This is a genomic window from Sulfitobacter marinus, from assembly GCF_900116285.1.
In the GTDB taxonomy this organism is placed as follows: domain Bacteria; phylum Pseudomonadota; class Alphaproteobacteria; order Rhodobacterales; family Rhodobacteraceae; genus Sulfitobacter; species Sulfitobacter marinus.
In genome coordinates this window covers 226,676-283,861 of record NZ_FPAJ01000004.1, presented here as the reverse complement: position 1 = coordinate 283,861, position 57,186 = coordinate 226,676, and the positions used below count along the sequence as shown (strand labels likewise).

Genomic DNA, 57,186 nt, shown 5'->3' with positions numbered 1-57,186 from the left:
CCAATCGCCACGAACAAGATCGACGCGAATCCAATCACAGGATGCACGGATACCGGCGCGGCCAACATACCGACCAGCGCCGTGAAAACGACCAGCTGCATCACGCGCGGCTTCAGCAGTGCGAAATAGTCGCCCAGCTGCGACTCATAGTCGCCAGAGGTGGTTGTGCTCGTGTCTGACATGTCAAAAACTCAAATACGGAAGGGCCGGGCCACGCAGCGCGCCCCGGCATCTTACATTTAGTTACTTCGAAGCGACGGTCAAAGGCTGTGCAATACCTGCGTATTCCGCTTTCGCCTCGTTCAGCCATTCTGCGTATGCGGCTTCGGAGACAACCTTGACCGTGATCGGCATGTAGGCGTGCGCGTTGCCGCACAGTTCTGAACACTGGCCAAAGTACACGCCTTCTTTCTCAGCGGTGAACCATGTTTCGGCCAGACGGCCCGGAACAGCATCCTGTTTCACACCAAATGCTGGAATGGCCCAAGCGTGGATCACATCAGACCCTGTGACCTGAACAACAATTGTCTTGCCCACGGGGATCACGACGGCGGTGTCCGTGGCCAAAAGGAACTGCTGCTCGGTATAGCCTGCGGCTTCCAGCTCGGCGACGACCTCGGGTGTTTTACGGTTTTCACCGCCCAAAGCCGGCGCACCGATCATGTAGCTGTCAAAGCCGAAACCTTCGTCGACATATTCGTAAGACCAGTACCACTGGTTACCGATAGCCTTGATGGTCAGATCAGCCTGCGGGATTTCCTGCTGGCGGAAAAGGATCGGCAGCGAATAGGCACCGATCAGCACGAGAATCAAAATCGGCGCAATGGTCCACGCAATTTCAACCGGCGTGTGGTGCGTAAAGGATGCCGAAGTCGGGTTGCGTTTCTTGTTGTAGCGGACCGCGACCCAAAGGATCAGCCCCGTTACAAACAAGGTAATCAGCGTGATGATTACCAAAATCAGATAGTCCAAATCATGGATATCTTGTGCAATGCGGGTTACCGCTGGCTGAAAGCCCATTTCCCCGTCAACCGGTTCCCCGATGATTTCGAGGCCGTCGATGCGAAGGTTCTCCTGCGCCCATGCGGGGACGGCGGAAAAGGCGGCCATGAGACCTGAAAGTTTAAGAAGGTGTTTCATATGTCGTCCTGATCTTGTGACCATTGCTAGCGAATCTTAGCAGCAGGTGCCGTTTTGGGCCACGTGCCGTTGTAATCTCTATGCTTACAATCATATTCTAACTTCAAGATAAAGACTTCTGCTTGTGTCAAACGGACGCGAAGCGATCTTTTTGACACAAATCTGGGAACATCTTGATGAGCCAACCTCGTTTTAACCCTTTTGAGGGTGACCTTGACCGCGACACAGCCCTTGCGATGTTGAAAGATGCCGTTGCGGGTGCCGATGATGGCGAATTGTTTTTCGAACGGCGCAGGTCCGAGGGGCTGATGTTTGATGATGGGCGTCTAAAAACAGCAAGTTATGATGCGTCCGAGGGTTTTGGCCTGCGCGCAGTGCGCGGCGAGGTCGCAGGATATGCGCATTCTTCGCAAATCACCGAATCTGCCCTGCGCCGGGCCGCCGAAACTGCGCGTCTGGCCGTGGGTGATGGCGGCGGCACTTGGGCGGACGGGCCAGTTGCGACCAATCGCCACCTCTATACCGACGAAGATCCGATTGCCGGGGCCACATTTTCCGTAAAAGTTGAAACACTTCGTGAAATTGACGATTTCGCCAGAATTTTGGACAAACGCGTGGTGCAGGTGTCGGCCTCTATATCCGCATCAATCCAAGAGGTTGAGATTCTGCGCCCAGAAGGCACGACCGTCCGCGATATACGCCCGATGACGCGTGTTAACATTTCCGTCATCGTTGAACAGGACGGTCGGCGCGAAAGCGGCACTGCCGGTGGCGGAGGGCGTGTCGGGCTAGATGGCTTGATCGCCCGGTCCGATTGGCAGGCGAAAACCCGCGAAGCGTTGCGGGTTGCGTGCGTTAACCTTGAGGCCGTCCCTGCCCCCGCAGGTATGATGGATGTGGTGCTTGGTCCCGGCTGGCCCGGTATCCTGCTGCACGAGGCGATCGGCCACGGCCTGGAAGGGGACTTTAACCGCAAGGGAACAAGTGCCTTTGCCGGGCTGATGGGCCAGCAGATCGCCGCCCAAGGGGTAACAGTGCTGGATGACGGTACAATCCCCGATCGGCGCGGTTCAATCACCATAGATGACGAAGGCACGCCGTCGGCCAAGAACACATTGATCGAAGACGGAGTATTGGTTGGCTATATGCAAGACCGTCAGAACGCCCGCCTGATGGGGGTGCAATCAACGGGGAACGGCCGGCGCGAATCTTATGCGCATATTCCAATGCCGCGCATGACCAATACCTATATGCTGGGCGGCAACGTGGCCCCAGGTGATATCGTCGCCGACCTCAAGGATGGTATCTATGCGGTCGGATTTGGCGGCGGGCAGGTCGATATTACAAATGGCAAGTTCGTGTTCTCTTGTACCGAGGCCTACCGCGTTCAAAACGGTGTTGTCGGTGCCCCGGTAAAGGGCGCGACATTGATCGGTGACGGGGCAACGGCCCTAAAGCATATCCGCGCCATCGGGAATGATCCGACCCTGGACCCGGGCATGGGCAACTGCGGTAAAGCCGGTCAATGGGTGCCTGTGGGTGTCGGGCAACCAACCTTGATGATTGGCGGACTGACTGTCGGCGGTGCCGCAACATAAAGGGGCCTCCCCGCCCATTTAGCGAAAATGGGCGGGGAACCATTCACGCGTTGTTAACCACCACTACCTATACCTGATTCTGCAACAAGCGGAGATACGGGATGACTGACAAGGACCACAATCCTTCTTCCACTCACCCCCCAATCCCACCCACCTCGGAAGACGAAAGTTTTGACCGTCTTCGTTTGTTGCGCTCGCGCCGGGTCGGCGTAGCAACGTATAAACGACTGCTGACCGAACATGGCACTGCGCAGAATGCGCTGGCCGCGCTGCCGATGGTGGCGCGTGCCGCGGGCGTCCAAAATTACGAAATATGCTCCGAAACCGTCGTTCATGCAGAGCTGCGGGCAGGCAAGGCCGCCGGTGCACGGCTGGTCATGCACGGCACAGCCGATTATCCCGCCATCCTTGCCGAGCTAGATGATGCCCCACCCTTTCTTTGGGTCATGGGCAATGCTGACCTGCTGAACCGCCCCACCATTTCAATGGTGGGCGCGCGCAACGCATCCTCACTGGGTACGCGCATGGCCAAAGCGCTGGCAAAAGGTCTGGGCGAGGCTGGGTATATAGTGGTGTCTGGTTTGGCGCGCGGCATTGATGCAGCCGCCCATCATGCGGCGCTTGGCACTGGTACGATTGCCGTGCAGGCAGGCGGCATTGACGTGATGTATCCAGCCGAAAACACCCAATTGGCCGAGGACATTGCAAAATCAGGCCTTCGGATATCGGAACAACCGATGGGCCTGCAACCGATGGCGCGCCATTTCCCAAGCCGCAACAGAATTATCGCCGGGCTTAGCCGTGCCACAATCGTTGTAGAAGCCGCAGCAAAATCCGGTAGCTTAATCACCGCACGCGACGCGTTGGATCAGGGCCGCGATGTTCTGGCTGTGCCCGGGCACCCTTTTGATGCGCGCGCCGCTGGCTGCAATATGCTGATCCGGGATGGCGCAGGCCTGATCAGAAACACCGCCGACGTGATCGAGGCCTTGGGAAAGGAATGCCAACCCACATCGCACTCCCCTCAAGCGGAGCTTAACCTTACACCCGCCAAAAAACAGGCGACCACGCAAAGAACCCTCAGGGAAACCGCCGCCTTGCATATGCAAATCCTGTCGCGGCTGGGGCCTAGCCCGATCGCCGAAGACCAACTTATCCGGGATTTACAAACCGCCCCGGCCAATGTCGCACCAGTCTTGATTGACCTTGAACTGGAGGGGCAGGTATTGCGCCAGCCCGGAGGTCTGATTTCACGCGCAGGATGACGGGCATCAGACTAACTTGGCCCGTGTCTCCTCATGTCGATTGAACACAAAATCATTAAGCGAAAGCATTCATTACACCGCCTCCCAGAACTGGCCACCCGCAAAACATCCAGCGTGATCTGGCTGCTGTGCCCGCCCCCGCTTGCGATCAAGCGGTCCAGTTTCACACGTCCTGCGCATTGACAAAACAACCGCTACGCCACATGTCACAGCACACGCAGACCTATTTCAATTGATCCAAGGTACGGAAATATATGCCAGTTGTTGTCGTAGAATCACCTGCTAAGGCCAAAACGATCAACTCTTATCTGGGCAGCGACTACACTGTTCTAGCCTCATATGGCCACGTACGTGATCTTCCGCCCAAGGATGGATCGGTCGACCCGGAAAATGATTTCGACATGCTTTGGGAGGTCGCATCGGCCAGCAAGAAGCACGTCAAAGCAATCGCCGACGCGTTGAAAGAAGATAACGAACTGATCCTCGCGACTGACCCCGACCGCGAAGGCGAAGCGATCAGCTGGCACCTGCAAGAGGCACTAACGGCCCGTAAATCGATAAAGAAGGACACGCCAGTCAGCCGCGTGGTTTTCAACGCGATCACAAAGTCCGCTGTAAGCGAAGCGATGAAACACCCGCGCCAAGTGGATATGCCGCTGGTCGAGGCGTATCTGGCACGGCGCGCGTTGGACTATCTTGTCGGGTTTAACCTGTCGCCGGTGTTGTGGCGCAAACTGCCCGGCGCGAAATCAGCCGGACGCGTCCAATCGGTGACCTTGCGACTGATCGTCGAACGCGAAATGGAAATCGAAGCATTCCGCAACCGCGAGTACTGGAGCGTGAAAGCACTGGTTGCCACACCGCGCGGTCAGGAATTCGAAGCGCGGCTTGTCACCCTTGCCGGTAAAAAGCTGGACCGTTTTGATCTGGGCAACGAAACGCAGGCAGAAATGGCTGTGCAGGCGATCACCAGCCGCGATCTGACGGTTACCAGCGTCGAAGCGAAGCCCGCCAGCCGGAACCCGTCAGCACCCTTCATGACCTCGACCCTGCAACAAGAGGCCAGCCGCAAATTCGGCATGGGTGCCCGCCAAACCATGAGCACCGCCCAACGTTTGTACGAGGCCGGTCACATTACGTATATGCGGACCGACGGTATCGACATGGCCCCAGAGGCGATGACGATGGCGCGCGATGCGATCAAGGACCGCTTTGGCGCAGAATACGTGCCGTCGTCCCCCCGCATCTACAAGAACAAAGCCAAGAATGCCCAAGAGGCGCACGAATGTATCCGGCCAACCGACATGGCCAAAGATGCAACCGCCTTGAAACTGACCGAGCCGGATCAGCGCAAGCTGTATGATCTGATCTGGAAACGCACATTGGCGTGCCAGATGGAAAGCGCACGGTTGGAACGCACCACAGTCGAAATCGGCAGCAAAGACGAACAGGTCGGCCTGCGGGCAACAGGTCAGGTTGTTCAGTTCGACGGTTTCCTGCGTGTCTATGAGGAAGGCCGCGATGATGTCGTTGACGAGGACGACAAGCGCCTGCCGCAAATCACCCAAGGCGATAAGATGGACAAACGCTCGGTCACGCCCGAGCAGCATTTCACCCAGCCCCCGCCACGCTATACCGAAGCGACATTGGTCAAGCGCATGGAAGAATTGGGGATCGGGCGGCCGTCGACCTATGCAAGCGTCGTGACCACCATCCAAGACCGCGAATATGTCCGCAAGGAAGGCAACCGTCTGTTCCCCGAAGATAAGGGGCGGCTTGTGACCGCATTCCTCGAGAACTATTTCCGCAAGTATATCGGCTATGACTTTACAGCCGATCTTGAAAACCAACTGGATAAAGTCAGCGCGGCGGATGCGGATTACAAAGACGTTTTGGGCCGCTTCTGGAAAGATTTCTCGGCGGCGATTGCTGAAACGGCCGATCTGCGGATCACCGAAGTGCTCGAGAAAATTAACGAAGTTCTAGAGCCGCACCTGTTCCCGCCCACCGAAGATGGCTCGGATCCGCGTCTGTGTCCTAACTGCGGTGTGGGTCGATTGTCGATGCGCACAGCGCGGTCGGGTGGCGCGTTTATTGGTTGCTCGAACTATCCCGAATGCCGCTATACGCGCCCCTTTGGCCCACCTGACCCCGAGGCAGAGAAATCGGCTATCCCACCGGATGGCAAGCTATTGGGCGAAGACGATGACGACGAAATTCGCGTGTTCAAGGGACGTTTTGGCCCCTATGTGCAGCGCGGAGCCGTCACCGAAGAGAACAAGAAACCGCCGCGCCAATCGGTGCCCAAAGACTGGCCCGCAGAAGAGCTTGAGCTGGACCGCGCATTGATGCTGCTGTCCTTGCCGCGCGAGATCGGCCCCCACCCCGAAGACGGGATCATGGTTTGGGCCAATATCGGGCGTTACGGACCTTATATCAAACACGCGCCCAGCACGTCGGATCGTGGCGGCACAAACGCCAACCTTGAAAGCCTCGACGAAGTATTCACCGTGGGCATGAACCGTGCCGTGCAATTGCTGGCCGAAAAGGTTGCCAGCCGGGGCGGGCGTGGCAAGGCCGCAAAACCGATCCGCGAGATGGGCGAACACCCTGATCTGGGCGGCGATGTGAACATCATGGAAGGCAAATACGGGCCCTACGTGAAATGGGAAAAGGTCAACGCGACCATTCCCAAAGAAGTCGAGCCTGCCGACCTGACTATGGAACGTGCCGTCGAGCTGATCGAGGAAAAATTGGCTAAGTCACCGGCCAAGCGTAAAGCGGCGACCAAAAAGGCACCTGCAAAAAAGGCCGCCGCTAAAAAGCCCGCAGCAAAGAAACCTGCAGCCAAAAAGAAAGCGCCCGCGAAAAAGGCACCAGCCAAGAAGGCCGGGTAACCATTTCGTGAATGCATTGCAATTCATGAATACGTGAATTGCCGTCTCGCCATCCAAGTGTCACCTGTGCAGTGAATGCCACAGCATAAGGAGCACAAGGATGGCCGAGCAGAAGATTTCACGTCGTAAATTGTTAACGGTGGCCGGTGCCACCCTATTCATGCCCTCTATTCTTCGCGCCCAGTCGGCCGAGCCGGAAAGGGAGGGCGACCCTGTGCGCCACAACACCTCGAGTTTTACCCAGCAGCGCTGGCAGGACCACTTTGACGACCTTGGCAAGGCCGCCATCGTTGCGGACACCACATCGCGCGCCCTGCATTTCTGGAGCGGCGACGGCGAAACCTACAATATCTATCCGACCTCTGTGCCGCGCAGCGACGAGCTGACCAAGCGCGGTTATACCAAGATCATGCGCAAACGTGTTGGCCCTGACTGGACCCCGACCGCCAGCATGATCGAACGCAACCCCGATTTGAAATACATGCCCCCAGGCCCGGACAATCCGTTGGGCACCCATGCGATGTATCTGGGCTGGCCCGCCTATCTGATCCACGGCACCCACGACACGCGCAAGATCGGGCGACAAAGCTCGGACGGGTGTATCGGTCTTTACAATCACATGATCGAAGCGCTGTTTCAAATCGCCCCCATCGGCACCCAGGTTCGTATCGTCTGAGAAAAAGCAGAGCGCGAATGAGCGGCAGAGCAGCCCAATAATCTCTCTTCACTTGCAATTAGAACAGTTTTCAGGCGCATCTTAACCGGTGCGCCTGAGCCATATTTGACACCTGCGAAACGTAGCGTCATAGAAGTCGATATGCATGGAGACGCGCGGGATGGCCCCGCTATCGAAAGGACCCGGAATGAAGAAAATCTATGGTAGCGCGGCCGAAGCGCTGGACGGCGTATTACACGACGGCATGCTAATTGCCGCTGGCGGTTTCGGCCTCTGCGGCATCCCCGAACTGCTGCTTGCAGCGATCCGTGACGCGGGCACCAAGGATCTGACATTTGCCTCGAACAACGCGGGTGTGGATGATTTCGGGATCGGTATTTTGCTTCAGACCAAGCAGGTCAAAAAAATGATCAGCTCCTACGTGGGTGAAAACGCCGAGTTTATGCGTCAATATCTCAGCGGCGAGCTTGAGCTTGAATTCAACCCCCAAGGCACGCTGGCTGAACGGATGCGCGCCGGCGGCGCGGGCATCCCGGGTTTCTATACCAAAACCGGCGTCGGCACCGTTATCGCCGAAGGTAAAGAGCACAAGGATTTCAACGGCGAGACCTATATCATGGAAGAAGGCATCTTTGCCGATCTGGCCATCGTAAAGGCATGGAAAGCGGATGCGACGGGCAATCTGGTGTTCCGCAAAACCGCCCGCAACTTTAACCCACCCGCTGCGATGTGTGGCAAAATCTGCATCGTCGAGGTCGAAGAGATCGTACCGACAGGCAGCCTTGACCCCGACGCGATCCACCTGCCCGGCATCTATGTGCACCGCATCGTTCAGGGCGAACATGAAAAGCGGATCGAACAACGCACGGTAAGGAGCGCATAATATGTGGGATCGCAATCAAATGGCGGCACGCGCCGCGCTCGAACTACAAGACGGCTGGTATGTGAACCTTGGCATCGGCATTCCGACGCTCGTGTCAAACTATATCCCCGAAGGCGTCGAAGTGACCCTGCAATCGGAAAACGGCATGCTGGGCATGGGTCCCTTCCCGATTGACGGAGAAGAAGACGCCGACCTGATCAACGCGGGCAAGCAAACCATCACAGAACTGCCCCAGACCGCCTATTTCGACAGTTCGACATCTTTTGGTATGATCCGCGGCGGCAAGATCGCGATGGCGATCCTTGGTGCTATGGAAGTCGCCGAGAACGGCGATCTGGCAAACTGGATGATTCCGGGCAAGCTGGTCAAAGGGATGGGCGGCGCGATGGACCTGGTGGCTGGTGTTGGCCGCGTGGTTGTTGTGATGGATCACACCAACAAACACGGCGACAGCAAAGTCCTTAAGGAATGCACCTTGCCGCTAACGGGCAAGTCCGTGGTGGACCGCATCATTACCAACCTTGGTGTGCTGGATGTTGTAGAAGGCGGGCTAAAGATCGTGGAATGCGCCGATGGCGTTACCGAAGACGAACTGCGCGCCGCGACCCAAGCCACAATCGTCTAATCGACCAAGACATTAGAAAAGGGGCGCGCCACAGCTGGCTGCGCCCCTTTTTCGTGGGTTATTTCATTGCCACAAAAACGCAGCCGTCTGAAATAAGCTCTGGCGGGGTCTGGCACAGCCCTTTGGCCACTTGGAAGGCGGCCAACACCTTGGGCACATAATCGCGGGTTTCTGCGAAAGGTGGTACGCCTGCATGGTCGCGCACCGATCCCTCGCCCGCATTATATCCTGCCAGCACCAAAATGGGGTCACTGTCAAAGTGGCCCATTAACCAATCCAGATATTTCACACCGCCCAAGATATTTTGCGTGGGCTTCATGCTGTCATCCACACCAAACCGGGCGGCTGTGTCTGGCATCAATTGCATCAACCCTTGGGCTCCAGCCCCGCTGATCGCATCTGCACGCCCCGCGGATTCGACGGTGATCACTGCCAATACCAGCGCCGGCGACACCTTGGTCCCGATGGTTGACCGTAGAATATCCACTCCGTTCGCTTGGGCGATCTGCTGCATTTGCTGCATTCGGGGCGCTGGTACCTTGCTGCTCGCCGTGGCGAGTGTCGTCATGGCAACTTCTAGTCGTCCGGGTCCCGACTTGGCCCGATCAGGCGATACCTTATCCCAGAACCAGTCAAACTGCCCCGGGGCAATGGGCGCGATAGCCCCTGACGGCGTTGCCACGACCTGCGGGGTGGTGGGTGCTTGGGGTTCAATGAAGACGTTAATCCTGTTCCGGCTTCCCGGTTTGGGCGGCTTGACGCGTTTTGCTTCAAACTGAGGGAAAGGTTTAGGCGCATCAGCCCAGAGCATTGGCACCGCCAATACCCCCGCCATGAGCGCGATCACAAATAATCGAAACATCTTTGCCTGCTTTTTATGCTTATTCTGCTCGATAGCCTGAACATCACATGGAAAACCCTTAAAAACCAGCCAATCATGGCGAGGAATGTGGCCAAATCGCCTTAATTTACATCCCAAACGCAGCCGCCGTCACTGATTTCAAAAAAGTTGCATTATTTTTTCATTTAGATTCAGGCGCGTAAAATTAATCTGCGGTTAATCGTTGCGCAAAGCGTAAATGTCACATTTGACGCCAAATTCATGCCTTATTCAGGGGGCTATATAGGGTCATACCAAGTCGGACAGACGCTGAATAAAAACACTCAGCGCCATGGACGGCGACACGGTTGAGATTGAAATTCTTTGTGATCCTTGGAGGGACATACCATGATGAAACTTATCAAAAACTTTAAGAAAAACGAATCCGGCGCAGTAACCGTTGACTGGGTTGTTCTGACTGCCGCAGTTGTTGGCCTGGCCGTAGCTGCTTATTCGTCCATCGAAACTGGCGCGTCCAACCTGACGAGCAACACAGCAACTTACTTGGGCGCTGTGAAGCCCGGCTAATCTGGCCCTAAAGCCAAGATATAATTAGAAAGTTTTGATTTTTCAAAGCTAACTGGCCACATTTTGCACGACAAGATGTGGCCAGTTCTATCAAAACTTCCGGCATCCACAGGGCATCGTTCATGTACAACAAATTGAAAAATTTCATCACCAAATCTGACGGTGCCATCACCGTTGACTGGGTTGTATTATGCGCTGCCGTTCTCTTCTTTGCGCTCATGATTGTCGCCGCTACACGTGACAGCACTGTCGATCTTGCCGACCGGACAATCGTCATGAAACCTGGCGGCTCCTGAACAAAAACTTGAACAAAAACTGGCGAATATCCTACTGCGGAATTCCGGCGTATTCACGCCGCTGAAGCTCCATATTCAGGACATAATTGGCCTGCACTTTGCAGCATGAAGTGAATGCCAGAACATTTCTGGTGAATAAATTTACGAGGGAAACGACATGCGGATGCTATTTGGATTGGTCCTGTTGGCGGGCATCGCTCTTGCGGGCGGCGCTGTCTATCTGGCCAAGAGCCGCATTGGTGAATACCAGATGGCCAACGCACAGGCGCAGGCCGCTTTGGCGCAAATCGTGCCAACTGTTAATGTCTTCGTCGCCGACAAATCCCTTAAATACGGCCAACAGCTGACGCGTGATGATGTGCGCCAAGTTGCCTGGCCCCAAAACGCAGTCCCCGAGGGGACATTTTTGGACGAAGCCACTCTTTTCCCAGAAAACAGCGATCAATTGCGCGTGGTCCTGCGCGCGATTGAAAAGGACGAAGCCATTATGGCCGTTAAGGTCACCGAGCCGGGCCAAGATACCGGCCTGACCTCGCGCCTGGAACGTGGCACACGCGCCTTTACCATTATGGTTGATGCGTACAGCGGCGTTTCCGGTTTCCTGCGCCCTGGTGACCGCGTTGACGTCTATTGGACCGGCCGCATTAATCTGGACGGGGCCAATCAGAATGGATCCGGTGATGTAACCAAGCTGATCGAAGCCGGCATCCAACTGATCGCGATTGACCAAAGCGCGGGCGGCGAACGCAGCGAAGCCGAAATCGCACAGACAGTTACTGTCGCCGTCAAACCAGGTCAGGTCGCTGCATTGGCGCAGGCCCAATCCACCGGCAAGTTGTCGCTGTCACTGGTCGGCGCAGAGGATGACACCGTGGCATCCAGCATTGAGGTCGATCAACGCAAGCTATTGGGTATTCAAGCTAAAACCGCGCAGGCAGTCGTCGAAAAAGAACGCGTATGCACCATTCGGACGCGCCGCGGGGCCGAGGTTATGGAAATCCCGATCCCCTGCACAAACTGATGTTCAATAAATGAAACCAAATGCCGCGCCGCAATGCGCGGTTTTTGCCCGTTGAAAGCACATGTTGCCCTTAATCCACAGCATATTGGACGCTTGACGCATTGATTCTTGCAAAAATGGCCAAATACGCTCAAGATGTGGGAAACGACGGGCGCCAAGACCCATCCCAGAGGCGTGATCACAAAGGCAGGTCACATGAAAATCGATAGATTCTTTACCGCGGCCCTTTTCGGGCTGGCGCTATGTGCGATGCCATTGACAATGGCCCTCCCGACCGTTGTGCAGGCCGATACCCTGCGTGTGGTCAAAAAGGGCACGAACCGCACGCTTGAAGTTCCGATGAACCGCGCGGTCGTGGTCGAAAGCGACATTCCTTTTGCCGAACTTAGTATCGCTAACCCCGGAATCGCAGATATCTCGTCTTTGTCTGAACGCACGATCTATGTGCTGGGCAAATCCCCCGGTCTGACCACCTTGACCTTGCTCGACGCGGCGGGCCAACTGATCACGAATGTCGATGTGCGCGTCGCCTCTGACATCTCGGAATTCAAAGAACGGCTGCGCCAGATCCTTCCCGGTGAGAAAATCGAAGTACGCACAGCAAATGACGGCATCGTCATGTCCGGCATTGTGTCATCGACACAGCGTTTGCAGCGCGCGCTGGATTTGGCGGAACGCTATGCGCCAGAACGTGTGTCGAACTTGATGACCGTGGGCGGTATCCAGCAGGTCATGATGAAAATCCGCTTTGCTGAAATGCAGCGGTCTGTTTCCAAATCGCTCAGCGCCTCTTTGGCGCTGGACGGTCTGGGCGGCACCAATCGCAGCCTAAGTGGCGGGTCCAACACAACAAACACGTCCGGGGCGATTGCCAATTCGCTGGCCGGAAGGACCCCGGCAACCAACACCAATGCGGGCGCGGTCCTTTTCGGCTTTAACGCGGGGTCGACGCAGGTCGGTTTGCTACTGGAAGCGCTTGAGCAAAAAGGTGCGGTGCGTTTTCTGGCCGAACCCAACCTTGTCGCGCTATCCGGTCAAGAGGCGAAATTCCTAGCCGGCGGTGAATATCCAGTTCCAGTGTCACAGTCTGACGACCGCGTGACAGTCGAATACAAACCCTTCGGCGTGGAAATGAACTTTATACCCCGTGTTGTCGACAAAGATTTGATCAACCTCGAACTGAACGCAGCTGTTTCAGCTATTGATGCGTCAAATTCGGTGTCTTTGGGCAATGGCTTTAACATCGCCGCCTTTACCCGCCGCGAAACCTCTACCACGGTCGAGATGCGCGATGGCGAAAGCTTTGCCATTGCTGGGCTGTTGCAAGACGACTTTACCGACACCTCCAGCCAATTACCCTGGATCGGCGACGTCCCTGTTTTGGGGGCCTTGTTCCGTAGCGCGAATTATCAGCGCCAGCAGACCGAGCTGGTGATCATCATTACGGCACATCTGGTCACGCCAACCCGCGGCGAGGCATTGGCCCTGCCAACGGACCGCATCACCCCGCCCACCGAAAGCGATTTATTCCTTAATGGACGGGTGAGCAGCGGCACACGGGCACCCACGAAAGGCGCTGCAGGCGAAGTCGCCAAACAGGACTTCAGTGGCTCTTACGGCTACGTACTGGATTAAAGCGATGAGTTCTCAGATCACAGCCAAACTTGGTTCAGCCAGCCTGATCGCAATCCTTTCGATGCTCGCCGCTTGCGGGCAAAGCTCTGACCCCGTGTACACGCAGTTTCACCGCCAAGCAGGTTCAATCACTGATATCGGCACTTTTGGCGACGCAACCCTGAACAACCGCCTGATCATGACAGGTGAGAAACAATATACTTTTGATCTGGCAAACCGTTTTGCCAGCGAAGTGCAATCAACGGTGACGTTTGCGTTTAACTCTGCACAGTTGGACGGGGCTGCGCAAGCCGCGCTGCGCCAGCAAGCCAGCTGGATCCGGCAATTCCCCGAGGTACGCTTCCGCGTCTATGGTCATACAGATGCTGTCGGATCGGACCAGTATAACAAAGCATTAGGCATGCGCCGTGCACAGGCTGTTGTTGGCTTTCTCGCGACCCAAGGCATCGGGCGCGCCCGCCTAGAAGCCGTTGTTTCCTTTGGGGAAACACAGCCTTTGGTCGTTTCGCAAGGGCGCGAACGTGCAAACCGGCGGACAGTTACCGAAGTCAACGGTTTCGTCAAACGTCACCCGACCGTTCTGGACGGCCAATACGCGCAGATCATTTACCGTGATTACGTGGCCAGCGCCGTGCCGCCAACGCAGCTGACAAGCAGCACAACCTTACTGGTCAGCGAATAGCCGATACCAGTGCATCCTGATCGGGCGACGCGGCGATCAGGGAACGGCGCTAAATCACCAATCCACCGAACGATCCGTGATCGTTTCAAAATTCCCAACAATGGAAGCTTTTTAGCCCCAATCTCGCCCTAGTTCGCTGAGATATCCGGTTCAAAGGGTAAATTGCGACTGGTCGGCTGATCTGGCGCAAGCGACCGCAAAGACACCTGATCCGGCTTTGCCATGACAGATCTATGCCAAGCACCCAATATGGAAGGAAGAAAGAGGCCATGGCCAGCACTGTGCCACAGATCGAAGCCCCGCAAATCGTCGCCTGCACGGTTAGTCGCGATGTGCAAAATTTCGACCTGCTGATCGAAGACATGGAAGACGCCTTGGGCGAATGCTGGGGCGACCTGAGCTTTGCGGAGGCGCTTTCTTTTCTGGAGCAGCCAGAGGCCCAAACGCTTGAACTGATCGCCTTGGCCGTGGATGCCGCAGACGAGGAAAACCTTTCCCTGATAGGCCAGGTCATCGGCCAAGCCAAAGCACAAAATCTAAAGGTGATCCTGATCGCCGAAGACATGAGCCCGGTGTCGTTGCATTCTTTGCTGCGGCAGGGCGCGGATGAATTTGTGCCCTACCCGCTTCCCGAAGGGGAACTGGCCGCCGCGATCGAGCGTGTGCGCGCGGCACCCGATCCGGCACCGCAGCCGGTTGCGCCAACATCTCAGCTAAGTTCAGGCACCCAGAAAGATGGCGCGCTGATCGTCGTGCACGGTTTGGCGGGCGGCACCGGGGCCACGACAATGGCTGTCAATCTGGCATGGGAACTGGCCACCGCCGACAAGAAAAAACCCGCCAAAGTGTGCCTGTTAGATCTTGACCTTCAATTTGGATCGGTCGCGACATATCTTGATCTGCCGCCGCGCGAAGCGGTGTATGATATGCTGTCCGAGACCGAGACGATGGACGAGGAAAGCTTTGGCCAAGCGCTTTTGACCTATGAAGATCGGCTTCACGTTCTAACCTCTCCACCGGAAATTCTGCCGCTTGATCTGATTTCGTCAGACGATGTGAAACGCATTCTAGATGTGGCACGCAACCAGTTCGATTACGTCATCGTGGATATGCCATCGACATTGGTGCAATGGACCGAAACGGTGTTGACCAATGCGCATGTCTATTTCGCCTTGCTTGAGCTGGACATGCGTAGCGCACAAAATGCACTGCGGTTCAAACGCGCACTGCAATCCGAAGAGCTCCCGCTGGAAACCTTGCGCTTTGTTCTGAACCGCGCGCCAAAGTTCACTGATCTGACATCGAAAAGCCGGGTAAAACGTCTGGCAGAAAGTCTGGGCATTTCGCTTGATGTGCAGCTTCCTGATGGGGGCAAGCAGGTAACCCATGCAAATGATCACGGCACGCCCTTGGCCGTTTCCGCAGCCAAAATCCCGTTGCGCCGCGAGTTCGCAAAACTAGCCGCCTCTATTCACGAACTGAAAGATGATGGCATCAAAGCCGCCTAGTATCGAACAAAGCGCCCGCTAAACCAGAAAGTCGCCCAATGTTTTCTAAATATAAAAAGCCGAACGCTCCTGCCCCGGCAAAACCGGCAGCCCCTTTGCAGGCAGACGCACCGCAGCCGGCAGCCCCCACTGCGATCAAACCTGTTACGATGCGTCGGGCGGCACCACAGGCGACGGCAGCTCCGCAGGACCGTGAGCTGAAGCGCAAGCAGCGGATGAGCGAGCTGAAGCTGGAGCTTCACCGGGCACTTTTGGATAACTTGAACCTTGCAGCGCTTGAACACGCGACCGAACAGGACCTGCGCCAGGAAATCAACGATATTTCCAGCGAAATCCTGTCCGAAAAATCCATCGTTCTAAACCGCGAAGACCGGGTTCAACTGAACTCTGAGCTTTATGACGAAGTGACCGGCCTTGGTCCGCTTGAAACATTGCTGAAAGACGAAACCGTTAACGATATTCTGGTGAACGGTCCGCAACAGATTTTCGTGGAACGCGAAGGTAAGCTGCAATTGACCGACATCACGTTCAAGGATGAAAAGCATCTGTTGCGGATCATCGACAAGATCGTGTCGGCTGTCGGACGCCGTGTGGACGAAAGCAACCCATATGTGGATGCGCGGCTGAAAGACGGCTCGCGCTTTAATGCCATGGTGCCGCCAATTGCGGTGGATGGCAGCCTTGTTTCCATCCGTAAATTCAAAAAGGACAAACTGGGCATTGATGATCTGGTGGCTTTCGGCGCGTTCTCGGAAGAAATGGCCGCCTATCTGCAAGCTGCCGTCGCGACGCGCCTGAACATCATCGTGTCTGGCGGGACCGGATCGGGTAAAACCACCACTTTGAACGCGCTCTCGTCATTTATCGATGATGATGAACGCATTCTGACCATCGAAGACACCGCGGAACTGCAACTGCAACAAACCCATGTTGGCCGGATGGAAAGCCGCCCGCCCAACGTTGAAGGTAAAGGTGAGGTAACCGCCCGCGATTGTCTGAAAAACGCGCTGCGGATGCGCCCGGACCGGATCATCGTCGGCGAAACCCGCGGCGAAGAGGTGATTGATATGCTGCAGGCCATGAACACCGGCCACGACGGGTCAATGACCACGATCCACGCCAACTCAGCCCGCGATGGCATCAGCCGGTTGGAAAATATGATCGCGATGGCGGGGATTGAAATGCCGCTCAAAGCCGTGCGCAGTCAGATATCAAGCGCGGTTAACCTGATCGTACAGGCCTCGCGTCTTCAAGACGGCTCGCGCCGTATGACCTCGATCTCGGAAATCACCGGCATGGAAGGCGATGTCATTTCGATGCAGGAATTATTCCGCTACCAGCGGGTCGGGCTGACGCCTGAAAACAAGATCATCGGCCATTTCACCGCCACCGGCGTGCGCAGCCACTTCACCGAGCGGTTCAAGATGTGGGGTTATGATCTGCCATCCTCGATCTATGAACCCGCTGCGGGACAGTAAGGAAATACCTCATGAGCATTGAGCCAATCATCTATGGTCTGATCTTTATCGGTGTGCTGGTGCTGGTCGAGGGCTTGTATCTGGTGGCCTTTGGCAAATCCATCAGCCTGAACAGCCGCGTGAACCGGCGCCTTGAAATGCTGGAAAAGGGCACGCGCCGCGAAGAGGTTCTCGAAAAGCTGCGCAAGGAGATGCAACAGCACATGGATCGCAAATCGATCCCGATGTATTCCATGCTGGCTGAAAAAGCGCAAAAAGCCGCAATCGCATTCACACCGCAGCAGTTGGTTATGATCATGGCCGGGCTTTCAGTTGTGGCATTCGTAGCGCTAAGTATCGGCACCACAACCGAACCAGCGATCCGGCTGATTATCTCAATCGCGATCGGCATTGGTGCCGTGTATATTTGGATCGCGGCCAAAGCGAAAAAGCGCATGAACATGATCGAGGAACAACTGCCAGACGCGGTTGAGCTGATGGTTCGGTCCTTGCGCGTCGGGCACCCCTTTTCGAGCGCGATTTCCATCGTGGCGAAAGAGATCCAAGATCCTCTTGCCTCGGAATTTGGCGTGATCGCGGATGAAGCGGCCTATGGGCGCGATATAGGTGAAGCCCTCAAGGACATGGCAGAGCGGCTGGACATGCAAGATTTGCGTTTCCTTGCTGTCGCGGTAAGCATTCAACAGCAATCAGGCGGCAACCTCGCCGAAATTCTGGCCGGTCTGGCCAAAGTGATCCGCGCCCGGTTTAAGCTCTTTCGCAGGGTAAGCGCTATCACCGCCGAGGCGAAATGGTCCGGCAAGTTCCTGTCAGCATTTCCAATTGTCGCGTTGATCGTGATCAAGTTGGGCGATCCGCATTACTATGACGAAGTCATGACCCACCCGCTGTTCGTTCCCGGATGCATCGCGGTGGTCGCATTCCTCAGCGCAAACCTGTTGGTTATGCGCAAACTCACAGACATCAAGGTTTAGGGGGCTATCATGGATACTTTCATGGCCATTGATAACATGATGGGTCAGCTTGGCTGGATCATCCTGTTGGGGGTGATCGGGCTTATGATGATCGGCGTGACCGTTCTGATGATCCTGCGCCAGCCAGAGGACCCGCTCACCAAGCTCAAGCGCAACCAGTCAGCGGTTGCTTCGTCCCGATCCTCTCAGCACAGTTTGCGGCAGTCTGACCGGAACGAGCAGCTTGAAAAATTCGCCAAATTCCTAGAACCGGAAAACGTCGACGAACTGAGCGCAAAAGAACTGATGCTGCGTCAGGCGGGCTATGCCTCGCGCGATGCGGTGCGTTTCTTTCACTTTGCCCAAATGATCCTAGGCATATCGGGGATGGTCTTCGGCATCGTCTATGTCAACTTTCTGGGCGGCGGCGTGGGGCTGACCACCCAAAAGATGATGCTTTATACTGTAGGCCCCGGTGCCATTGGATATTACCTGCCGCGGTACTGGGTGACCAAACGGGTGGCCGAGCGCAAAGAGCAGATCACCCGCGGCTTTCCCGATGCTTTGGATATGATGCTGGTTTGCGTCGAGGCCGGGCAATCGCTGGATCAGTGTATCGTCCGCGTCGCAAGCGAGCTGCGCGCCTCCTATCCTGCATTGGCAGAAGAATTCGAGGTCGTCGCCTATGAAATGAAAGCCGGCAAAGACAAGATCACCGTGCTGAAAGATATGGGCGAACGCTGCGGTGTTCAGGACATTTCATCCTTTGTGACAGTGTTGGTTCAATCCGCCGCCTTTGGTACCTCCATTTCCGATGCGCTTCGGGTTTATGCAGAAGAGATGCGTGATAAACGCGTGATGCGCGCCGAAGAGGCCGCAAACAAGTTGCCAACCAAGATGACCCTTGCCACAATGATGCTGACAGTACCGCCTTTGCTACTTATCCTCGTAGCGCCGTCCGTACTGGGAATTACGCAGCTGGGTGCAGGTGTAAGATGATCAAACACCAAAGTCTCAAACGCAGCGCTGCGTTTGTGCTTTTCTTTACAGTGATCACCGGATTAACCGCCTGTTCCCCGGGCGGTTTTCCTGCGTTTGGGGCGCAGCGTAGCGATGCAGGCCCGTTTGCGCCGGGCGTAAACATGCGCGCAGACGTCGAAAACGGGGTCGAGGTGGCACACCGTCTGATGGCGGCCGGAGAATACGAACTGGCGATCCGCGCCTTTAACCGCGCCGCTTTGGCGACCGAGTTAAGCGCGGAAATCCTGTCCGGTCTGGGCAGCGCCAACCTGGGTCTGGGGCGTCTGGGACAAGCCGAAAAACTGCTGCGTGATGCCGTGGCCAAAGACGCTACGCAGCCCGAGGTTTGGAACAATCTGGGCGTGGTTTTAATGGAGCGCGGCAAATTGGCAGAAGCCAACCTTACGTTCCGGAAGGCATATGCATTGGACAATGGCGAAAGTGACGCAATCCGCGACAATTTACGCTTAGCGCTCGCAAAAACCGAAAACTCTGCTACCATCCGACATCAAGAGGACAGTTATAAATTGGTGCGGCGCGGTTCGGGTGACTTCCTGATCAGGTCAGCACCATGACAAAGACAGAGCAGTAAAAGGACGCACAAATGCGCCACCCCATGATTTTGGCCGCCTGCTTTGCAGGCGCGACTGTCGTTTCAGGCTGTGGTGACACGTCTGGCGACAATGCTGTTTCGCGGGCATTTCAAGACGTAAATGTCATTGATGAAACGAACCTTAACGATGTGATGTTGACCGTCGCTGACCCAAACGAGGCGGTGAATTACTTTTCGCGCACCGCACAGGAAAACCCTGACCGGATCGATATTCAGCGCGGCTTGGCCAAATCATTGGTCCGTGCAAAACGCTATCAAGAAGCAGCACCTGTTTGGGCAAAGACCGTTAAGATGGACGGGGCGACACCAGACGACAGTGTCGATTACGCCGACGCGCTGATCCGTGCTGGCGATTGGGCCAAGGCCGAAAAGACATTAGACACGGTGCCCCCGACCCATGAAACCTATAACCGCTACCGGCTTGAGGCGATTGTCGCTGACAGCAAGAAGGAATGGGAAAAAGCCGACAGCTTTTACGAGATTGCAATCGGCCTGACGATGCAGCCCGCATCGGTGATGAACAACTGGGGATATTCCAAACTGACCCGCGGCGAATACAAAGCGGCCGAACGGCTGTTTGGCGACGCGATCCGTCAGGACCCCACCCTGTTTACCGCCAAGAACAATCTGGTGCTGGCGCGCGGCGCACAGCGCGAATACTCCCTCCCGCCGATCGAGATGGACCAGACAGAACGCGCACAGCTTTTGCATACGCTGGCCCTATCAGCGATCAAAAAAGGTGACGTTGAAACCGGCAAAGGGCTGCTACAAGACGCCATCAGCACCCACCCTCAGCATTTTGAAACAGCTGTCCGGTCCCTGCGTGCGTTGGAAAATTCGGGCTGATCGGTGATGTCGATCACCGTTTACGCAGCCTTGTGGTTTTTGCCCTTCGTCGTCCCGCTTTGCCTTTATGCCGCCTACACGGATATGGCACGGATGCGGATCACCAACCCGACAGTGTTGGCTTTGGCGGCGGTTTTTGTGGTGATCGGTCCGATTGCACTCCCCCTTGAAACCTACCTTTGGCATCTGCTGGCCATGGCAGCGGCTTTGGTGGTCGGTATTTTTTTAAATGGAGCTGGGGTCATGGGGGCGGGGGATGCCAAATTCATCGCCGCCGGTGTGCCCTTCGTCGCCTTGGGCGATCTGCGCCTTATGATGGCCCTGCTCATGGCCACGATTTTGGCAGCCGCCGCCACACATCGTGGTGTCAAATACAGCCCGATACGCAAGCTGGCACCCGATTGGACCAGCTGGGAGCAAAGCAAAAAGTTCCCAATGGGCTTGGCGCTTGGACCCAGTCTTGCCATTTATTTGATCCTTGGCGCGCGTTTCGGGGCCTGATTTGCGCCATATTCACCCGGTAACAGATCATCATATTTGATTGATTGACCCAAAAGGCCTTTTTATGAATGCGCAGACCTCTGCTGTGATGGCCCCGCCATCGCCGCGCCGCCTTCAGGACATGAAACTACCCGTGGTCATGATGCTCGATATCATGCTCAAAACGATGTTCCGGATAAATGTGGCGCAAGTCAGCGAAACCGCCAGCGCGCTCTGCCTGCCGGTACAGATTACCCAAGAACTGATCGATATGGCCCGCGACCAGCATCTGGTAGAGGCAAAGGGCACATTGAACGCCAATACTAGGAATGAAATAGCCTATCATCTGACCGACCTGGGGAAGTCGCGCGCGCTCGACGCGCTGGCACAGTCCGAATATTTCGGCCCGATGCCTGTCCCGCTCGATGTTTACCGACAGCAGGTCGAACGCCAATCGGTACGCAACATGCAGATCACCCGCCCTCGCCTAGAGGGCGCGATGGACCATCTGGTGCTGCCGGACGATCTACTTAAAAATTTGGGCCCGGCTGTTTCGGCGGGGCGCTCCATTTTGTTGTATGGCGCGCCGGGCAACGGTAAATCCAGCATCTCTAACTGCATTCGCGCCGCCCTTGACGATGAAATATATGTCCCCCGCGCGATTGAGTACGCGTCGCAAGTGATCACCGTTTACGATCCCATCGTGCACTCTGCCGCCCCTCCCGAAAAGCCAAAGCGCAACGTCTTGCGCCGCGTTACCAGCTATGACAGCCGCTATGTAAAATGCGCCCGGCCAACGGTTATCACCGGGGGCGAGCTGTCCCTTGATATGTTGGATCTGGTCTACAACCCGACGGCCCGCACCTATCAGGCCCCGTTGCAGCTTAAGGCAACCGGCGGGATTTTCATCGTTGACGATCTAGGCCGCCAAAAGGAAAGACCCCAAAGCATCGTTAACCGTTGGATTGTCCCGCTCGAAGAAAACAAGGATATCCTTGCCCTGCGGTCCGGCGAAAACTTCGAGGTGCCGTTCGACACCCTGGTGATTTTCTCAACCAATTTCCATCCGAACGAGATTTTCGACCAGGCCGCCCTGCGCCGCATCTTTTTCAAGATCAAGATCGACGGACCGGATCAGCGAAACTACCTCAAGATTTTCGCGATGGTTGCAAAAGATCGCAAAATACCCTTGGATGACGCCACGATGGCGCATTTGCTGAACAATAAATACCGCAGCATCGGCAACAGCTTTGTCAATTACCAGCCGGTGTTTTTGATCGACCAGATCATCGCCATCTGCGACTTTGAAGGAATACCCTACCAAATGACCCCCGATCTAATGGACCGCGCCTGGGCCAACATGTTCATAGATGACGAAGCTATCCCCAGATGATGAAATGCGGTCTTTGATCGGTGTCGCGGGCTGTGGCCGCATGGGCGCGCCCATGCTGGCAGCGCTCCGTGCGGCGGGCCTTCCCGCGCGCGGCTATGATGTGGTTCCATCCGAAATGGATCACATCACTGATGACATCGCGGTCTTCTGCGAAGACCTCGAGACGCTTATCACAGTCGTGCGCGACATCGACCAAACCGACGCCGTTCTATTTGGGGATCAAAATTTCACGGCCATTCCCAGCCTGCGCCGCATCATCTTATGCTCTACCCTCAGCCCCCGATATGTGCGTGAACTACGCGACCGGGTGCCCCCTCACATCACTCTCATTGACGCGCCTATGTCGGGTGCCCAAATCGCCGCAGAACAGGCCCGTCTCAGTTTCATGCTGGGCGGCGACAGCGATGACCTAAGCGCCGCCCAGCCACTGTTCAGCGCCATGGGCAAACACTTCCATCATATGGGCGCGTATGGCGCAGGTATGCAGGCCAAGGTCCTCAACAACCTGCTCGCCGCCAGCAACACCGCAATGACCCGGCTCGTGCTGGACTGGGCGGACCAATCCGGGCTGGACGAGGGCAAACTGCTAAAGTTGATCCACACATCCTCAGGCCAGAACTGGCTGGCCTCGGGCTTTGATGACATCGAATTTTCCCGCGACGGCTTTGCCCCTGACAACACCATCGGCATTCTCGTCAAAGACGTGGCCAGCGCTCTCGACGCCGCCCCAGAAGGTGCCGACATAACGCTTCCAAACGTCATCAAAACAGCAATAAAAAACCTCAAACCCCGTTCCTGATTTCATTTTGCTGCGTAAACTCCGGGGGTGTGGGGGCTGGCCCCCACGCAGCTGCATGCTATCTAAACAGTATGCAGTCTCTACCGCCCCAGTTCACCCGATGGTTCGCCAGCAAAGGCTGGACGGTTCACTCCCACCAGCAAGAGATGCTGAACCGTTCAGATGCCCCGGCCTTGCTGCTGATAGCCCCCACCGGCGGGGGCAAGACGCTGTCCGGGTTTCTTCCCACGCTCACCGATCTCGCCCATGGGGATCACGACGGGATGCACACGCTCTACATCTCACCACTCAAGGCGCTGGCCGCAGATATCAAACGCAATCTTACCACCCCCGTCACAGAAATGCGCCTGCCGATCCGCATTGAGGACCGCACCGGCGATACCTCTCAAACGCGCAAACGCCGCCAACGCGCCGATCCACCGCATATCCTGCTAACTACCCCAGAAAGCCTCGCTCTGCTTACCTCTTACGAGGACGCGCCGCGTATGTTTAAAGGTCTCAAACGGGTCGTGATTGACGAAATCCACGCCCTAGCAGAAAGCAAACGTGGCGATCAGCTGATGCTGGCGTTGGCGCGGTTGCAAACCCTGTGCCCCGACCTGAAACGCGTCGGTCTCTCTGCCACCGTCGAAGACCCCGCAGCCATTGCCCGCTTCATGGCGCGCCACCCCGATCCCTGCCCCATCCTTTTGGCAGATCCCGGCCCGCCCCCCGATGTTCAAATGCTCCGCACAAGCGAGGCCCCGCCTTGGGCTGGCGGCGGTGCGGCCTATGCAATCCCCGCCGTTCTTGATCAAATTCGCCAACACAACACAACGCTGATCTTTCACAACACCCGCGCACAGGCCGAGATTTTCTTTCACAACCTGTGGCTGGCAAATGACGACAGCCTGCCTATCGGTATCCACCATGGCTCCCTTGACCGCACGCAACGCGAACGGGTCGAGGCAGCAATGGTGCGTGGCGAACTGCGGGCCATCGTTTGCACCGGCAGTCTTGATCTGGGCATCGACTGGGGGGATGTCGATCTGGTCATACAAATCGGCGCGCCGAAGAACGTGAAGCGCCTTGTTCAACGGATTGGCCGTGCGAACCATCGCTATAATGCACCTTCCAAGGCGCTTCTGGTGCCTGCCAACCGGTTCGAGGTCGTCGAATGCGTCGCCGCGGTCGAAGCGGTTCTGGACGGAGAACTGGACGGAGAGCCCCGCGGCCCCGGCCCTCGCGACGTGCTGTGCCAACATATCCTGATCACCGCCTGCGCGGGTCCGTTTGATGCAGATACGCTGTTCACCGAAGTTACTTCAGCCGGCGCATATGCGTCGCTAACCCGGCCCGAGTTCGACGCGTGCCTCGATTTTTGCGCAACCGGGGGCTACGCATTGCGGGCCTACGACAAATGGCAACGGCTGGTGCAACGCGATGGGTTTTGGTCTTTGCGCGACCCCCGCAGCAGCCAACGCATCCGCATGAACATCGGCACGATTCAGGATACCGACACGCTCAAAGTTCGCATGAAACGCAACCGTGGCGGCAAACCTCTGGGCGAGATCGAAGAAGACTTTGCCGCGTCTCTTACCCACGGGGATACGTTTTTGATCGGCGGACAAATCGTGAAATACGAAGGCCTGCGCGAAATGACCGTCGAGGTCAGCCGCGATGCTGTCAAAAAGCCGCGTATCGCATCCTTCATGGGTGCAAAATTCGCCACCTCGACGCAGCTTTCTGCACGGGTCCAGCGGATGTTCACCCAAGACAGTTGGCCCGAACTGCCCGACCACACCGCCGAGTGGCTGGCCCTGCAACGCGAGGTCAGCCAATTACCCCAGCCCGGCCGTTTGTTGATCGAAAGCTTCCCCCATGACGGGCATGCGCAAACCGTGTTCTACGGCTTTGCGGGGCGCAACGGTCAGCAAACGCTTGGCCTGCTGCTTACCAAACGAATGGAGGACCTCGGGCTGCACCCTCTGGGCTTTGTGGCCACGGATTATGCGACGCTGATCTGGGGCCTTGATCCAGTTACGGACCCCGCCCCTCTACTCGATCCAATGGCGCTACAAGATGGGCTGGATACATGGTTGGCTGGAAATGCCATGATGAAACGGACCTTCCGCGCCTCTGCCACCATCGCCGGCTTGATTGAACGCAACACACCCCAAGCCCGCAAGTCCGGCAGGCAGGCGACGTTCAGCTCCGACATTCTCTATGACACGCTTACCAAATACGACCCGGATCACCTTATGCTTGATATCACGCGCCAAGAGGCGCTGCGCGGCTTGGTCGACTTTGCCAGAATTCAAGAAATGCTTGAACGTATCGACGGACGGATTGATCACAGGGTCTTGCGCAAGGTCAGCCCCCTTGCCGCACCACTGTTTCTAGAGGTCGGCCGCGTGCCGGTAAAAGGGGCGGCTGAAGAGCGGCTACTTGCCAAAGAGGCTGCACGTTTGATGGAAGCATCAGGGCTGGCCAACCTCACCCCGCCCCCATCTGATACCCCCCGCTGGCGGGTAGGCGGATAAACACTGCCGTTACATAATGGGTTCAGCCATTGCATTTTGAGTATTTAAGAAAGGGTGAAGATCGGAAGACGTCTCGGTCGAGTTAGTTTTCCCGCCAAGACGCCTTCACCCTTTACGGCCATCGGCTCTCCAGCCTGTACCGCGCTATGAGCTTAATCCCCGCGTGGTTAATCGCGCGTAAACAGCTTCGGCTTCACCCTTTTGAAAATACTCATGGCACCCCCGTCTCGGGACAGATCGACGTCAGCATCGCTCTTGCAGTTGGTGCCACAATACCCCATGAACGAAGCATGAACTTAGGCTTTGATTTTTCATTATCAGGCGCGAATTTAACCGCACTCGGCTCTGGCGCGCTTTGGTGGGCCGAGCATCGCTTGCTATGTGTTTCGGATCTGCACTTAGGGAAATCCGAGCGTATCGCGCGGCGCGGCGGCACCACATTACCCCCGTATGAGACTCGCGATACTTTGACCAAGCTGACACATGATCTGGAACGCTGCGCCCCGCAAACAGTCGTCGCGCTAGGGGACAGCTTTGATGATCTGGGCGCGGCGAATGCTTTGCCTGCAGACGAACGCAACTGGATCACCAAATTGCAGGCCGGGCGCAGATGGATCTGGATCGAGGGCAACCACGACCCAGGTTCGGTGAAGCTTGGCGGAACGCATATGGTCGAATTGAAACTTGGGGCTTTGTCGTTCCGGCACATTGCAACCCCCGCCGCCCAGGGCGAAGTTTCGGGGCATTACCATCCGAAGGCCGCGCTGAATGTGGGGCGGCGCAGCATCTCAAGGCCTGCGTTTCTCTATGACGAGGCCCGCCTGATCCTCCCCGCCTATGGCACCTACACAGGCGGGCTGCGGACCGACTCAGAGCCAATTCGGTCGCTTATGTCAGCTAAGGCCTGTGCCATTCTTACAGGCCCCCATCCCACCGCTGTACCAATGCCGCGATAGGCATTTGCATGCTGATCAGAATATGCCAGCTTGTGGCCAAAGGAGCCCCCCATGGACGCGGCAGCAAAGACCAGAATTTACAGCAGCTTTGAAGCCCAATCCATGATGGCCACCTTGGGGGCCAAACTTTCTGAAGTGTCGCATGGCGTCGTCAGAATTGAAGCCCCGATTTTGCCGGGCGCGCTGCAACAGCAAGGGTTCGGTCATGCGGGTCTAACGTTTTCTATCGGCGACAGCGCGGCGGGTTATGCCGCCTTGACCAGCCTGCCGTTGGGCATGGAGGTCGTCACCGCCGAGATCAAGATAAACCTGATAGCACCTGCACGTGGCGACGGCCTGATCGCGATTGGTAAGCTGATCAAACCCGGAAAACGGTTGTGCGTTGTCACATCAGAGGTGTTTGCGATTGAGAATGGCCAAGAGAAACTGATCGCGATTTTGCAAGGCACAATGGTCCCCGTGCCCGTCTAGATAAGGCCCGCCTCTATCACGGCCGGCCGAAAGCTCCTGCTTACCGGAATTTCATCGCCCGAAACCAGAACCAGATAATCACGCCCTTGGACGCGGCGGTGCTGCGCGACAGCCTTCTTGGCCACCCAATGCGAGCGGTGGACCTGTAACCCCTCTGCAGCGTGCAGCGCGGCGACGGCATCCTGCAGGCGAAGCAACACAAGCGCACTGCCCTTCTGTGTCACGACATTCAAGTAATGGTCCTGCGCTTCGATCCTGATCAACGGTGCCCGTTTTTCCAGCGGAAGATGACGCAGAAAGGCTGTTTCTGGATCTTGAGCGGAGGTCTTGGGAGGGGCCAGAAACGCATATCGCGCAAGGCCCACCGCGCCATGAACCACCAGCACCGTCACCGCGATGATCACCCACAGATATAGCAACTGGCAAGTGCCTTGCCACGGCTCAAACAACCAACTGTTCAAGGTGTGAATAAGCACCGAGAGCATGGTAATATAACCGCCCCAAAGCATTGCGGTTTTCCAGACAGGCGCGTCTTTTGCCGCCCGTAGAACCAATGCTGTTCCCAACACGGACAGCGCGATAACACACGCCCAATAGATCAACCTCGGCCCAAGGAGCAAAGCGGCATGGGTGCCAAAAGGTCCGGCGATGGCGCATAGCACCGTTGCCAATGACCAAAAGGCCAGCCAGACCAAACGGCCTTTTCGTTCACGATGCGTCGATGACATTCTCTAACCCAATCCGCAATTCACGAAGCCCCGGTGCCATTCACGCAAACCCGCTTGGGATGCGCATGCTAAATCTGGCACGCAACGGGCAGTGAATACAACGGAGTTTCCAAATGTCCCTGTCCCCCCTATTGAACGCCAGCCTTGTGATCCAAATCCACGCCTTTCTGGCCATAGCTGCGGTCATTCTGACTCTTGCCATTTTCACCCTACCGCGCGGCTCCACCGCCCATCGCTGGATGGGCTGGTCTTGGACCGCCATGATAGCAATCGTCGCGCTCAGCAGTTTTGGTATCCACGAGATCAGAATGCTCGGCCCCTTAGGCCCCATCCATATCTTGTCCGCCTTCGTCCTGTTTCAGCTTGTCGTGAATCTCCGTGCCGCCAGAGCCAAAAACATTCGCGCCCATGCCCGCGGCATGAAGCTGCTGACTCTGGGCGCGCTTGTGGGTGCAGGCGCGTTCACCTTCCTGCCGGGACGTATCATGTATCAGGTGGTGACCGGCGGTTAAGCAGTCAGCCCCTCAGGCTCGGCCAGACCATTGGCGCGGCAACAGGCGGTGACAGTGTTGGCCAACAGGCAGGCAATCGTCATCGGGCCGACGCCGCCTGGCACAGGTGTGATCGCGCCCGCAACTTCGACGCAGCTGGCGAAATCCACGTCCCCGACCAGCCGTGTTTTGCCTTCGCCCTTTTCCGGCGCGTCAAGCCGGTTGATACCCACATCAATTATCGTCGCGCCGGGCTTGATCCAGTCACCGGGAACCATCTCGGGGCGGCCAACCGCCGCAACCACAATATCCGCACGGCGCACGACGTCTGGCAAATCTTTGGTACGCGAATGGGCAATCGTCACGGTACAGCTATCATTCAGCAAAAGCTGCGCCATCGGTTTGCCGACGATATTGCTGCGCCCGATAATCACGGCGTCCATGCCGGACAGGCTACCATGATGGTCGCGCAACATCATCAAACACCCCAGCGGCGTACAAGGGACCATCGATTTTTGCCCGGTCCCCAACAATCCCACGTTCGAGATATGAAACCCGTCCACATCCTTGGCAGGGTCAATCGCATTGATCACCAAGTCTTCGTTCAGATGTTTGGGCAACGGCAGCTGTACCAAAATCCCGTGGATTTCCGGATCGTCGTTCAAATCTGCAATCAACGCCAGCAAATCAGCCTCAGCCGTATCGGCGTCCAAGCGGTGCTCGACCGACGACATCCCGACTTCGACGGTCATTTTGCCCTTGGAGCGCACATAGACCTCGGATGCCGGATCGGACCCAACCAAGACAACCGCCAGCCCCGGCGTGATCCCGTGATCTGCTTTCAGCCGTGCCACATGTGTTGCCACCTGCCCCCGTACACGGGCTGCGAACTCTTTGCCGTCAATGATCTTTGCTGTCATGGAAACCGTCCTTCATCTTCTCTGGCTCTTAAATATCCCTGCCAAAAGCAGGAAAGGGCGCGGGGGTATTCCCCTGCGCCCTTTTCATAAGCCTTTAGAACAGACCTTCAACATCACCTGCGTCATTCAGGCGAATATTCTCGGCTGATGGCACCCTTGGCAGCCCCGGCATGGTCATGATTTCACCGCAGATCGCCACGACAAACCCGGCCCCTGCAGACAGGCGCACCTCGCGAACGGGAATGTTAAAGCCCGTTGGCGCGCCGCGACGTTCAGGATCGGTGGTAAAGCTATACTGCGTCTTGGCCATACAGACCGGCAGATTGCCATACCCTTGATCTTCCCAATCTTTCAGCTGGCTCAGAATTTTGCCATCCATCACCGCCGCATCGGCGCGGTATATCTTGATCGCAATAGTGTTGATCTTATCGGCAAGGCTCATCTCATCAGGATAGATCGGGGCGAAATCCGCCTCGCCTTTTTCGATGACCTCGACCACTTTGGTCGCCAGATCCGCTGATCCTTCGCTGCCCAGCTCCCAATGGCGCGACAGAACGGCTTCTGCGCCCTGACTGGCGACATAATCCTTGACCGCCTGCACCTCTGCATCGGTGTCGGTCACAAAGTGGTTGATCGCAACAACCACAGGCACGCCAAAGGATTTCAGGTTCTCGATATGGCGCCCAAGGTTCGGGCAACCGGCCTGAACCGCTTTGACGTTCTCGGCCCCCAGATCGGCCTTGGCCACGCCGCCGTTCATCTTCATCGCGCGCACGGTGGCCACAACAACCACACAAGACGGGGCCAGCCCAGCTTTGCGGCATTTGATGTTCAGAAATTTCTCGGCCCCTAGATCAGCGCCAAAGCCCGCTTCAGTCACCACATAATCCGCCAGCTTCAGCGCGGTCGTTGTCGCGATGACCGAGTTACAACCGTGCGCGATATTGGCAAAGGGGCCGCCGTGCACAAAGGCTGGGTTATTCTCGAGCGTCTGAACAAGGTTCGGCTGCATCGCGTCTTTCAGCAGCACAGTCATCGCACCATCCGCCTTGATGTCACGGGCGTAGATCGGTTTACGCTCGCGGGTATAGGCAACAATCATATCACCCAGGCGCTTTTGCAGATCGCTTAGGTCTTTGGCCAGACACAAGATCGCCATGACCTCGGATGCTACGGTGATGTCAAACCCAGCCTCGCGCGGGAAACCATTAGATACGCCGCCCAAGGATGCGGTGATCTGGCGCAAGGCGCGGTCGTTCATGTCAACGACACGGCGCCACACGACGCGACGCAGATCAATCTCAAGCGCGTTGCCCCAATAGATATGGTTGTCGATCATCGCGCTCAGCAGGTTATGTGCCGAAGTGATCGCGTGAAAGTCGCCGGTAAAATGCAGATTCATCTCTTCCATCGGCACAACCTGCGCATAACCGCCCCCCGCGGCCCCGCCCTTCATGCCAAAGTTCGGGCCCAGCGATGCCTCGCGGATACAGATGGCTGCGTTTTTGCCGATACGGTTCAGCCCGTCGCCCAAGCCAACGGTTGTGGTTGTTTTGCCTTCGCCTGCGGGGGTCGGGTTGATCGCAGTCACAAGGATCAGTTTGCCATCGGCACGGTCCTGAACTGAGTTGATGAAGGACTGGGATACCTTGGCTTTGTCATGGCCATAGGGCAGCAGATCATCGCTACTGATGCCCAGCTTTTCGCCGATTTCCTGAATAGGTCGCTTTGACGCTTCCCGCGCTATTTCGATATCGGTCTTAAAAGCCATTCTGTGATCTCCCCTATCGCAGTGCTTGTGTTTGCCCTGCATACGCGGCCATGACCACATCCGGAGGGCGCATTTCCGACCTTTCCACCGCTTGATGCGGCGAGCAGGGCTTCAGGCGCGTCATATTGTAGGTATTTTTGACGATTTTCCGCGACCAAGGGCCTTAGCCGTGTTTCCATGCGGGCTGATCGGGGATGAACAAACACAGACGATCGCCGAGTTTCAGCGCGCCCTCCCTCTCAACCCATCCTGTCACACCGCGTCGACCTTTGGCTGCGGTTTTGAACTTGGGGCCATGGCCGGGGCTGTCTTGTTCGATCTCGCGTCCGGGCAGGACGCAGGGACGGTTTTCCATATCGATCGTGATCGTCGCACCCGATGCCGCCTGAAGCCGCGCACTGGGCGGCACATGGGTGAAATCAGGAATACCTTCGAGCACAATCGAGACGCCCAAATGTTCAGGGGCCAGTGTCTCAAGCCCCATATCCGCCGCCGTTTGTGCCATTTCCTCAGCGGATAGGATCGAGAGCTGGCGCACATTCGCTATTTCGGTGCCTTCGGGATATAGGTTCTTAACGCGCACACAGGACGGGCGCGTTAACCCGGCATGCACGTCTTCCTCAAACCCCGCATAGCTGGCGAAAACTTCATCACGTGGTTCCGCGCGGATACCTTTCGCAAGTTTTGGCACGACCCCCAGCCATGTAATTGTGGCGACAAAATCGATTTTCTTTAGGGTGGGCATCTTGGCGATCCTTGAACAAACATGTGCTATTAGATTGCGCGGTACGGCCCAAAAAGAAAAGGCCCCGCTGGTGCAGGGCCTTATGACTTATTTTGATAATACCATCAGCAACCTTGATCAGGCCGTTGGTTCAGGCTCCAGCCCGCCCGAAGGGGGCGATTTTTTGCCCTTGGCCTTGGGGATCGACGTCACACTAGGCTTGTCCATACCGCTGGTGTCTTCTCCATCAGGGTCTTGCGGTGGTTTGCCGTCCATGACGCGCTTGATCTCTTCACCAGTGAGGGTTTCGTATTCCAGCAGGCCTTGGGCAAGACGCTCGAATTCTTCCTCGTGGTCCTGGATGAGCTTGAACGCGCGGTCATACCCTGTGTCGATGATCGCTTTAACTTCGCTTTCAATCAGCTCCTTGGTCGCGGCAGAGACGCTAAAGCCCCCGGCCCCGCCGTTGGCCTGATAGCCGGCAGCAGCTTCGGAATAGTCGATGTTACCAACCTTGTCCGACATGCCCATCCGCATCACCATACCGCGTGCCAACTGACTGGCCTGCATGATGTCACCCATCGGGCCAGAGGACACGCTGTCGGCACCATATTTAAAGATTTCAGCCGCTTTACCCGCCATGGTCATGGCGATCTTTTGTTCGGCTTCATCCTTGAACATTTGCAGCTTGTCCATTTCGGGCAGGCTCATCACCATGCCCAAGGCACCACCGCGCGGAATGATCGTGGCCTTATAGACCGGATCACATTTATCCAGCATCATGCCAACGATGGCATGGCCTGCTTCGTGATAGGCGGTTTTCTCTTTCTGGTCTTGGGTCAGAACCATCGAACGCCGCTCGGCACCCATCATGATTTTGTCCTTGGCAGATTCGAAATCCATCATCGCTACGAAACGGCGGCCTACACGTGCAGCTGTCAAAGCCGCCTCGTTCACGAGGTTCGCCAGATCAGCACCCGAGAAACCCGGTGTACCACGTGCAATGATCCGCAGATCAACATCAGGCCCAAGCGGTGTCTTGCGCGCATGCACGCCAAGAATTTTCTCGCGGCCTTTGATATCGGGATTGCCAACGGTGACCTGACGGTCGAAACGACCCGGACGCAGCAAGGCAGGGTCCAACACATCTTTGCGGTTTGTCGCCGCGATGATAATCACGCCTTCGTTCGCCTCAAAGCCGTCCATTTCGACCAGCAATTGGTTCAACGTCTGTTCGCGTTCATCATTGCCGCCACCGTAACCGGCACCGCGCGAACGGCCCACTGCATCGATCTCGTCGATGAACACGATACATGGCGCATTTTTCTTGGCCTGTTCAAACATGTCACGGACACGGGATGCACCTACACCCACGAACATCTCAACAAAGTCGGAACCCGAGATGGTAAAGAACGGCACGCCTGCTTCGCCCGCGATTGCACGCGCCAGCAATGTTTTACCGGTACCGGGAGGGCCCTCAAGCAACGCGCCTTTGGGGATTTTACCGCCAAGACGGCTGAACTTTTGCGGGTTACGCAGGAACTCAACGATTTCTTCCAGCTCTTCTTTGGCTTCGTCGATGCCAGCAACGTCATCAAACGTCACGCGGCCATGCTTTTCGGTCAGCATCTTGGCCTTGGATTTGCCAAAGCCCATCGCCCCACCTTTGCCGCCGCCCTGCATGCGGTTCATGAAATAAATCCACACACCGATCAGCAGCAGGATCGGCAACAAAGACATCAGGAATGTCTGGAAACCAGATTGCTGCTGCGGCTCTGCGCGCACGGGTACGTCATTTGCCATCAGCAATGAAGTGACTTCGGCGTCCTGTGGCATGATCGTGACATAGTCAGAGCCATCGGCACGACGGAAGCGAACCTGTTCGCCATCCAGCGTGACATTGCGGACATCGCCCGCCTGAACCGCTGTTACAAATTCGGAATAGCTGATTTCGCGACTTTGTAGGCCGCCGGTTGATCCGCTGAACAGGTTGAACAACGCCAACACCAACAACATCAAAACGACCCAAAAGGCGAGATTACGCATATTACCCAAGGAAACTCTCCTAAATCCGGGGGACGACATCAAGACGATGTGCCCGTTGTCTATAAGATAGAGACGCTGGGCGCATGTTCAATGCGTTATGTGTGCGGCAAAAAAGGTATCTTCGCCGCGATTAAGCCGTGCTTGCCAGTTTTGCGGCCAACCAGCAAGGGGTGCGGCAATCAAGCGCGTGCCATTCCATACAGCCGGTGTCGATAAAAGCACGGCGCGCGGAATGCCCAAGGCGCGCCAATCCTTGCAGGAGTATAGACCTTTAGCGCCAAGCGCGCAAAGGCTGAGTGGTTCGTTGCGCCCAGTTCCGCCCACGGGCGGCACCAGATGCCACCGATTATCCCACAATTCCCCGGGCTGTGCGGTCGTATTGGCGACGGCGTTCAACTCTCTGAAAATCCAAAGAGTTTCACCCTTTTTTCTCAACTCGCAGCCTTGCAAAGTTGCCGAAGATGCATGTTCCAGCGCGTCTAACACAGAGTTAACCGCGCTGCTGCGGGGCGCGTAATAGGCACCATTCACCCATTTCAAGGCATGCACGACAAGGCGTCGGCGTAGTTCGGGATGTTGCGCGGCCAGTGCATTTGCGTCGATCGTAACAGCGCCAGCCTGCAACGTCACAATTTCGCGTGCAATTGTAAGCATCTGATGGTTCAGCGCGTCTTTTGCGGCGGACAGGTTCTGCGACACATCGCTGATCGCATCTGCGTCGATTCCCAATTCGGATAGAATCGACAATGCCTTGCGGGTTCGAACCCGGTCAAACCGGTCGTCATCGTTGCTGGGATCGTCCACCCAGCCGATACCTTGTGCCGTCAGATAGCCGCGCAGATCCAGCCTGCGGGCCTGTAAAAGCGGCCTGACCCACCGCATGCCGTCGCGGTCAAAACGATGCGGCATCGCTGCCAGCCCATCGACACCCGCACGCCGCCCGATCCGCATCAAGAAGGTTTCGGCTTGGTCGTCCATGGTGTGACCAAGGGCGATGCAATCCACCCCAACCTGTCGGCCCCATTGCGTCAACAGACCATAGCGCGCCTTGCGGGCCTCGCCTTGCAGATTGCCGCTGTGGTCCCAGTCGTTCCAATCAAGGATATGATGGCTTCGCCCAAGCTGCGCACAAACCTCAGCAACCATCGCCGCCTCCTCGGCCGCTTCGGCGCGCAATCCGTGATTGACCGTTGCGACGAAGATTTCTGTGCCATGTTCCTGCGCGAAACTGTGCAAAAGATGCAGCAGCGCCATGGAATCGCTGCCACCCGATACGGCAATGCCGATAGATTTTCGCGGGATGTCTGAAAACTGGTCAGCGATCAACCGCGCCAGATCAACGGTCATCGAATTACTGGCAATTCAGCGCAGCACGCTCGCTTGCGGCTTGCGGCACATAGGGGCTGGTGGGAAAGCGTGTCGCGACCTCTGCCAATGTCACACATGCCTCTTGCACCTGATTAAGCGCGCCCAAAGCCTTGCCCAATTGGTACAGGGCCTCGGGGGCCGTCGTCCCGACCGGATCCGCGCTAAAGCTGGCAAGATAGGCGCGCGCCGCTTCGCGTGTATCACTCAGCCCGCTTAGGGCCTCGCCCCGGCGCAAATCAGCCTCGGGGCCTAGCGGGCCACCTGGATAGGTCTGATTAAAGGCCTCAAACTGGTCAGCGGCGACGCGAAAGTCACCGGCAGCGAGCGCCGCCTTCGCCCGCTCAAAATCATCAGCTTCGCCAACGGCAAGTTCGGCAGTGTTGGTGGGGGTCGGTGTTGTTGTCGGCACATTGGTAACGGGCGCGTCGCCGCCGCCAAGCGTCGAAGTCTCACCAATAGCCCCCACATCACCGCCTTCAAGCTCGACCAGGCGGAACTCAAGATCGCCAATCCGGTTGGTGCCATCGACCACAACACGGTTGATCTTGTTCTCAAGTTCTTCGGTTTTGGACGTCAGACGTTGCAGTTCGCTTTCCATCGCGTTCATGCGATCCAGCACGGAACCACCGGTCAGATTCAAAGAGGCCCCGCCGGTGGTGGAAAGTTCGCGCCGCAGTTTTTGGACTTCGACATTTAAGAAGGTCAGTTCCTGACGCACATCCGCCAAGGTTTCCGCGTCTTGTGCCTGCGCTGCGACGGGCCCAAAGGCCAGCCCAAGCATCACCATCATAACAAACCGCATTGTCGTCATCCTAACCGTTTCGCTTTGATTTAGCTGGACAAGCCACCGGCCAACACTGTGACGGCGCGGCGGTTCTTGGCATAGCATGCTTCTTGCGAACACACTTCGATCGGGCGTTCCTTGCCATAGCTGACAGTGCGCAAACGGTGCCCCGCCACGCCGCGTGATACCAGATATTCGCGTGCTGCATTGGCCCGGCGTGCGCCAAGGGCAACGTTATATTCACGTGTACCTTGTTCGTCTGCATGCCCCTCAATCACGGCCTGATAATCCGTGTTGGTATTCAGCCAGCTCGCCTGACCATCCAATGTCGCCTGACCGGCAGGGGTCAACGAAGATTGATCCACTTCGAACAGCACACGGTCACCGATGAACTGCTGGAAATACGCGGTCGATGCCGGATCATTTGCGCTGCCGGGAATGATGCTGCCGTTTGCGCCGGTCAGCCCGCCCGCACCGTTCATATTGTCCCCGCCAAAGCGGTTTGGGTTCGTACAAGCCGACACGGCAAGCGCGGTGATCAAAAGAGTGCTGGTCAGAATACGGTTCATAGAGACTGCCTTTGCAAAGTTGGCGTTAACATAGTTACTTTTGTGTTAGCACAGCGTCTTGACGTTGGGAAATACCAAGACGCTGCGGTAGTTAGTTCTGGAGCGGCGACCAAGACGGGTCAGACCCGCCTTCTTGGGTGCGCACGGGTTTCAGGTTACGGCCTGAAATATCGACGGAGTATAGCGAGGATGATCCCCCGGTCCCTTGGGTTTCGCGGGCAAACATAATCACGCGGCCGTTGGGGGCCCATGTCGGGCCTTCGTCCAAGAACGATGCGGTCAGCAAACGTTCCTCTGATCCATCCAGACGCATCACGCCGATGTGAAAGCGGCCTTTGTTCTGTTTGGTAAATGCAACAAGGTCACCGCGCGGGGACCAGACGGGCGTGCCATAGCGGCCTTCGCCAAACGAGATACGCTGCGCCTCGCCACCGCTGGCAGGCATGACGTATAGCTGCTGGCTGCCGGAACGGTCGCTCTCGAACACGATCTTGCTGCCGTCCGGCGAATAGCTGGGTGCCGTTTCAATTGCTGGCGTATTCGTCAGGCGCACAGATTGGCCGCTGGCAATATCCATCGTGTAGATATCCGTATTCCCCCCTTGGGTCAGGGAATAGACAACCGTGTTGCCAGAAGGCGAAAACCGCGGCGCAAAGCTCATCGTGCCCTCGGCGCTTTCTAGAACGCGGCGTTGAACCGACCCGATGTCCAGCACGTAAATCCGCGGAAAACCGCTTTCGTAGCTGGTGTACAGAATACGGTCGCCCGTGGGCGAAAACCGCGGGGCCAATACGATCGACGCACTGTCGGTCAGATAACGCACATTGGCACCGTCATAATCCATGATCGCCAGACGTTTCAGGCGCTCATCCTTTGGGCCTGTCTCGGACACGTACACAACGCGGCTGTCGAAATATCCGCCCTCGCCGGTGATCCGCGAATAAACCGCATCGGCGACCTTGTGTGCCATGCGGCGCCAGCCATCAATCGTTCCTGCAAACTGCAAGCCAGATCCAAGTTCGGCACCCGAGAACACATCATAGAGGCGGAATTTTACGTTCAAGCTATTTCCCGAAACACTCACCGCACCGGTGATCAGCGCCTGCGCATTGATCGCTTTCCAGTCGGCATATTGCACCGGCGCGTTAAAATCGCTGACGGTCGAGATGAACGCACTTGCCGGGATCTCGCGGAACAGGCCTGAGCTGACCAGATCTTCGGAAACCACGCGTGCCAGATCAACGGCCATTTGCCCGGCATCGCCGCTTTCAGGTTGGAAAGTCGGCACGGCAAAGGGCAAGGGTTCGATAACGCCTTCAGTGATTTCGATCCGCAACGGTCCCTGCTGGGCCTGAGCGGTTGCTGCAACGGCGCAGATCAGCGCCAGACACATGCTCATTAGTCGTAAAATCATTTGATGCGCATCCTTTCAGGATTAAAGGTCATCTCAATATTCTGCCATTGGTCAAATTTATCTACAGGAAGCTGATATCCACGCGATCCGCAGCGGATAATTGCCCGTCTGGCCGCCTCGAACGCCTGACCAGCCGCAGCGGGAATTCCACCAGAACTGCCTGTCATCGTAATACTATTGTTCTGCGGCGTGCCGTCTTGGTTCATCTGAACGCTAACAATGACGGTAGTGCGCAGTGCCTCCGACGACAGCGAGCCGACGTTCCAGCAGGCAGAAACCGCTAGGCGCAGGGATTCCTTTTCACCGCTCGACAAAGGCGGACCAGAAGGTGCCGCCACTGGCGCTGGCGTTTCCTCGCCGCCCATCGCCTCGGCCAAGGCCGCTGCGACAGCATCTTGATCGACAGCAGGCTGCGCCGGTTTGGGTGTTGCAACAGGTTCGGCCACCTGTGGTGCAGGTGGTGTTGGACGGCGCGCAGGCGGGCGGGGTGATTGATCGGGCGCGGCCTTTGGTGCTTCGGCAGCCTCGGTAACAATCTCGGTCGTTGCTTCTTCGGGTGCTGTAGCCTCTTGCGCTTCTTCCACGACTCTCTCGGCAGGTGCATCAGGCGTTGCGGCCTCCTGCTCGACCACGTCGGGGCGGGCCTCTGGGTCTGGCTGTTCAACCGCTTCAGGTGCCACACGGTCCACCGGACGGGGCACAGCAACGGGTGCGACCTCGGGGGCCAGAACGGCGACCTCGGCTGGGGGCTCAGGTAGTTCGGGCGCGGTTTCGCTGACCTCAGCCGCAGGTGGCGGCGGTGTCGGCTCTACCACTTCGGGCTCAGGCTCCGGCGCGGCTGGCTCAGCTGGTGCCGGTTCCTGAATTTCAGGTTCCGCTGCGACCGCAGGCGTCTCGGTTGGTGCTTGGGGGGCTTCAGGTTGCGTGACTTCGGTCACTTCTTCAGACGATTGCGATGCCGCCACCAAAGCATCAAACTCGGCTGCAGACAGCACAGACACTTCTTGCATCTCAAATGGTTCTGGGTTCGGCCTGAAAAGGCCACCAAACAGCAAGAAGGCAATCAGCCCAACATGCCCTACACCAGAAATGTAATGCCCCGTGTGCATGGTTAACCGCCCGACGTCCCAACGCCGTCCAGCTTTGGGCCACCGGTTTCAGTCACCAAACCAATGTTCGAAAAACCGCCAGCGTTCAGCGCACCCATCACTTCCATGACCATGGCGTAGGAAACAGTCCCATCCGCCCGCAGGAAGACCCGGTCGCTTGCCCGCTCTGTCGCAATCGCGCGCAGCTTGGCGACCAGATCACCGCGTTCTGTTGGCGTCTTTTGAATTTGCACCGACCCATCCGCCAAAAGCGTAATGGTTAACGGTTCCTCTTGATCCGAGGGCAAAGCCGTCGCCGCCGTTTTCGGCAACTCAACCGGCACACCCACCGTCAACAGCGGGGCCGCGACCATAAAGATGATCAGCAGCACCAGCATAACGTCCACGAAGGGCGTGATGTTGATCTCGGCCATCGGTTGCGCACGACCGCGACGCCGCCCGCGCCCGCCGCTACCTGTTTTTTTTGCGATACCTGCGCCCATCGGTCAGCTATCCAACTGACGGCTTAGAATGGTTGCGAATTCATCGGCAAATGCTTCGTAGCCGCCCAAAATACGGTCAGAATCCGCACTTAGCTTGTTATAGAAAATAACCGCGGGGATCGCGGCCAGCAGGCCAATGCCCGTCGCCAGCAGCGCTTCGGCAATACCGGGGGCCACAACTACAAGGCTGGTATTTTGCTGCGATGCGATTTCGATAAACGAATTCATAATACCGAAAACGGTACCAAAGAGGCCGACAAACGGTGCCGTCGATCCGACGGTCGCGAGGACAGGCAGACCCTTTTGCAGCTTCTCCGCCTCTTTCGCGATTGCCACATCCATCGACCGGTCAATGCGCGCCGTGGCACCGGGAATCAGGTCACCATCATCACGATGAGACCTGCGCCACTCCGTCATCCCTGCGGCAAAAATCTTTTCAGCTGCCCCGTCAGGATCAGGCCCGATTGTATCGTATAGCCCGTCCAAAGGTTCACCCGACCAAAACGCCCGATCAAAGGCATCCGCTTCGGCCCGGAATCTGCGGTACTGCATGATTTTCTGAACAATGATTGACCATGACCAGAATGACGCGACCAGCAAGCTGATCATGACTAGTTTCACGGTGAATGTCGCGCGCAGGAATAACCCCAAGAGCGAGAAATCAATCTCGCTCGCCGCCGCCAGCGTTTCTGCTTCCATCGGTTCTGCTCTTTACTTAGGGCCCCTTTCGGGGCTGTTCCGCCTCAACGGCCCTGTTTTCCAAGGCGCTATTTGGCACAAGCTTAGCCGAGTGCAATGTCGATTGCTAGGATTATGGCACCAATCCGCGTGTCACAGCGGCAGTGAGCGGAGTTTCGCTGGCAATCTGCAGGGTTTTCCGCTGGCCGCGATGCAGACAATCGTGACGGCGGCACGAAACAATAGCGTCTCATCGCGCCAGACCTCTTGAGCCATTTCCATACGCGCAGGCCCGATGGATGTCGCCCATGTACGGACCTCCAGCAGATCATCGAAAACTGCCGAGGCGATATAATCGGCCTCGACCCTGCGCACGGCAAAAACCACGCCATCCGCCTTCATCGCAAGCTGGTCGATCCCGATCTCGCGCACCCAATCGCTGCGCCCACGTTCAATATACCGCAGATAATTCGCGTAATAGACGATGCCCGCCATATCGGTATCTTCATAATAAACGCGAATGGGCAGAATATGGGTCATTGCGGTTTGTTTAACCTCGCGAAAAGACGCAGCGCGTGGGAGGTATCTTGCGCAACAGATGGCAACACAGGATCATAAGCCGCCCGCAAAAGTGCTGCAACATCAGGGCGCAGGATCGTGGTGCCTTCTGCCACAGCCAAGGGGGACTGGTCTTTGAATGCCGCGTCGGACCACAACAAAAAGGACTGCACAATCTGGCTTAACGCCAAGGTCTGCGCAGGGGTGGCACTTAGGTGCTTGTCCATGCGCAGGAAGACAAAGCACGCCTTGATCGCGCCATCCTCGTCAAACCGGAACAAGCGGTACTGATTGGCATCGACGTCTTTCAGCTTCTCGACCAAAGGCTTCAAATCTGGCACCAGCCGGTCCAATCCGGGCACGTCCGGCAATTCATCCCATTCCTTGAAAAAGAACATCATCAGATTGCTGCCCAATTCAGGATCAGTCTCAGCAATCTTGTGACCGGACAGCACGCAAACGGCCTCTAGCGCGCCTTTGATAACGGATAGGGTCGCGTCATCCACCCCGAACACAACCGGGGACACAGGCCGCCCCCACCGCGCAAACACAAAGTCGCCGCTGTCGCGTGTGAACAGGTTCTCGATATCTTGTGGTGTCATCAGGTCTTCCAAATGGTCTAAAATCCTCGCCGAAGGCTGCGCTACGTCAGCCAAACAGGTCTGCGCGTGGTTTTGGCGGGGCCATCCCCAAATGGGTCCAAGCCTTTTGCGCCAGCATCCGCCCGCGTGGTGTACGTTGGATCAGTCCCTGCTGTAGCAAAAACGGCTCGATCACCTCTTCCAGTGCATCGCGCGATTCCGACAAGGCAGCCGACATTGTCTCAATGCCAACCGGCCCGCCTTGGTAATTCTCGGCGATCAGCCGCAGATAGCGGCGGTCGGCACTGTCCAGCCCCAACCGGTCTACGCCCAGCCGCGTCAGCGCCATGTCGGCCAACTCCCGTGTCACGCGACCATTTCCTTCGACCACTGCGAAATCAACGACGCGCCGCAACAGACGCCCTGCAATCCGCGGCGTGCCGCGGGCACGTTTTGCGATCTCGCGCGCGCCCCCTTCATCTGCGGGTGCACCCAGCTTGCGGGCATTGCGGTCCACGATGATGAACAGCTCGTCTTCGGTATAAAATTCCAGCCGTGTCGGAATGCCAAAGCGGTCGCGTAGCGGCGTGGTCAACAGACCCATGCGCGTCGTGGCCCCTACAAGCGTAAAGGGCTGCAATTCAATCCGCACGGTGCGTGCGGCAGGACCCTCGCCAATGACCAAATCCAGCTCGAAGTCTTCAAGCGCGGGATACAGCACTTCTTCGACCGCCGGGTTCAGACGGTGGATTTCATCGATAAACAGCACATCGCGTGCCTCGAGGTTGGTCAATATCGCAGCCAGATCGCCAGCCTTGGCCAGTACCGGCCCAGAGGTCATGCGAAACCCCACCCCCAATTCGCGCGCCATAATCTGCGCCAAGGTCGTCTTGCCCAAACCGGGGGGGCCATGAAACAACGTATGGTCCATCGCCTCTTCGCGTTGCTTGGCCGATTGAATGAACACCTTGAGGTTCGACCGCGCCTCGGCTTGGCCCACGAATTCATCCAGCATCTGCGGTCGCAGCGCACGGTCAAAATCCTCTGGCAGCGGGTCGGGCCGCAAGGTGGGGTCGCTATCGATCATTCAGTTTCCAAAACTTTGGGGCGGTCGGGTGCCAATGGCCCCACTCTACCCTTTGGGCGCAAGAAGTTTCAACGCCGCACGGATCAATACCGGTGTTTGCGCCTCGGGGTTCTCACCTGCGGCTTGCGCCACGGCACCAGCCGCATCGCCGGGGCCATAGCCCAAATTGGCAAGCGCCGACAGCGCCTCTGCCTGCGCGGATTGGTTCGACGCGGGGGCTGCCCGGGATTGCGGTGCGGATGGCTCGATCACTTGGGCCGCTTCGACCTCGCCATGGGCTTCGGCCAGCGTGCCCGTCATTGCCATAACGCCCGGCGCTTTATCCTTGAGGTCCAGAACCACCCGTTGTGCGATTTTCGGGCCAACCCCTTTGGCGGCTTTGACGGCATTCCAGTCGCCAAGCGCAATCGCGCGGCTGACACCATCAGGGCCAAGGGTGCCCAAGATCGCCAATGACGCTTTGGCCCCGACCCCTTGGACAGATGTCAGCAAACGGTGCCATTCTTTTTCCACCAGGGTCTGAAAGCCGAACAGTTGCATCAGATCTTCGCGAACAACCAGATCGGTGAACAAGGCAACGGCCTCTCCGACACCGGGGAGCGCGGCTAATGTGCGTTCCGAGCAATACACCAAGTACCCAACGCCGCGCACATCAATCAGCACATGGTCGGAGGCGCGGTAGTCAATGCGGCCTGTGATCTTGCCAATCATGCGCTGGCCCTCGCCACCGCTTGCGCCAGCGTGCTGGCCCCGCCGTGATGGGCGTGGCAAATCGCAATGGCCAGCGCATCAGCGGCATCCGGTCCGGCGATTTCAATGCCCGGCAGTTGCATACGCACCATATGCAGCACCTGCCCCTTATCTGCGTGCCCTACACCCACCACAGTTTTCTTAACCGTGTTCGGCGCGTATTCTCCGACCGACAGCCCGGCCTGTGCTGGCACAAGCATCGCTATCCCTCGCGCCTGCCCCAGTTTAAGCGTTCCGGCACCGTCCTTGTTGACAAATGTCTGTTCAACAGCAGCGGACTGTGGGCGGTAGGAGGCCATAATTCTGGTAAGCTGGCCATGCAGTGACAACAGCCGTGACCCAAGATCGGCCCCTTCCGACACGCAAACACCATTTGCGACATGACTTATACGGCTGCCAGCAACATCAATGACGCCCCACCCCATGTTGCGCAGCCCCGGATCAATGCCAATTACCCGTATCATGTGCCAATTTACCTCAGTTTTTACTTATTTTGAGAGCTAGCACAAAACGCGAACATCTACCAAGGATTTTCGCGCCAGCCCCGAAAATGCCACAATTGGCCGCGCTTACGCCAAAAACGGTACAAAAACGACACACGGCACGCTGGACCCGTCACCGCGAGACGCGCCAAAATAGCCATATTTTATTGGAATTTTATGATTTATGCTGCCATGCAGAAAACGCAGATCACTCATGCAAGTCTGGGTGTTGTCCGACGTTTTCAAATTGCCTAATTGCGCAGCACAACGATGCACAAATCGGCTTTTGAAATTCAAGGATGACGACAATGTCTATGTTCTACACACCTACAAACAACTACGCGACTGCCTCCACAGTCAACCGCGCTTTCTCCCACCTGGGCGACATCATCGCCAGCGTTATTGCCTGGAACGATGCACGCGTCACACGCAACGCTTTGTCATCGCTGACAGACCGTGAACTGGACGATATCGGCCTGACACGTGGCGATATTGAAAATGTAGCGCTGAACCACTTCGTTCGCTAACGCGCGATGCCAGACCCAAGCCCCAAGGGCAGTCCGCTGGACAGAAAATAGCCACGCTTACCAAACGGTAGCGTGGCGTATTTTTTGGTGTTCGAGTTTTGTGTAGAGAAGCTCAGGACGAAATTTTATGCCGCTTTGATGCCGACGTATTCAAATAGGTTCTGGAAGGTGAGTCCAAACCTCAGCATCTGGTTCGTGATCAGCACGCGTGCCATCGCTCTTCGCTCCAAGACGTTTCGCAACCGCTTGCGAACGATGGTTTTTGTGATCAATGTAACTTACCAATTGATTGAACCCATGTTCTTGATACGCCCAGCGACGAACTGCTTGCCCAGCTTCGGTTGCGTATCCACTGCCTTCGGCCCCTTCAAAAAGATGCCACGCCAGCTCGACCTTGGGCCAGTTTGAGTGCTTAAGCAGCCCGACACGACCAATAGGACGGCTTTGCCCTCGTTCAACTAAAGTAAAAAACCCAAAACCGTGCCATTGCCAGTGACCGACCCCCGTTAAAAACGCGAACCAAGCCTGTTCTTTGCTAATCGCTTCCCCCTGCGCCTCCATCCTCGGTGAACTGGTCATGAAGTGGGTAAGCTCGGGCAGATCGCTTCGTAGGGGCCCACGTAGGATCAGGCGTTCCGTCTCAAGCACGGGTGCAGACGTCAAAGGTATAGTCATATCCGACTCCATTCTGACATCATCTATGTAGGATCATTTATACAGGATCAATTGCCTCAGACCCCAAGGGCATAGCAACTCTGCCCCACGCACCGGCTCAACGCAATACGCCGCCATGCTCATTCGTTAGCACTCAAATTACAAATGCCTCAAATAACCACACTCGGGTGGTTAAAGCCGCGCCATATCATCGTTCAGCACCAGCTCAACCTTGTTTGACAGCGCCTGCGTTACCGGGTCGACTTGCAAGAACCACGCCCCTGCACGCTCAACCACGGTGCCATCGCTCAGGGAATTGAGCTGGCTTTGATAGGTGCCCTCACCGGCGGTTGCCAGCACCAATGCCTTGAAGAGGAAAAACAGAACCACCAGCGCCAAGAAGTACTTCAGCGGCGCTATTTTATCGCGGCGTCGCGGTTGCGCAATAACAAGTCCGTCACTGCGAATCTTGGTGTAGTAGCCGTTTGCCAAAGCTTTGCGCTGACGATCCAATTGATCTTTGCGCGTTCCAAATTGTTGATTAATATCGACCATGGTCGCCTCAAATTGCTGTAGGTCCCCACCTCTAGCAAGCCGGACAATACAACAGAAAAGTGGCTTTTTCTACAAAATTGCAGGAAATAAGTCAGAAAAAGATGCTCAATTATGGCAACTTTTGGACGGTAAGCGTCGTCCAGTCGCCAATGGACTCTCTATTCAATAGATTGATGCCGGATCGTGCATAAACCTCAATCACGTCATCGGCCTGCTCGTTTAAAATGCCAGACAGAATCGCCTTGCCGTTTGGTGCCAGCGCCGCTGCCATGTCAGGGGCCAACGCCACGAGGGGGCCTTTCAGGATATTGGCAAAGATCAGGTCGAACGGCGCTTTCGAGGCCAATTCCGGGTGATCAAAGCCAGCTGCCTCCACGCAAATCAGGCGGTCGCTCAACCCGTTTGCAGCCGCATTGGCGCGCGCCACGTCAACGGCGACCTCGTCAATATCACTCGCCAATACGGGGTTTGGCCAAATGCGCGCGGCCGCCATCGCCAGCACCGCCGTACCGCACCCGATATCAGCAACGCTTTGCCCGACCATGCCATCATTTGCCAAGCGATCCAGCACACGCAGACACCCCAACGTTGTGCCATGGTGCCCTGTGCCGAACGCCATCGCGGCCTCGATCAGCAATGGCTCGCAGCCTTCAGGCACCTTATCCGCATCATGGCTGCCATAGACAAAAAAACGGCCCGCCTCTACGGGGGACAATTCGCGACGCACATGCGCCACCCAGTCGGTCTCGGGCAGCTCTGAAACGACGAAATCCTTTGCCCCCATGGTTGCCGCCAGAATCGCCAATGCGGTTTGGTCCGGGGCCTGCTCAAAATAGCCACCCACTTCCCACAGGCCCGATCCGTCTTCGACCTCGAACACCCCAACGCCTGTCGGCTCTGGGATCAAGCGTTCCATCGCCTCGCCCAAGGCATAGGCGGGTTTGCGTCCCTCAAGGGTCGTCAGGGCTGTGAATGTGGGCATAACGCTCTCCGCAAGTTGCTGATGCGGCCTAGGACAGGCACGCCGGTTGGGTCAAGGGTGGACTATTGCGCGGCCACAGGCAGCGGGCGCGAAAAAATTGTCTCATGGCCCGGCACTGGATGGCGCGGGATCATCAAGGATAGCACCAAAGATATGCCAGCCATTACGGCCGCAAGAACAAACACCGCAACGGGCGAGATCAGCCAGAGCAGCCCCAGACCGACAGGCAAAAACACCGCCGCGATGTGGTTAATGGTGAAAGCCACCGCCGCAGTCGGCGCGATATCACCGGGATCAGCGATTTTCTGAAAATAGGTTTTCAACGCCAACGCCAATGCAAAGAACATGTGATCAATCACATAAAGGCTCGCGGCGACGACAACGCCCCACCCCAGATAATACACACCGCCATAAGCCAGGAACACAATGATCAGCCCAAGATACTCGATCGCCAGCGTGCGGCGCTCGCCGAAATATCCAACGGCCCGCCCTAAAAGCGGCGCAAAAATCATGTTCGCGACCAAGTTGATCAAATACAGCGTTGTGATTTCATGGACCTCAAAGCCGAACCGCTCAACCATCATAAAGCCCGCAAAGACCACAAATATCTGCCGCCGCGCACCGGACATAAATTGCAGCGCATAATACAGCCAATAGCGCTTGCGCAGTACCATCTTTTTGACTTGCGGATGCGGTGCCTCAAACTGGGGATAGGCAAGCAACGCGAACAGGGCGATCATCACGGTGACGCTGCCCCCGATCAGGTAAACGACGTTATAGGACAGCGATAGCGTGTCCCACAGCGCCATAATCGCCAGATAGGCCACCAGTGTCGCCGCCGATCCTGCCGCCATCAGCCAGCCAATCATACGCGGCGCGTCTTCAATCTTGAGCCACTGTAATTGCAGCGACTGGTTGACCGTCTCATAATAATGAAACCCGATTGAACTCAGCATGGTGATGGTCAAAATTCCACCCATCGACGGGAACCAAGCCGTGACAGCCGTGGCCGCCCCAAGCAGCACAAGCGACACCAATCCCAAAACCTGCTCGCGGACAAAGATAATAATCGCAATAACGCCCACCGCCAGAAATCCTGGAATTTCGCGCACGGTGTGCAGCAAACCGATGTCAGAGCCATCAAAATCCGCGACTTCAATGACAAAGTTATTCAGCAGCGCCGACCATGTATTAAACGCGATCGGCATGGCCAGGGCCATCAGGAACAAAAGAGCTACAGGGCGGCGCCAAAACGGTTGATGCTTGGCATCCTCAAGGGTCACATATTGGGTCATACCTCACCCTTTACGCCCCAATCTTAACCTTGACGAGGTCAAATAAGAAGATTTCCCGCAAAAGCCCCGCGTGCACACCTATTCCAAATGGAAATAAATCCTCACCGAAGGGATGTTTTGCCGGTCAGGCAAAACCAATAAAGAATCAGTAAAAACTCTGCGGATCAATATCGACGGCAATCCGCATATCGCCCTTTAGCCGCAGCTGCCCGACCCATTTTGCCAACGCCTCTTGCAGCGGCACCGACTTGTCTGCCTTAACCAACAACCGCACGCGGTGCCGCCCGCGTACCCGCGCAATCGGCGCCGGGGCGGGGCCGTAAACCTGCGCGCCAACCGCGCGCAACGGCCCGTCCTGGCGTGCCAACTGATTGCCCGCATCGAAAATCGCCGCCACATCAGGCCCGCTTAGAATGATACCGGCCATACGGCCATAGGGCGGGACACCGGCCTGACGCCGCTCGCCCGCTTCGGCCTTCCAGAACAATTCTTCCTCACCCGCAAGAATGGCACGAATTACGGGATGATCTGGCTGATAGGTCTGCAACAATGCCGCGCCCGGTGCCTCTGCACGCCCTGCCCGCCCAGCAACCTGCCGCATCAATTGAAAGGTACGCTCGGCCGCGCGTAAATCGGACCCCATCAGCCCAAGATCGGCATCAATCACCCCCACCAATGTCAGGTTCGGAAAGTTATGCCCCTTGGCCACCAACTGTGTGCCAATAATGATGTCGGCGGCACCGTCCGCGATGCCTGCAATCTCGGCCTTCAGCGCCCGCGCCGATCCGTACATATCCGAGCTTAGCGTAGCGACACGCGCATCAGGCCACAATTCGGCGGCCTCTTCGCCCAATCGCTCAACCCCAGGTCCTACGGCGGCCAGCTTCCCTTCCGCCTCGCAGGACGGGCAGACATCCGGCATCGGTTTGCTTTCGCCGCATTGATGGCAGACCAAACGCTTGAGGAAACGGTGTTCAACCATCCGTGCATCGCAGTGATCACAGCCGATCTGGTGGCCGCAGGCGCGACACAATGTGACCGGCGCATAGCCGCGGCGGTTGATAAACAGCATCGCCTGCTCGCCGCGTGCCAGACGTTTATCGACCTCAGCCCGCAAGGTCGGTGATACCCATTTATCGCTTGGCAACCCTTCGCCGCGCATATCAATCGCGCCCATTTCCGGCATCACCGCTGGCCCGAACCGCGAGGTCAGCTCAACCCGGGTGTATTTCCCTGCCTCGGCATTGGCCCAGCTTTCCAAGCTTGGCGTGGCTGACGCCAACACAACCTGCGCACCGCAAATCGACGCGCGCAACACTGCCATGTCGCGGGCATTATACAGCACGCCCTCTTCTTGTTTGTAGGACGTGTCGTGCTCTTCATCGACCACGATCAGGCCCAAGTTCTGAAACGGCAGGAACAGCGCGGAACGTGCGCCGATGACCACCTGCGCCTGACCTTGACCGACCATGCGCCAGATCCGACGACGCTCGGTCATGGTGGCACCCGAATGCCATTCCGCAGGCTTTGCGCCAAAACGCGCCTCCACGCGGTGCAGGAATTGTTCGGTCAATGCGATCTCGGGCAGCAGCACCAGCGCTTGTCGTCCGGCTTTCAACGCGGCGGCAACGGCCTCCAGATACACTTCGGTTTTACCTGATCCCGTCACACCGCGCAGCAAGGTCGTGCCGTATTTGCCCGATTGCACCCCTTGCGCCAGCAATGCCGACGCATCCGCTTGATCTTTTGTCAGTTCCTTGCTGGGCAGGCTTGGGTCCATCCGCAAGAACGGGACATCGCGCGGGCTGTCTTGTTCAACGACGGCATCTTGCGCAACCAACCCTTTAATCACGGACGAGGTCACCCCCGCCATTTCAGCGAGCTCTTTCAGGGTAAAGGACAGATCGCCATATTCTGCCAAGGTTTCCAGCACCCGACGCCGCGCATCGGTCATCCGGTCAGGCTCGGCTTTGCCGCGCCGGTAAATCTTGCGCATGGATGGCGGGTCCCCCAACCCCGGCGCGCGCGTGGCCAGTCGTAGCATCGCGGGCATGGGCGTCAGCGTGTAGGCGGCGGCTTTGCTCAGGAACTGCCGCAGTTCCTCGCGCATCGGGGCTGCGTCCATCACACGTATCACGGACCGGATTTTCGACAGGTCGTAATCGCCCTGCCCAGCGCCCCAGACCACCCCCAACACCTTGCGCGGGCCCAGCGGCACCTCGACGAAAGCGCCCAGATGGCAGCCGCCTTCGGGCGCTTTGTAATCCAGCGCTCGGCCCAGTGGTTGGGTCGTCAGGACGGCGACCAAATCACCTTGGTGAAAGAATTCTGGGGATGCCACGAACTGCTCCGGCCTTGGGTTGCGGGAATTAGGGTTTAAGCAGCGCCGTTCATGCGCTAAAGCCATTGCCAACAGACATAGCCATTAGACACCCCTATTCCAACCGGAAGGAAGCATTATGAAATTCTTTGTAGATACCGCTGAAATTGACGCGATTGCAGAACTCAACGATCTGGGCATGGTCGATGGCGTCACCACCAACCCATCGCTGATTCTGAAATCGGGCCGCAACATTCTGGAAGTCACAAAAGAGATTTGCGATCTGGTTGAAGGTCCGGTTTCCGCCGAGGTTGTCGCGCTGAAGGCCGACGACATGATCGCCGAAGGTCGTAAGCTGGCAGAGATTGCTGACAACATCGTCGTTAAGCTGCCGCTGACATGGGATGGCCTCAAGGCCTGTAAGGTGCTGTCGGGCGAAGGCAAAATGGTCAACGTCACCTTGTGCTTCTCCGCCAACCAAGCATTGATCGCCGCCAAAGCTGGCGCGACGTTCATTTCGCCGTTCATCGGCCGCCTGGACGACATCAACATCGATGGCATGGACCTGATCCAAGACATCCGCGTCGTTTATGACAACTACGGGTTCGAGACTGAAATTCTGGCAGCGTCGATCCGCACTGTTAACCACGTGCTGGAAGCCGCCCGTATCGGGTCTGACGTGATGACTGCCCCACCAGAGGTGATCAAAAAGCTGGCCTCGCACCCGCTGACCGACAAAGGTCTTGAGCAGTTCATGGCCGACTGGGCGAAAACCGGTCAAAATATCCTATAAGATGCTTTTGCGTGCGCGGCCTGAACCTGCGCACGCAAAATTCCCTCTCAATGCGGGGACAGCGGTGTGACATAAATGCATAACACACGGCCAAAACACACCACATAGTTGATGAACCAACCGCCCGCTAAATCTATGCGATTGCGACCGGCACAAGCAACGACAGCACCGTAAAAACACTATCCTTGGCAAAAAACTGCCCTATCCCCAGAAAAAAATTGCAGATTTCGGGCTGTTCTCGTGTTATTGCGTATAAAAATAAAAATGAGACAAGCATGAGCAGCAACCACAAAATCGAAGATTCTCTTCGCGAAGCGATCATTTCGCAGCCTGATGTCATCCTGGACGACAATGATGTGATGCAGGCCCTGATCGCAGCTAATGAGCGTGCGATGGGCGGTAATATCGTCGATCTGCGCGGCATCGCGATGGACCGTTTGGAAACCCGGTTGGACCGGCTAGAAGACACCCACCGCAGCGTTATCGCCGCCGCTTATGAAAACCTGGCCGGTACCAACCAAATTCACCGCGCTATTTTGCGGATGCTTGACCCTCTCGAGTTCGAAACCTTCCTGCGCGATCTGGGCGGTGATGTGGCCCAGATTATGCGAGTGGATGTGGTAAAGCTGGTTCTTGAGTCCGCCCAAAGCGACAATGACCCCACCATAAAGCGTCTTGGCGATGTGCTCAGCGTGGCTGATCCAGGGTTTATTGACGATTACCTGACATCCGGTCGCGGGGGGAATGTGCGACAGGTGACTTTACGCGGCGTACAGGACAGCCCGGCAAGCGTCTATGGCGATAAAGCTGAATGGATCAGATCAGAGGCCTGCCTGAAACTGGACTTTGGCAATGGCCGCCTGCCCGGCTTGCTGATCCTCGGATCAGAAGACCCGCATATGTTCGGCCCCCAACAAGGAACAGACTTGCTGGGCTTTTTCACCGGTGTATTCGAGCGCATCATGCGCCGTTGGCTGTCTTGAGCGCTGATACCAATCCTCTTTTGATCAGCCCGGCCGCGCGGGATGCGCTGCAAACATGGCTCGATCATCAACGCGCCTTAAAAGGGGCCGCCGAGAATACGATCACGGCCTATCAAGGTGACGTGGTCGATTTTCTGGCATTCATGACCGTTCATAAAGGCGACAGTCAGGGGCTAGGCGCGCTGGCCAAGCTGACCATATCCGACATGCGCAGCTGGATGGCCCATACACGAGGACCAGATGTCGGGCCGCGGTCTTTGGCGCGCAAACTGTCGTCGGTCAAAGCGTTCTATCGGTGGCTCGCTGAACGTGAGGGGTTTGAACCCACCGCGGTTTTATCCACGCGGTCGCCAAAGTTCTCGAAAAAGCTGCCGCGCCCCTTGGCCGTAGATGCCGCCAAAGCGATGATTGACTGCGTCGAGTTACAGTCGCGCCATGCTTGGGTTGCGACCCGCGATGTTGCTGTGCTGACCTTGTTATGGGGATGCGGGTTGCGCATATCAGAGGCGCTAGGCCTTAAGGGCGCAGATGCGCCTTTGGCGGACGTTTTGCGGATTATCGGCAAGGGCGGAAAGGAACGCGTCGTTCCTGTGTTGCCTGCCGCCAAAGACGCCGTTGATGCCTATCTGCGCGTTTGTCCCTTTCCGCAGGAACGCGACGCGCCCTTGTTCAAGGCGGTACGAGGCGGCCCCTTGGCAGCGCGGTCGATTTCGCAGGTCATGATGGACGCCAGAATGCAATTGGGCCTGCCCGCGACGGCGACGCCACACGCAATGCGCCACAGTTTCGCGACACATCTGCTTGATGCCGGGGGCGATCTGCGGGCGATTCAGGAATTGCTCGGTCACGCGTCGCTTTCTACCACGCAAGCCTATACGGCAGTAGATACGGCACGCTTGATGGACGTTTATAACAACGCCCATCCCAAAGCTGCTGGCTGAACCTGATTTCACCGCCAGCAGCCGTTTTTCATAATAATCGTTTCGGAATTTTTCAAAAATTCCGCCGCGCGCCTAGCGGTCCAACTGCTTTATAAAATCCTGTGCTGCTTTTGTCGGGTCTTCTTGCCCTCGCGCCACACGGTCGCCCAATGTCTTTAGCTCGGCTTTAGCCGTCGGCGTTTCAAGCTGGGCCAACAGCTCTTGCTTTACGGATTGTTCAAACCAGTACCGCGCTTGGGCCGCCCGGGTGCGATCCCAGAACCCTTCGGCGCGGCGCCAATCGGTCAAGGTCTGCATTTCATCCCAAGCCTCGGACAAACCATTTTCCTCAAGCGCTGACACCATCATCGCCTTGGGAAACCCGTCTGGGTCTTGCGGACGTTTGCGTAACAACCGCAACGCGCCAGCATAGTCGGCACATGTCCGCGAGGCCGCAGGTTTCAGATCACCGTCAGCCTTGTTCACCACAATGATGTCGGCCATTTCCATGATGCCGCGCTTGACCCCTTGTAATTCGTCCCCACCGGCGGGGGCCAATAGCAACAAGAACAGATCCGACATTTCGGACACCACGGTTTCCGACTGTCCTACCCCCACGGTTTCGATCAACACGACGTCAAATCCCGCAGCTTCGCACAGGGTGACCGCCTCGCGGGTGCGGCGGGCGACGCCGCCCAAATGGGTCTGGCTGGGCGACGGACGAATGAACGCGGCCTTTTCGCGCGATAGTAAATCCATACGGGTTTTGTCACCCAGAATGGACCCGCCCGAACGCGACGAGGACGGATCAATCGCCAACACCGCCACCCGCAACCCGCGCTGGATCAACATCATGCCAAAGCTTTCGATAAAGGTCGATTTGCCGACCCCCGGCGTGCCAGACAGGCCGATCCGCAAGGCCTCCCGGTCTTTGGGTAGCGCGGCCAAAAGGGCTGTAGCCTGTGCGCGGTGATCCTCGCGCGAGGATTCAACCAGCGTGATCCCCCGCGCCAATGCACGGCGTTCACCTGCAACGATGCCCTTGGCCAATTCATCAATGTTCATGCGCTGCCCCCATGCCTTGGACTGCATCTTTCAAGCGATGCGGGCCAAATGTCCAGACCAACGCAAGGGTTGGCGGCGCACCCCATTTGTCCCATAAGCTGCGTCATGGCCTATGACCTTCCTATTGATGATGTGATGCCGCAGGTGATTGATGCCCTGCGCGCGTCAGGTCGTGTCGTTTTACAAGCACCACCGGGGGCCGGTAAAACCACGCGCGTTCCCTTGGCCATGTTGGACGCGGGCCTGACTGCGGGCAAGATCATCATGCTGGAACCCCGCCGCCTTGCTGCGCGCGCCGCCGCTGAACGGATGTCAGAAACCTTGGGCCAAGAGGTCGGGCAGACAGTCGGTTTTCGGGTGCGCGGCGCGTCGGCCATCAGCGCCCATACGCGGATAGAGGTCGTGACCGAAGGTATTCTGACCCGCATGCTGCAGCAAGACCCGGACTTGCCCGGAGTCGGTGCCGTCATCTTCGACGAGTTCCACGAACGGTCGCTGAACGCCGATCTTGGGCTCGCGCTGTGTCTTGAGGTGGCCAGCGCATTGCGCGACGACCTGTTGCTGGTTGCCATGTCGGCCACGCTGGACGCAGCCCCCGTCGCGACGTTGATGGCGGCACCGATTGTAACCTCTGAAGGGCGCAGCTTTCCCGTAACGCCCCATTGGTTGGACCGGCCCATCGGCACACAAAGGTTCGAACAGGCTGCTGCCGATCTGGTGGTCCACGCCTTGAATACCTCACCGGGTTCGGCGCTGGTATTCCTGCCCGGTGAAGGCGAAATCCGCCGTGTCGAAAGCGCCTTAAGGGACCGTATCCCGAAAGATTGTACCATCGCCCCCCTGTTTGGCGCGATGGACTTCAAGGCGCAGCGCGCGGCCATCGCCCCGGCAAAAACCGGGCGAAAGATCGTGCTTGCGACCTCGATCGCGGAAACTTCGCTGACCATCGAAGGAATCCAGATTGTCGTGGATGGCGGCAAGGCCCGGCGCGCGCGGTTCGACCCCGCGTCGGGCATGTCACGGCTGGTGACCGATCGCGTCACGCGGGCTGAAGCCACCCAAAGGGCCGGTCGCGCGGGCCGCGTCAGCGAGGGCACCGCCTACAAGCTGTGGACGAAGGGAGAGGAAGGGGCATTGGCCGCCTTCCCCCCCGCCGAGATCGAGGTCGGTGATCTGTCATCCTTTGCGCTGGAGCTTGCCATTTGGGGGGCGCAGGCATCTGACCTGAGCTTTGTAACCCCGCCGCACGAGGGGCGTTTGGCCGAAGCCCAATCCGTTTTACAAATGCTGGGTGCATTGGACACAAACGCCCGGATCACCGAACACGGGCGCGCGTTGGCCAAGCTGCCCTTGCATCCCAGATTGGCGCATATGGTGGCCAAGGGCGGGCGCAGCGCGCCGACATTGGCTGCAATTCTGGCAGAGCGTGACCCGCTGCGCGGTGCGCCTGTTGACCTGTCGCTGCGCATGGATGCGGTCGCAGGAAAGCGCATATTGGGAGAGGTAAACCACGCGGCCCTCGCTCATATCCGGCAAGAGGCCAAGCGCCTTGCGCAGGGGCAAAATACCGACGGGCCAGATACATTGGGCGTGCTTGCCGCGCTAGCCTATCCAGACCGTGTTGCCATGCGCCGCAAAGGGGACAGCCCGCGCTTTGTCATGTCTGGCGGCAAGGGCGCGGTGATGCCTGATGGCGACCCGATGGCCAACGAGAGATTGTTGGTTGCGACCGATCTGGACGGCGATCCGCGCGAGGCCCGCATCCGTCAGGCCGTGCGCCTGTCTGACGCCGATTTGCGTGCGACCTTCCCCGAACAAATCGGCTGGCATGATGTCTGCACATGGTCGCGCCGCGAAGGGCGGGTTTTGACACGGCAACAGGAACGGTTCGGGGCTTTGGTGCTGGACGACCGCGCGTGGTCGGATGCCGGCCCCGACGAGATCGCATTGGCCATGTTAGACGGTGTCCGGCAACTGGGGTTGATGCCGGGCAAAGCCGCAAAACTGTTCCTTGCCCGCGCACGGCTGATGGGCAGCGATTTCCCCGACTTCTCGGACGCGCATCTGATGGAGACATTGGACGACTGGCTGCTGCCGCATCTGAGTAACGTCCGCAGCACCGCCGATTGGAAAGGGTTCGATCTGCATCCGGCGCTATTGGCGCGAATGTCGTGGGACGAACAGCAACAGCTAGCCAAGGCAGCACCGGCGCATTTCACCACGCCACTGGGCCGAAAACTGGCAATCGATTATGAGGGCGCGCAACCGCAAATATCGTTGCGCCTGCAAGAAGTGTTTGGCGTCACGCAGCACCCGATGATCGCGGGCCAACCGCTGCAGATTACATTGCTGTCACCCGCACAGCGCCCCGTTCAGGTGACAACTGATTTGCCCGGTTTCTGGGCCGGTTCATACGCAGATGTCCGCAAGGACATGCGCGCGCGCTATCCCCGCCATCCGTGGCCCGAGGATCCGACCCAGGCTGATCCAACACTGCGGGCAAAACCACGCGGCACATAGCCGTAAGATGCCGTCATCAACTGTGAATGGGGGTATAGGGGCTGCCGAGCGTCCTGAACGTCAGGGTGGCCCGGCAGATACTCGTTACCATGCGCTAAGCGCTTACAGGTTATCAACTGATCAACGTGGCAAATCGTTCCATGACGCAGCCAAACTCGTTACCGTCGGCAACATTCCCGCGCCATTCGACGTGTCCGGCACGGGCAAGGCGCGCGGCGACCAACATGCTGCGGTTTGTTTATTCACACGGGTTCGATGACAAATCGTTTCCACCACAAAACAAAAAACGAATAGTTTTATGTTCTTTGCAGGGACAAACCCGACGCCGTGTTCGGTGCTAGGCCCGCAACGGCGGCGGGGCCGAGACATAAGATCGGACAGCAAAGTCGCCAAGAGAACAAGCAGCGTTCATTGCAAGGGTGGTGGAATTGACGGCGCAACGGCAAAACTTGACGCAATCCCTATTGCGTCTACCGCCCAAATCGCGTGCATATTTAGCTAAGCGAACCCCGTGTAAGTGAAACCGCGCGCCACGCGCCCGATGAAAGCTGAAATGTATGAACAGTTTGCGTGCGTCCTATGACGTGGTGATTGTTGGCGGAGCCATGTTCGGGTCATCGCTGGCGTGGTGGTTGACCCAAATGCCCGGATTTGACGGAACTGTTTTGGTGGTCGAGCGCGATCCAACCTATGAATTCGCATCGACCAGTCACACAAACAGCTGCATCAGGCAGCAATTCAGCTCAACGATCAACATTCAGGTGTCGCAGTTCGGGGTGAAGTTCATTAAGAACTTCCGCCAGTTCATGGGCGACGATCCAGAGGTGCCGCACCTCGCCCTGCAAAGCTTTGGCTACATGTATCT

General features: G+C 57.2%; 56 protein-coding genes (2 of these 56 only partly in view). 30 read left to right on the top strand and 26 right to left on the bottom strand.

Annotation, left to right across the window (positions count from 1 at the left end; genetic code table 11):
- Both cyoE and coxB read right to left on the bottom strand, forming a co-directional pair.
- Nucleotides 1–182: the start of a heme o synthase gene (cyoE, locus tag BM347_RS12875; RefSeq protein ID WP_093916873.1), read on the bottom strand. The gene continues 757 nt to the left of window position 1, outside the view; 182 of the gene's 939 nt are visible here — the first part of the coding sequence; its start codon is at nt 180–182; its stop codon lies off the left edge, out of view.
- A gap of 61 nt (nt 183–243) precedes the next feature.
- Nucleotides 244–1,140: a cytochrome c oxidase subunit II gene (gene coxB / locus BM347_RS12870; RefSeq protein WP_093916872.1), complete on the bottom strand. Its 897-nt coding sequence runs from the start codon at nt 1,138–1,140 to the stop codon at nt 244–246.
- Nucleotides 1,141–1,316: 176 nt separating this feature from the next.
- Between coxB and tldD the strand changes: the two genes are divergently transcribed.
- From tldD to BM347_RS12840, 6 genes are all read left to right on the top strand, one after another.
- Nucleotides 1,317–2,738, top strand: coding sequence for a metalloprotease TldD (gene tldD / locus BM347_RS12865; protein ID WP_093916871.1), 1,422 nt, complete (start codon nt 1,317–1,319; stop codon nt 2,736–2,738).
- Between the two features lie 101 nt (nt 2,739–2,839).
- Nucleotides 2,840–4,003 carry a DNA-processing protein DprA gene (gene dprA / locus BM347_RS12860; RefSeq protein WP_093916870.1) on the top strand — a complete coding sequence of 388 codons (1,164 nt, stop codon included), beginning with the start codon at nt 2,840–2,842 and terminating at the stop codon, nt 4,001–4,003.
- 254 nt (nt 4,004–4,257) lie between these two features.
- Nucleotides 4,258–6,900 (top strand): type I DNA topoisomerase, encoded by a 2,643-nt coding sequence (topA, locus tag BM347_RS12855; protein ID WP_093916869.1) that lies wholly within the window; start codon nt 4,258–4,260, stop codon nt 6,898–6,900.
- A gap of 100 nt (nt 6,901–7,000) precedes the next feature.
- On the top strand, nt 7,001–7,576 hold the full coding sequence (locus tag BM347_RS12850; protein WP_093916868.1) for a L,D-transpeptidase: 576 nt from the start codon (nt 7,001–7,003) through the stop codon (nt 7,574–7,576).
- A 187-nt stretch (nt 7,577–7,763) separates the two neighbouring features.
- A complete protein-coding gene (locus tag BM347_RS12845) occupies nt 7,764–8,459 on the top strand; it encodes a CoA transferase subunit A (protein WP_093917076.1) in 696 nt (231 codons plus the stop codon).
- 1 nt (nt 8,460) lies between these two features.
- Nucleotides 8,461–9,084 (top strand): 3-oxoacid CoA-transferase subunit B, encoded by a 624-nt coding sequence (locus tag BM347_RS12840; RefSeq protein ID WP_093916867.1) that lies wholly within the window; start codon nt 8,461–8,463, stop codon nt 9,082–9,084.
- Nucleotides 9,085–9,142: 58 nt separating this feature from the next.
- On the opposite strand, the gene BM347_RS12835 is transcribed toward BM347_RS12840, so the two are convergent.
- Entirely contained in the window at nt 9,143–9,946 is an 804-nt protein-coding gene (locus BM347_RS12835; RefSeq protein ID WP_093916866.1) for a lytic transglycosylase domain-containing protein, read from the bottom strand.
- A 366-nt stretch (nt 9,947–10,312) separates the two neighbouring features.
- Here BM347_RS12835 and BM347_RS12830 point away from each other — a divergent pair, with 366 nt between their 5' ends.
- The 17 genes from BM347_RS12830 (at nt 10,313) to BM347_RS12755 (ending at nt 27,165) form a co-directional block, all read left to right on the top strand.
- On the top strand, nt 10,313–10,492 hold the full coding sequence (locus BM347_RS12830) for a hypothetical protein (protein WP_093916865.1): 180 nt from the start codon (nt 10,313–10,315) through the stop codon (nt 10,490–10,492).
- 122 nt (nt 10,493–10,614) lie between these two features.
- On the top strand, nt 10,615–10,788 hold the full coding sequence (locus tag BM347_RS17600; RefSeq protein WP_175498567.1) for a hypothetical protein: 174 nt from the start codon (nt 10,615–10,617) through the stop codon (nt 10,786–10,788).
- 157 nt (nt 10,789–10,945) lie between these two features.
- Nucleotides 10,946–11,809: a Flp pilus assembly protein CpaB gene (gene cpaB, locus BM347_RS12825; protein ID WP_093916864.1), complete on the top strand. Its 864-nt coding sequence runs from the start codon at nt 10,946–10,948 to the stop codon at nt 11,807–11,809.
- A 195-nt stretch (nt 11,810–12,004) separates the two neighbouring features.
- Nucleotides 12,005–13,444 carry a type II and III secretion system protein family protein gene (locus BM347_RS12820; protein WP_093917075.1) on the top strand — a complete coding sequence of 480 codons (1,440 nt, stop codon included), beginning with the start codon at nt 12,005–12,007 and terminating at the stop codon, nt 13,442–13,444.
- Between the two features lie 4 nt (nt 13,445–13,448).
- Nucleotides 13,449–14,126 (top strand): OmpA family protein, encoded by a 678-nt coding sequence (locus BM347_RS12815; RefSeq protein ID WP_093916863.1) that lies wholly within the window; start codon nt 13,449–13,451, stop codon nt 14,124–14,126.
- A 269-nt stretch (nt 14,127–14,395) separates the two neighbouring features.
- Nucleotides 14,396–15,634: a CpaE/TadZ family protein gene (locus BM347_RS12810; protein WP_093916862.1), complete on the top strand. Its 1,239-nt coding sequence runs from the start codon at nt 14,396–14,398 to the stop codon at nt 15,632–15,634.
- A 38-nt stretch (nt 15,635–15,672) separates the two neighbouring features.
- On the top strand, nt 15,673–17,112 hold the full coding sequence (locus tag BM347_RS12805; RefSeq protein ID WP_093916861.1) for a TadA family conjugal transfer-associated ATPase: 1,440 nt from the start codon (nt 15,673–15,675) through the stop codon (nt 17,110–17,112).
- 11 nt (nt 17,113–17,123) lie between these two features.
- Nucleotides 17,124–18,086: a type II secretion system F family protein gene (locus tag BM347_RS12800; RefSeq protein WP_093916860.1), complete on the top strand. Its 963-nt coding sequence runs from the start codon at nt 17,124–17,126 to the stop codon at nt 18,084–18,086.
- A 9-nt stretch (nt 18,087–18,095) separates the two neighbouring features.
- Nucleotides 18,096–19,064, top strand: coding sequence for a type II secretion system F family protein (locus BM347_RS12795; protein ID WP_175498566.1), 969 nt, complete (start codon nt 18,096–18,098; stop codon nt 19,062–19,064).
- The gene (locus tag BM347_RS12790; protein WP_093916859.1) at nt 19,061–19,660 is read left to right on the top strand and encodes a tetratricopeptide repeat protein; all 600 of its coding nucleotides are present in this window, start codon (nt 19,061–19,063) and stop codon (nt 19,658–19,660) included. Before BM347_RS12795 ends, BM347_RS12790 begins: the two co-directional genes overlap by 4 nt.
- A 29-nt stretch (nt 19,661–19,689) precedes the next feature.
- Nucleotides 19,690–20,544 (top strand): tetratricopeptide repeat protein, encoded by an 855-nt coding sequence (locus BM347_RS12785; RefSeq protein ID WP_093916858.1) that lies wholly within the window; start codon nt 19,690–19,692, stop codon nt 20,542–20,544.
- Between the two features lie 6 nt (nt 20,545–20,550).
- The gene (locus BM347_RS12780) at nt 20,551–21,045 is read left to right on the top strand and encodes a prepilin peptidase (RefSeq protein ID WP_093916857.1); all 495 of its coding nucleotides are present in this window, start codon (nt 20,551–20,553) and stop codon (nt 21,043–21,045) included.
- Between the two features lie 64 nt (nt 21,046–21,109).
- The gene (locus BM347_RS12775) at nt 21,110–22,417 is read left to right on the top strand and encodes an ATPase (protein ID WP_093916856.1); all 1,308 of its coding nucleotides are present in this window, start codon (nt 21,110–21,112) and stop codon (nt 22,415–22,417) included.
- Nucleotides 22,395–23,216 (top strand): NAD(P)-dependent oxidoreductase, encoded by an 822-nt coding sequence (locus BM347_RS12770; protein ID WP_245764266.1) that lies wholly within the window; start codon nt 22,395–22,397, stop codon nt 23,214–23,216. The genes BM347_RS12775 and BM347_RS12770 overlap by 23 nt, the downstream gene beginning before the upstream one ends.
- Nucleotides 23,217–23,287: 71 nt before the next feature.
- Complete coding sequence (locus BM347_RS12765; RefSeq protein WP_093916855.1) at nt 23,288–25,738, top strand: ligase-associated DNA damage response DEXH box helicase; 2,451 nt, start codon at nt 23,288–23,290, stop codon at nt 25,736–25,738.
- 290 nt (nt 25,739–26,028) lie between these two features.
- Nucleotides 26,029–26,694, top strand: coding sequence for a ligase-associated DNA damage response endonuclease PdeM (gene pdeM / locus BM347_RS12760; protein WP_093916854.1), 666 nt, complete (start codon nt 26,029–26,031; stop codon nt 26,692–26,694).
- 51 nt (nt 26,695–26,745) lie between these two features.
- Nucleotides 26,746–27,165: a PaaI family thioesterase gene (locus BM347_RS12755; RefSeq protein ID WP_093916853.1), complete on the top strand. Its 420-nt coding sequence runs from the start codon at nt 26,746–26,748 to the stop codon at nt 27,163–27,165.
- Here BM347_RS12755 and BM347_RS12750 read toward each other — a convergent pair.
- Entirely contained in the window at nt 27,162–27,893 is a 732-nt protein-coding gene (locus tag BM347_RS12750; RefSeq protein WP_093916852.1) for a LytTR family DNA-binding domain-containing protein, read from the bottom strand. The two genes, BM347_RS12755 and BM347_RS12750, sit on opposite strands and share 4 nt — an antisense overlap.
- 113 nt (nt 27,894–28,006) lie before the next feature.
- On the opposite strand from BM347_RS12750, the gene BM347_RS12745 reads away from it, so the two are divergent.
- A complete protein-coding gene (locus tag BM347_RS12745; protein ID WP_093916851.1) occupies nt 28,007–28,405 on the top strand; it encodes a DUF2306 domain-containing protein in 399 nt (132 codons plus the stop codon).
- Here BM347_RS12745 and folD read toward each other — a convergent pair.
- The 16 genes from folD to ruvC form a co-directional block, all read right to left on the bottom strand.
- A complete protein-coding gene (folD, locus tag BM347_RS12740; protein WP_093916850.1) occupies nt 28,402–29,304 on the bottom strand; it encodes a bifunctional methylenetetrahydrofolate dehydrogenase/methenyltetrahydrofolate cyclohydrolase FolD in 903 nt (300 codons plus the stop codon). The genes BM347_RS12745 and folD overlap by 4 nt on opposite strands.
- 94 nt (nt 29,305–29,398) lie before the next feature.
- The gene (locus BM347_RS12735) at nt 29,399–31,075 is read right to left on the bottom strand and encodes a formate--tetrahydrofolate ligase (RefSeq protein WP_093916849.1); all 1,677 of its coding nucleotides are present in this window, start codon (nt 31,073–31,075) and stop codon (nt 29,399–29,401) included.
- A 163-nt stretch (nt 31,076–31,238) separates the two neighbouring features.
- Nucleotides 31,239–31,820, bottom strand: a complete 582-nt coding sequence (locus tag BM347_RS12730) for an MOSC domain-containing protein (protein ID WP_093916848.1) — start codon at nt 31,818–31,820, stop codon at nt 31,239–31,241.
- Nucleotides 31,821–31,937: 117 nt separating this feature from the next.
- Nucleotides 31,938–33,854 (bottom strand): ATP-dependent metallopeptidase FtsH/Yme1/Tma family protein, encoded by a 1,917-nt coding sequence (gene ftsH, locus BM347_RS12725; protein ID WP_483883287.1) that lies wholly within the window; start codon nt 33,852–33,854, stop codon nt 31,938–31,940.
- A gap of 78 nt (nt 33,855–33,932) precedes the next feature.
- Nucleotides 33,933–35,192: a tRNA lysidine(34) synthetase TilS gene (gene tilS, locus BM347_RS12720; RefSeq protein WP_093916846.1), complete on the bottom strand. Its 1,260-nt coding sequence runs from the start codon at nt 35,190–35,192 to the stop codon at nt 33,933–33,935.
- Between the two features lie 4 nt (nt 35,193–35,196).
- Nucleotides 35,197–36,015 carry a tol-pal system protein YbgF gene (gene ybgF, locus BM347_RS12715; RefSeq protein WP_093917072.1) on the bottom strand — a complete coding sequence of 273 codons (819 nt, stop codon included), beginning with the start codon at nt 36,013–36,015 and terminating at the stop codon, nt 35,197–35,199.
- 29 nt (nt 36,016–36,044) lie between these two features.
- Complete coding sequence (gene pal, locus BM347_RS12710; protein ID WP_093916845.1) at nt 36,045–36,566, bottom strand: peptidoglycan-associated lipoprotein Pal; 522 nt, start codon at nt 36,564–36,566, stop codon at nt 36,045–36,047.
- A gap of 91 nt (nt 36,567–36,657) precedes the next feature.
- Nucleotides 36,658–37,965 (bottom strand): Tol-Pal system beta propeller repeat protein TolB, encoded by a 1,308-nt coding sequence (gene tolB, locus BM347_RS12705; protein WP_245764280.1) that lies wholly within the window; start codon nt 37,963–37,965, stop codon nt 36,658–36,660.
- A gap of 11 nt (nt 37,966–37,976) precedes the next feature.
- Nucleotides 37,977–39,089 carry an energy transducer TonB gene (locus BM347_RS12700; RefSeq protein WP_093916843.1) on the bottom strand — a complete coding sequence of 371 codons (1,113 nt, stop codon included), beginning with the start codon at nt 39,087–39,089 and terminating at the stop codon, nt 37,977–37,979.
- A 2-nt stretch (nt 39,090–39,091) separates the two neighbouring features.
- Complete coding sequence (tolR, locus tag BM347_RS12695) at nt 39,092–39,571, bottom strand: protein TolR (RefSeq protein WP_093916842.1); 480 nt, start codon at nt 39,569–39,571, stop codon at nt 39,092–39,094.
- Between the two features lie 3 nt (nt 39,572–39,574).
- Nucleotides 39,575–40,270 (bottom strand): protein TolQ, encoded by a 696-nt coding sequence (gene tolQ / locus BM347_RS12690; RefSeq protein WP_093916841.1) that lies wholly within the window; start codon nt 40,268–40,270, stop codon nt 39,575–39,577.
- Nucleotides 40,271–40,402: 132 nt separating this feature from the next.
- Nucleotides 40,403–40,789 (bottom strand): tol-pal system-associated acyl-CoA thioesterase, encoded by a 387-nt coding sequence (gene ybgC / locus BM347_RS12685; protein WP_093916840.1) that lies wholly within the window; start codon nt 40,787–40,789, stop codon nt 40,403–40,405.
- Nucleotides 40,786–41,409 carry a hypothetical protein gene (locus tag BM347_RS12680; RefSeq protein WP_175498565.1) on the bottom strand — a complete coding sequence of 208 codons (624 nt, stop codon included), beginning with the start codon at nt 41,407–41,409 and terminating at the stop codon, nt 40,786–40,788. The genes ybgC and BM347_RS12680 overlap by 4 nt, the downstream gene beginning before the upstream one ends.
- 46 nt (nt 41,410–41,455) lie before the next feature.
- The gene (gene ruvB / locus BM347_RS12675) at nt 41,456–42,475 is read right to left on the bottom strand and encodes a Holliday junction branch migration DNA helicase RuvB (protein WP_093916839.1); all 1,020 of its coding nucleotides are present in this window, start codon (nt 42,473–42,475) and stop codon (nt 41,456–41,458) included.
- A 45-nt stretch (nt 42,476–42,520) separates the two neighbouring features.
- The gene (ruvA, locus tag BM347_RS12670) at nt 42,521–43,186 is read right to left on the bottom strand and encodes a Holliday junction branch migration protein RuvA (RefSeq protein ID WP_093916838.1); all 666 of its coding nucleotides are present in this window, start codon (nt 43,184–43,186) and stop codon (nt 42,521–42,523) included.
- On the bottom strand, nt 43,183–43,689 hold the full coding sequence (ruvC, locus tag BM347_RS12665) for a crossover junction endodeoxyribonuclease RuvC (RefSeq protein WP_093916837.1): 507 nt from the start codon (nt 43,687–43,689) through the stop codon (nt 43,183–43,185). Before ruvC ends, ruvA begins: the two co-directional genes overlap by 4 nt.
- Before the next feature lie 326 nt (nt 43,690–44,015).
- Between ruvC and BM347_RS12660 the strand changes: the two genes are divergently transcribed.
- The gene (locus tag BM347_RS12660) at nt 44,016–44,234 is read left to right on the top strand and encodes a DUF1127 domain-containing protein (RefSeq protein WP_093916836.1); all 219 of its coding nucleotides are present in this window, start codon (nt 44,016–44,018) and stop codon (nt 44,232–44,234) included.
- 150 nt (nt 44,235–44,384) lie between these two features.
- On the opposite strand, the gene BM347_RS12655 is transcribed toward BM347_RS12660, so the two are convergent.
- From BM347_RS12655 to BM347_RS12635, 5 genes are all read right to left on the bottom strand, one after another.
- Complete coding sequence (locus tag BM347_RS12655) at nt 44,385–44,909, bottom strand: GNAT family N-acetyltransferase (protein ID WP_093917070.1); 525 nt, start codon at nt 44,907–44,909, stop codon at nt 44,385–44,387.
- A gap of 171 nt (nt 44,910–45,080) precedes the next feature.
- A complete protein-coding gene (locus BM347_RS12650; protein ID WP_093916835.1) occupies nt 45,081–45,443 on the bottom strand; it encodes a hypothetical protein in 363 nt (120 codons plus the stop codon).
- 109 nt (nt 45,444–45,552) lie between these two features.
- On the bottom strand, nt 45,553–46,425 hold the full coding sequence (locus BM347_RS12645) for a 50S ribosomal protein L11 methyltransferase (RefSeq protein ID WP_093916834.1): 873 nt from the start codon (nt 46,423–46,425) through the stop codon (nt 45,553–45,555).
- 62 nt (nt 46,426–46,487) lie between these two features.
- Nucleotides 46,488–47,720, bottom strand: coding sequence for an MFS transporter (locus BM347_RS12640; RefSeq protein WP_093916833.1), 1,233 nt, complete (start codon nt 47,718–47,720; stop codon nt 46,488–46,490).
- Between the two features lie 145 nt (nt 47,721–47,865).
- On the bottom strand, nt 47,866–50,061 hold the full coding sequence (locus BM347_RS12635) for a primosomal protein N' (protein WP_093916832.1): 2,196 nt from the start codon (nt 50,059–50,061) through the stop codon (nt 47,866–47,868).
- A gap of 118 nt (nt 50,062–50,179) precedes the next feature.
- Between BM347_RS12635 and fsa the strand changes: the two genes are divergently transcribed.
- The 3 genes from fsa (at nt 50,180) to BM347_RS12620 (ending at nt 52,757) form a co-directional block, all read left to right on the top strand.
- Nucleotides 50,180–50,833, top strand: coding sequence for a fructose-6-phosphate aldolase (fsa, locus tag BM347_RS12630; RefSeq protein ID WP_093916831.1), 654 nt, complete (start codon nt 50,180–50,182; stop codon nt 50,831–50,833).
- 275 nt (nt 50,834–51,108) lie between these two features.
- Nucleotides 51,109–51,816 (top strand): DUF484 family protein, encoded by a 708-nt coding sequence (locus tag BM347_RS12625; RefSeq protein ID WP_093916830.1) that lies wholly within the window; start codon nt 51,109–51,111, stop codon nt 51,814–51,816.
- Nucleotides 51,813–52,757: a tyrosine recombinase XerC gene (locus tag BM347_RS12620; RefSeq protein ID WP_175498564.1), complete on the top strand. Its 945-nt coding sequence runs from the start codon at nt 51,813–51,815 to the stop codon at nt 52,755–52,757. Before BM347_RS12625 ends, BM347_RS12620 begins: the two co-directional genes overlap by 4 nt.
- A gap of 72 nt (nt 52,758–52,829) precedes the next feature.
- Here the strand turns inward: BM347_RS12620 and meaB are convergent, their stop codons facing one another.
- Nucleotides 52,830–53,801 (bottom strand): methylmalonyl Co-A mutase-associated GTPase MeaB, encoded by a 972-nt coding sequence (meaB, locus tag BM347_RS12615; protein WP_093917068.1) that lies wholly within the window; start codon nt 53,799–53,801, stop codon nt 52,830–52,832.
- A gap of 105 nt (nt 53,802–53,906) precedes the next feature.
- Here meaB and hrpB point away from each other — a divergent pair, with 105 nt between their 5' ends.
- Nucleotides 53,907–56,321: an ATP-dependent helicase HrpB gene (gene hrpB / locus BM347_RS12610; RefSeq protein WP_093916829.1), complete on the top strand. Its 2,415-nt coding sequence runs from the start codon at nt 53,907–53,909 to the stop codon at nt 56,319–56,321.
- 557 nt (nt 56,322–56,878) lie between these two features.
- Nucleotides 56,879–57,186: the beginning of an NAD(P)/FAD-dependent oxidoreductase gene (locus tag BM347_RS12605; protein WP_093916828.1), read on the top strand. 892 nt of this gene lie beyond the right edge of the window; the window shows 308 of its 1,200 coding nt (coding positions 1–308); it begins with the start codon at nt 56,879–56,881; its stop codon lies off the right edge, out of view.

What these genes read in the sequence shown, in the direction of transcription:
- coxB (WP_093916872.1), bottom strand. Translation starts at nt 1,140, where the DNA reads ATGAAACACCTTCTTAAACTTTCAGGTCTCATGGCCGCCTTTTCCGCC.
- tldD (WP_093916871.1), top strand. Translation starts at nt 1,317, where the DNA reads ATGAGCCAACCTCGTTTTAACCCTTTTGAGGGTGACCTTGACCGCGAC.
- dprA (WP_093916870.1), top strand. Translation starts at nt 2,840, where the DNA reads ATGACTGACAAGGACCACAATCCTTCTTCCACTCACCCCCCAATCCCA.
- topA (WP_093916869.1), top strand. Translation starts at nt 4,258, where the DNA reads ATGCCAGTTGTTGTCGTAGAATCACCTGCTAAGGCCAAAACGATCAAC.
- BM347_RS12850 (WP_093916868.1), top strand. Translation starts at nt 7,001, where the DNA reads ATGGCCGAGCAGAAGATTTCACGTCGTAAATTGTTAACGGTGGCCGGT.
- BM347_RS12845 (WP_093917076.1), top strand. Translation starts at nt 7,764, where the DNA reads ATGAAGAAAATCTATGGTAGCGCGGCCGAAGCGCTGGACGGCGTATTA.
- BM347_RS12840 (WP_093916867.1), top strand. Translation starts at nt 8,461, where the DNA reads ATGTGGGATCGCAATCAAATGGCGGCACGCGCCGCGCTCGAACTACAA.
- BM347_RS12835 (WP_093916866.1), bottom strand. Translation starts at nt 9,946, where the DNA reads ATGTTTCGATTATTTGTGATCGCGCTCATGGCGGGGGTATTGGCGGTG.
- BM347_RS12830 (WP_093916865.1), top strand. Translation starts at nt 10,313, where the DNA reads ATGATGAAACTTATCAAAAACTTTAAGAAAAACGAATCCGGCGCAGTA.
- BM347_RS17600 (WP_175498567.1), top strand. Translation starts at nt 10,615, where the DNA reads ATGTACAACAAATTGAAAAATTTCATCACCAAATCTGACGGTGCCATC.
- cpaB (WP_093916864.1), top strand. Translation starts at nt 10,946, where the DNA reads ATGCGGATGCTATTTGGATTGGTCCTGTTGGCGGGCATCGCTCTTGCG.
- BM347_RS12820 (WP_093917075.1), top strand. Translation starts at nt 12,005, where the DNA reads ATGAAAATCGATAGATTCTTTACCGCGGCCCTTTTCGGGCTGGCGCTA.
- BM347_RS12815 (WP_093916863.1), top strand. Translation starts at nt 13,449, where the DNA reads ATGAGTTCTCAGATCACAGCCAAACTTGGTTCAGCCAGCCTGATCGCA.
- BM347_RS12810 (WP_093916862.1), top strand. Translation starts at nt 14,396, where the DNA reads ATGGCCAGCACTGTGCCACAGATCGAAGCCCCGCAAATCGTCGCCTGC.
- BM347_RS12805 (WP_093916861.1), top strand. Translation starts at nt 15,673, where the DNA reads ATGTTTTCTAAATATAAAAAGCCGAACGCTCCTGCCCCGGCAAAACCG.
- BM347_RS12800 (WP_093916860.1), top strand. Translation starts at nt 17,124, where the DNA reads ATGAGCATTGAGCCAATCATCTATGGTCTGATCTTTATCGGTGTGCTG.
- BM347_RS12795 (WP_175498566.1), top strand. Translation starts at nt 18,096, where the DNA reads ATGGATACTTTCATGGCCATTGATAACATGATGGGTCAGCTTGGCTGG.
- BM347_RS12790 (WP_093916859.1), top strand. Translation starts at nt 19,061, where the DNA reads ATGATCAAACACCAAAGTCTCAAACGCAGCGCTGCGTTTGTGCTTTTC.
- BM347_RS12785 (WP_093916858.1), top strand. Translation starts at nt 19,690, where the DNA reads ATGCGCCACCCCATGATTTTGGCCGCCTGCTTTGCAGGCGCGACTGTC.
- BM347_RS12780 (WP_093916857.1), top strand. Translation starts at nt 20,551, where the DNA reads ATGTCGATCACCGTTTACGCAGCCTTGTGGTTTTTGCCCTTCGTCGTC.
- BM347_RS12775 (WP_093916856.1), top strand. Translation starts at nt 21,110, where the DNA reads ATGAATGCGCAGACCTCTGCTGTGATGGCCCCGCCATCGCCGCGCCGC.
- BM347_RS12770 (WP_245764266.1), top strand. Translation starts at nt 22,395, where the DNA reads ATGACGAAGCTATCCCCAGATGATGAAATGCGGTCTTTGATCGGTGTC.
- BM347_RS12765 (WP_093916855.1), top strand. Translation starts at nt 23,288, where the DNA reads ATGCAGTCTCTACCGCCCCAGTTCACCCGATGGTTCGCCAGCAAAGGC.
- pdeM (WP_093916854.1), top strand. Translation starts at nt 26,029, where the DNA reads ATGAACTTAGGCTTTGATTTTTCATTATCAGGCGCGAATTTAACCGCA.
- BM347_RS12755 (WP_093916853.1), top strand. Translation starts at nt 26,746, where the DNA reads ATGGACGCGGCAGCAAAGACCAGAATTTACAGCAGCTTTGAAGCCCAA.
- BM347_RS12750 (WP_093916852.1), bottom strand. Translation starts at nt 27,893, where the DNA reads ATGTCATCGACGCATCGTGAACGAAAAGGCCGTTTGGTCTGGCTGGCC.
- BM347_RS12745 (WP_093916851.1), top strand. Translation starts at nt 28,007, where the DNA reads ATGTCCCTGTCCCCCCTATTGAACGCCAGCCTTGTGATCCAAATCCAC.
- folD (WP_093916850.1), bottom strand. Translation starts at nt 29,304, where the DNA reads ATGACAGCAAAGATCATTGACGGCAAAGAGTTCGCAGCCCGTGTACGG.
- BM347_RS12735 (WP_093916849.1), bottom strand. Translation starts at nt 31,075, where the DNA reads ATGGCTTTTAAGACCGATATCGAAATAGCGCGGGAAGCGTCAAAGCGA.
- BM347_RS12730 (WP_093916848.1), bottom strand. Translation starts at nt 31,820, where the DNA reads ATGCCCACCCTAAAGAAAATCGATTTTGTCGCCACAATTACATGGCTG.
- tilS (WP_093916846.1), bottom strand. Translation starts at nt 35,192, where the DNA reads ATGACCGTTGATCTGGCGCGGTTGATCGCTGACCAGTTTTCAGACATC.
- ybgF (WP_093917072.1), bottom strand. Translation starts at nt 36,015, where the DNA reads ATGCGGTTTGTTATGATGGTGATGCTTGGGCTGGCCTTTGGGCCCGTC.
- pal (WP_093916845.1), bottom strand. Translation starts at nt 36,566, where the DNA reads ATGAACCGTATTCTGACCAGCACTCTTTTGATCACCGCGCTTGCCGTG.
- tolB (WP_245764280.1), bottom strand. Translation starts at nt 37,965, where the DNA reads ATGAGCATGTGTCTGGCGCTGATCTGCGCCGTTGCAGCAACCGCTCAG.
- BM347_RS12700 (WP_093916843.1), bottom strand. Translation starts at nt 39,089, where the DNA reads ATGCACACGGGGCATTACATTTCTGGTGTAGGGCATGTTGGGCTGATT.
- tolR (WP_093916842.1), bottom strand. Translation starts at nt 39,571, where the DNA reads ATGGGCGCAGGTATCGCAAAAAAAACAGGTAGCGGCGGGCGCGGGCGG.
- tolQ (WP_093916841.1), bottom strand. Translation starts at nt 40,270, where the DNA reads ATGGAAGCAGAAACGCTGGCGGCGGCGAGCGAGATTGATTTCTCGCTC.
- ybgC (WP_093916840.1), bottom strand. Translation starts at nt 40,789, where the DNA reads ATGACCCATATTCTGCCCATTCGCGTTTATTATGAAGATACCGATATG.
- BM347_RS12680 (WP_175498565.1), bottom strand. Translation starts at nt 41,409, where the DNA reads ATGACACCACAAGATATCGAGAACCTGTTCACACGCGACAGCGGCGAC.
- ruvB (WP_093916839.1), bottom strand. Translation starts at nt 42,475, where the DNA reads ATGATCGATAGCGACCCCACCTTGCGGCCCGACCCGCTGCCAGAGGAT.
- ruvA (WP_093916838.1), bottom strand. Translation starts at nt 43,186, where the DNA reads ATGATTGGCAAGATCACAGGCCGCATTGACTACCGCGCCTCCGACCAT.
- ruvC (WP_093916837.1), bottom strand. Translation starts at nt 43,689, where the DNA reads ATGATACGGGTAATTGGCATTGATCCGGGGCTGCGCAACATGGGGTGG.
- BM347_RS12660 (WP_093916836.1), top strand. Translation starts at nt 44,016, where the DNA reads ATGTCTATGTTCTACACACCTACAAACAACTACGCGACTGCCTCCACA.
- BM347_RS12655 (WP_093917070.1), bottom strand. Translation starts at nt 44,909, where the DNA reads ATGACTATACCTTTGACGTCTGCACCCGTGCTTGAGACGGAACGCCTG.
- BM347_RS12650 (WP_093916835.1), bottom strand. Translation starts at nt 45,443, where the DNA reads ATGGTCGATATTAATCAACAATTTGGAACGCGCAAAGATCAATTGGAT.
- BM347_RS12645 (WP_093916834.1), bottom strand. Translation starts at nt 46,425, where the DNA reads ATGCCCACATTCACAGCCCTGACGACCCTTGAGGGACGCAAACCCGCC.
- BM347_RS12640 (WP_093916833.1), bottom strand. Translation starts at nt 47,720, where the DNA reads ATGACCCAATATGTGACCCTTGAGGATGCCAAGCATCAACCGTTTTGG.
- fsa (WP_093916831.1), top strand. Translation starts at nt 50,180, where the DNA reads ATGAAATTCTTTGTAGATACCGCTGAAATTGACGCGATTGCAGAACTC.
- BM347_RS12625 (WP_093916830.1), top strand. Translation starts at nt 51,109, where the DNA reads ATGAGCAGCAACCACAAAATCGAAGATTCTCTTCGCGAAGCGATCATT.
- meaB (WP_093917068.1), bottom strand. Translation starts at nt 53,801, where the DNA reads ATGAACATTGATGAATTGGCCAAGGGCATCGTTGCAGGTGAACGCCGT.
- hrpB (WP_093916829.1), top strand. Translation starts at nt 53,907, where the DNA reads ATGGCCTATGACCTTCCTATTGATGATGTGATGCCGCAGGTGATTGAT.